This is a genomic window from Aeromonas sp. ZOR0001, assembly GCF_000801015.1.
In the GTDB taxonomy this organism is placed as follows: domain Bacteria; phylum Pseudomonadota; class Gammaproteobacteria; order Enterobacterales; family Aeromonadaceae; genus Aeromonas; species Aeromonas veronii.
Genome location: NZ_JRJY01000109.1, coordinates 1 through 57,671 on the forward strand (window position 1 = coordinate 1; position 57,671 = coordinate 57,671).

The window sequence follows — 57,671 nt, forward strand, 5'->3', positions numbered from 1 at the left end:
ATGACCTCTACTTTTGAGTGCTCCAAAAAATGGGGGGATTACCGATGTAGTGCTGGTCGCGCCGCGCCATATCAGCCGTACCCGTCAGGCCCACGCCGCCGTGGTGCGCACGCTGGCGCAGGCCCGCTAAGCCATTTCCCCTAAATACATCGAGGCGACCCGCGGGTCGCCTTTTTGTTGCCTGCTACTTTGTGTCCATCACTTCTTGCGCCCAATAAAAAACGGGAGCCGCAGGCTCCCGTTTCATCTTGCTTGTTATCCCTCAGGAGAGCACGGCGCCCAGGCTCAGGCAGACCACGATCAGCACGGTCAGGATACCGAGCAGCGGAGCCACCCACTTCAGCCAGCGCACATAAGGCACCTTGGCAATGGCCAGGCCGCCCATGACCACGGCGGAGGTCGGGGTCACCAGGTTCACCAGACCGGAGGCAGACTGGTAAGCAGTCACCACCAGATCGCGGCCCACGTTGGCGAAGTCGGCCAGCGGCGCCATGATCGGCATGGTCAGTACGGCCAGACCGGAGGAGGATGGCACCAGGAAGGAGAGCACCACTTCCAGCACGAACATCACGTTGATAAAGACGATGGTGGAGAGGCCGGTCACGATCCCTTCTGCACTGTGCAAAATGGTGTGAGTGATCATGCCGTTATCCATCACTACCACGATACCGCGGGCGATACCGATGATCAGCGCCACCCCTAGCAGGTCACGGGCACCGTCGATAAAGTTGGAGGTCAGCTCCTCTTCGCTCATGCGGGAGATGAGACCAACGATGATGGCAGCAGCCAGGAACACGCCGGAGATCTGCGCCATCCACCAGCCCAGCACGGCCACACCGTAGATCATCACGGCGAAGGCGGCGACGAAGATACCCAGCACGATTTTACGGGTCAGGGTGAACTCCAGCATCTGGTCGCTCTTGTTGCCAAGGAAGTGGGCACGGTTCTCTTCCCACTTGTCAGCCACCAGAGATTTACTCGGATCGCTGCGCACCATCTTGGCGTAACGCATGACGTAGGCAACACAGAGCAGCCAACCGGCGACCAGCATGGCAACGCGCAGCCAGATACCGTCGGTGAAGGAGATACCGGCGGCGTTGGCGGCGATAACGGTGGCAAACGGGTTGATGGTGGAACCCAGAGTACCGATACCGGCACCCAGCAATACGGTTGCCGCGGCGACCACAGGGTCGAAGCGGGCGGCCATCATCACCGGCACCAGCAGGGTGTAGAACGGCAGCGACTCTTCGGCCATGCCGTAGATGGTGCCGCCTGCGGCGAACAGCGCCATCAGGATCGGGATCATCCACTCTTCCCGGCCGCGCAGGCGGTCGGTCACACGTTCAATACCGGCATCGATGGCACCTGTCTTGGTCACAATGCCAAGAAAACCACCGATGATCAGGATAAAGAGGGAGACGTCGATGGCGCCTGCCTCATAGGTGTCGTGGTTGTAGAGGCCATCGATAGGTGCCAGCAGCACGTCGACGATCCCCTGGGGATTCCCCTCCACCAGTTTGTAGGTACCCGCCACCGGCACTTCTTTGCCGAGGGCTTCGTTCATGGTCATCTCGTATTTGCCGGCCGGCACTATCCAGCTCAGGGCGGCCACCAGGGCGATCAGCACAAACAGTATCGTGTAGGCTGACGGGAACTTGAATTTGGTCATGGTCCAGCTTCCTTCTGTGGGTGTGGTATCCATGCAGGCTGCGGGTTGTAGGGTTAGAGGTATTATGCCGCTGTCACATGGTCGAAAAGCCGGGGGTCGCCCCCCGGCACCACTACTGCGACCTTAGTCGCCCAGCGTAGCAACCATCACTGCCTTGATGGTGTGCATCCGGTTTTCGGCCTCGTCGAACACGATGCTGTGCTCGGATTCGAACACGTCCTCGGTCACTTCCAGGCCTTTCATGCCATATTTGTCAGCCACTTCCTTGCCCATGGTGGTCTCGTCGTTGTGGAACGCGGGCAGGCAGTGCATGAACTTCACATCCGGGTTCTTGGTGGCATTGATGACATCCATGTTGACCTGATAAGGGGTCATCAGTTTGACGCGCTGATCCCAGGCTTCTTTCGCTTCACCCATGGATACCCAGACGTCGGTGTAGAGGAAGTCAGCACCCAGCACACCCTCTTTCACATCTTCGGTCAGGGTGATGCGTGCGCCGGTCTCTTCGGCGATCAGGCGGCACTTGGCAACCAGCTCCTCTTCCGGCCAGAAGGCTTTCGGTGCGACCAGACGGATGTCCATGCCCATTTTGGCAGCGCCGACCATCAGGGAGTTGCCCATGTTGTTGCGGGCATCACCCAGGTAGGCGAACTTGATTTGATCCAGACGCTTGCCCTTGCCGTGCTCCAGCATGGTCATGAAATCGGCCAGGATCTGGGTCGGGTGGAATTCGTTGGTCAGGCCGTTCCAGACCGGAACACCTGCATAGGCGCCCAGTTCTTCGACGATCTCCTGACCGTAGCCGCGGTATTCGATACCGTCATACATGCGACCCAGTACACGGGCGGTGTCCTTCATGGACTCCTTGTGACCGATTTGGGAACCGCTTGGGCCAAGGTAGGAGACCTGAGCGCCCTGGTCGAAGGCCGCTACTTCAAACGCACAGCGGGTACGGGTGGAGGTCTTCTCGAAAATCAGGGCGATGTTCTTGCCGACCAGATGCTTGCGCTCGTAGCCACCGTATTTGGCTTTCTTCAGGTCGATGGCCAGATCGATCATGTATTGGATTTCGCGCGGGGTGAAGTCCAGCAGTTTCAGGAAGTTACGGTTACGCAGATTAAAAGCCATGATGAGTTCTCTCTATATATGTTTCAGACCAGTTCGGGCAGTAGTGTTGACTACGCATTCTCAGTACAGATATCGGTAATTACGCATGTACGGTGCGGGTGGCGACGATATTGGTGCCGGCTTCACCCTTGAGGATGGCGAGGCCATCTTCCAGCGAGCCGATGCCGACCATGCCGCCGGTCGCTTTGACAAATTCACAGGAGGCTTCGACTTTCGGTCCCATGGAACCTGCATCGAACTTGACCCCGGCCAGCTCGTCCGGGCTGGTGACTCGCAGCGGACGCTGGGTCGGCTTGCCCCAATCTAGGTAGACAGCATCGGCATCGGTCAGGATCAGCAGGGCGTCGGCCTTGATCTGCTTGGCCAGATAGGCGGCAGACATGTCCTTGTCGATGACGGCTTCGATACCGGTCAGGCTCTGGCCATCCCAGGTCACCGGGATACCGCCACCACCGGTACAGATGATGAGGTGACCCTGGGCAATCAGGGTTTCGATGGCGTCGCCTTCGACGATGCGCTGGGGCAGCGGGGATGGCACTACGCGGCGGAAGAACTTGCCGTCAGCCTTGACCACCCAGTGCTTCTCTTCTGCCAGGGTGCGGGCTTCAGCCTCTTCGTAGACGGGGCCGATAAATTTGGTCGGGTTGGCAAACGCCGGATCCTTGGGATCGACCTGCACCTGAGTCAGCAGCGCGGTGACGTTGCGGCTCGGCATCAGGTTTTTCAGCTCCTGAATCAGCATGTAGCCGATCATGCCCTGGGACTCGGCACCCAGCACATCCAGCGGATAGGGGGATACCTTGGTGTAGGCGCTGTTTTGCAGGGCCAGCAGGCCGACTTGCGGACCGTTGCCATGCACCAGCACCACGTTGTACTCCTGAGCGATCAGGGCGATGGTCTTGGCGGCAGTTGCAATATTCTTGCGCTGGATATCCGCTTCCAGTGGCTCACCACGACGGAGCAGAGCATTGCCACCCAGAGCGACGACGACAGTTGGTTTTTTCATAGTGGTTAATCTCGAGTTTGGTTCTGTGTGGCGCCAGCTTCTGCCGGCGCCACGCCGTCTCATCAGATGCTGTCGCGTTCCATCGGGCAGCTCATGCAGCGGGCGCCGCCGCGGCCACGGCCCAGTTCATCACCCGGGATGGAGAGAACTGTGATACCGGCTTTGTCATACTTCTCGTTGGTGTAGGTATTGCGCTCGTAACCCACCACCACGCCGGGACGTACGGTCAGTACGTTGTTGGCGTCGTTCCACTGCTCGCGTTCGGCTTCGAAGCTGTCACCGCCAGTGGTGATGATCTTCAGCTGATCGACGCCCAGTGCTTTCTCGATAGCGGTGACGAAGTAACCCTCTTCCTTGATGTTCATGCCGGTGGCGCCGCCCGGAGTCAGGCTCCAGCACTGCACATCCTTGCGGATCACTTCCGGATAAACGGAGAAGGTGTCGATATCCATGTGGGTCATCACGGTATCTAGGTGCATGCAGCTGCGGTGTTTCGGCAGCTCCATGGCGATGACCTGCTTGGCCTGACCATGTTTGAACAGGCTGCGAGCCAGGTGCTCGACACCTTGCGGGGTGGTGCGCTCGGACATGCCGATCAGCACGGCACCGCGGCCGATAACCAGTACGTCGCCACCCTCGATGGTGGAGTTGTCGTAGTCACGCTCCTCGTCACCGAAGTACTTGATGAAGTCCTGACCGGCAAACATCGGGTGCCAGCGGTAGATGGCCTTCACATGGTTGGTTTCGCGGCGACGAGCAGGCTTGGCCATCGGGTTGATGGATACGCCACCGTAAACCCAGCAGGAGGTGTCACGAGTGAAGAGGTGGTTGGGCAGCGGCTCGATGATGAAATCGGTCGGAGCGTGCATGCCTACTACCATATTGACGCCACTGTAGGGCATCTCGGAGTAAGTCAGGCCACCGGAGAGAATGCGGGCCAGTTCGCGGTGCGGCATGTCAGCCAGGAAGCAGCGCACGTCGTTGGCAAAAGAAGAGCCGAGGCGATAGTCGGAGACCTGATGTTGCAGCAGCCAGGTTTTGGCTTCCGGCACATCCAGGGTTTCGGCCAGCAGATTGGTCAGCAGGAAAACTTCGACATTCTGATCGCGCAGTACCTGAGCGAATTTGTCGTGCTCCTGACCGGCGCGTTCAACTGACAGGACGTCATCGAACAGCAGATCCTGGCAGTTGGAAGGAGTCAGACGCTTCAGACTGAGGTTGGGGCGGTGCAACATGACACGGCGCAATTGGCCAACTTCAGAACCTACATAAAATTTGCTCATGATTATATTCCGTCTAGCAGTGGTCCCTGCGAGTGATTGAATAGATTCCTTCTATTCATGCTCGTGGCTAAGGCGGGATATTCTTTATGTAGGGTAATCGGCTTATGTTCTATCCTGCCCTTGCCTTTCGAGACCGAGGTTAGCCCTGCGAATCACGACAAACTTAGACATTGATCACATTCACTCAGAACTGAATATATTCACCATCCAATCTATGACCCCGGTAGCAAATTGCGCATTTTCCACACAAAGCACACCGAATAACCATGCAAAACCACCCCGCTATATTTCAGGTTGATTCATTTTTTATTCATGCCAGTTCACTGGAGTGATTAAATGCAAATAACAAAAACCGTTAAAAATCATTACTGTAAATAACTTTACAAATAGAATTTGAATATTACTCCCTAGGTATTGAATACATCGCCGTGACGGGAGGAACGCAGGAGAAATAAATACTCACATCTACCACATTCACTGCATAAATCTTTTCTTGTTCCAGATCATGGCATTGATGCCAACCCCATCAGGCTCGGCCTTATAAGTCATCACCTCTTTGTGCAGTTCAACTTAATATGCACAAAGTCCGCATCAAGGTGGGCAACCATCCTCGTCGGTCACCACAACGCCTTTTGATACTTTTTTCATTAATTGAATTTATTCGTCTCACCTTGCGCTGGCGCCAACCTCGACTTAACTCAGAAAGTGATCCAGATCACACAGAAATGGCACTACCAAGGAGTTGTTATGAAAATGAAACCCATGCTGTTGCTCGCGACTTTGCTGCTCTCTGCGCTCCCCACCCTCAGTCAGGCTGAAGGAGCCCCTGCCATGCCCATGGTGGTATGCCATGTTGACAAGGCCCCCCCAGATGCTGGTGCCTGACTATGTCTGCCGCTGGCAGGGAGGCAGCGTTCATTACTAGTCGAAACAACGAGAGGAGCATCACTCCTCTCGCCTTGTGATGAGACTGGCCCCTCCTATACTGAAATCAGCGGTTTTCTCATGGATAGGGGAGCGTCATGATCTTGTTGGTCGGTGGAGAGAAGGGGGGGAGTGGCAAGAGCTGCCTGGCACAAAATCTGGCTGTCTACCTCAGATCCCAATTTCAGGGGGAGGTGTTACTGGTCGACTGCGACCCGCAGCGCACCACCTCTGACTGGATTCAGGAGCGCAACGACAACCCGGAGCTACCACAAATCAACTGCGTGCAGCTCTATGGCAATATTCGCAACGACCTGCTCAGCCTGAAAAACCGCTACGACTACGTCATCGTCGATTGCGGCGGGCAAGACAACCGGGCACTGCGCTCCACCATGGCTGTCGCCACCCACGCCCTGATCCCCTTGCGCCCGAAACGCCGTGACCTCAAGACCCTGCCCCACATGGAAGATCTCATCACCACCTGCAAGATGGTCAACCCGGCCCTCAATGCAGCAGTAGTGCTGACCCAGTGCCCCGCCCTGCCCAATCAGGTAAAACGCATTCTCGAAGCGAAAGAGGTTTGCTCCTCGTTCGGTGTCGACGTCCTGAACGCCATCACCTATGGCCGCAACGTCTATGACGACAGCGAAGAGAAGGGACTGTCGGTGATGGAGATCGAGCCGGATGGCAAATCCGCCGAAGAGATCCGGGCCATCGCCAAAGAGTTCCTGCAAGTGGGGGTGTGAGATGGGTCTGGCCGATCTGAAGAAAAAGCACCAGCTGCATCACCAGAAGAAGTTCACCGTCGACGAATTTATCGAAGATGCGGAGTTCTACGCCAAGGGCAAGCCCAAGGTGGTCAGCCTTGAACTGGGCCTGCATCGTGACGAGGCGTTGTCGGCGCTGGCCTTTATCGAGAGTGGCGAGCACCTGAAGCCCAGCTACAAAAAGGCTACCTTCTCCATGAGCACAGTGGCCATCGACGAGCTGGGTAATCTGACCCAGCAAGATGGCATGAACAAGTCCCTGTTGCTGCGCCTCTTTACCCACTACTTCTCTTCGCTGACTCCTGAGGAGCGCCAGACCATCTATGAGCGACTCAATCAGCGCTCATAATTTCTCCATTCAGCCGCTCTTTGTGTGCCTCGCCAACTCACCCCTAATGACCATCATCAGACTGCAACATCTGTTTCTGAAGCAACCAAAACGCCGTGTCAGAGATCTGCCATCCCAGATGTAAGCCAATAGCCGAAAAGATCCCCGAGATAATCGGAAGATAAGATCTTAAAACATGAAGACGATAAACTTAACCAGCTGTTTATAAATGAATAAATCGAAAATCATTACTTTCGAAATAGCTAATGACAAAAACGTTTTCCAATCTGGCGTTGTAGCCGGTTAGAAAATCCTTATAGTTACTCATGCACGGACGCAATGAAGTCGGTCAGGAAGACTGGCTGCCAGGGTTGGGCAAATGGACTCACCACAGGATGTGGTAAAGGACACCTCCCAGGACGGAGAAAGTGCGACGGGACAGGATGACTCGTCAGGCCAAGATGGCTAAAGGACACCCCAAAGGATTGGGAAGGGGAAACCTAACGGAAGAGGTAAACAGTCAGGGATTGCAGGGAGCAACTTCGTTCAAGGATCTGAGCGATACGACTACTGGGGGCGACGCAAGTCGCCCCCATCTTTTTATCTGCGTTTCACAGCCCTATCGCTTGCCTCAGCCCACGGCCTTCTTGCCAGAACCTTCGCGACCCGCTGCCTAAGCAAAATACATATGAAAGGGCGCCACTATGGCACCCTTTTCTGTTTTCTCATCGGCAAACAAGCTTATATCACGCGAGAGAACTGCTGCTGACGCGCCTTGTTGCGCAGGTACACGTCGAAGCACATGCAGATATTGCGGATCAGCAGCTGCCCCGTGGAGGAGACCTCCAGGCCATCCTCCGTCATACGCACCAATCCATCGTTGATGAAGGTCTGCAGCAGCTTGAGATCGTCGGCAAAATACTCTCTGAAATTGAGCCCATGCGCCTGCTCGACAGACGCAAAGTTCAGACGGAAATCACAGATGAGCCGCTTGATCACCTCACGGCGGATCAGGTCATCCTGATTGAGCGAGCAGCCTTTCCACTGGGCATGACCCAGCTCTGCAACCTGCGCGTAATACGCCTTGAGCTCTTTCTGGTTCTGGGAATAGGCATCACCGATCATGCTGATGGAGGAGACCCCCAGCCCCAGCAGATCGCAATCACCTTGAGTGGTATAGCCCTGGAAGTTGCGGTGCAGCTTGCCCTCGCGCTGCGCGACCGCCAGTTCGTCATTTGGTTTGGCAAAATGGTCCATGCCGATGAACTGGTAACCCTGACCGGTGAGGAAGGCGATGGTGTCCTGCAGCATGGCCAGTTTCTCCTGCGGCGCAGGCATATCCACCTCTTTCAACTTGCGCTGGGCGGCAAAGCGGCTCGGCAGATGGGCATAGTTGAAGATGGAGAGGCGCGCCGGATCCGTCTTGAGCACCTCTTCCAGCGTATGGTGGAAGCTGGCACGATCCTGATGCGGCAGGCCATAGATAAGGTCGAGGTTGGTCGAGCGGAAGCCAAGTTCACGGGCCCGCTCCAACATAGCTTTAATAAAGTCGTTGTCCTGCTCGCGGTTGACCGCAACCTGCACATCCTTGTTGAAGTCCTGCACCCCAAGGCTGATGCGGTTGAAGCCGACGTCTCGCAGCACATCCAGCATGGTAATGGCAATCTCGCGCGGATCGACCTCGATGCTGAACTCCCCCTCTTCGGCGAAATGGAAGTGCTCACGCAGCATGGCCATCAGGCGGCGCGTTTGCGCTTCATCCAGATAGGTGGGTGTACCGCCACCCCAGTGCAGCTGGGTGACCATACGGTGCTTGAAGAGCGGGGCTTGCGCCTTGATCTCCTGCTCCAGGTAGTCGAGGTACTCGTCAGCCTTGTGCTGATGGCGGGTAATGACCTTGTTGCAGCCGCAGTAGTAGCAGAGCTTGTGACAGAAAGGGATGTGCACGTAGAGCGACAGATTGCGCTCGGGATACTGGCCGGCAGCGCGGACAAAATCCGGATAGCCGAAGCTCTCGTTGAACTCCAGCGCAGTGGGATAAGAGGTGTATCGCGGGCCACTGTAGTTATATTTTTCGATCAGGGCCTGATCCCACACAATCTGTTCTGCTTGCACGCTCGCTTCCTCTCTTGTTGTTATTGTTGGCTCACCGACCTAACTGAAAATCCTTCAGCTGGGCCACATCCTTGAGGATCTGAGCCTCCAGCTCGGCCTCGTAGCCGCTGCGTTCGAGATCCATCTTCATCACTTCATTGCGCTTGAGGGCGCGTCTGGCCTCATGAGTCGGCATATCTTTCACCTTCTCATACAGCCCGTACAGACCCGGGAACTCGGCAACGAACGCTCGCCCCCCCTTGATCTGCAACGCATCCAGCAGATTGGTCAGCCGAATGGCGCCTTCGGAGTAATCGCACTGACCCTCCTCCACCGCATGGGCAATGACCCGTACGCTCTCCAGAATTCGCTCATTGCGAGCAGTTATAGCCTGCCACTGCATCGCTTGCTGTCGCCTCAGTCTGGCCAGCAGCATGCCTGCATAGATGGCCAATCCTGACAAAATCAGGCCGCCCAACAGGGCGGCCAGCATCCATCCACTCATCACTTTTTCTTCGGCTCAGGCTTGGGTTCCGGCTTGAAATCGACCTGGTTGAAACGATCCCACAGCTCCTCTTCGGAAGCTGGTTTCTGCTCGTCGAACTCGGCGTCATCGCCATCATCAAACGGCAGTTCATCATCTTCATCATCGTCGTTGTCGATGATGCCCAGCTCATCCATCAGCTCCTGATAACGGTCGACACGCTGATCAACCCAGGCCTGCTCGGCCGCTTCCAGGGTTTCACCGGCATCCAGACGATCCAGCAGGTCATTCAAGCGGTCATCGTTTTCGATAGAAGCCAGCTCCTGCTCGGGGGTCATCACCAGCTTCTTCTCTTTCACCGCCTTGGGTGCTGCCGGCTTCTTCTGTTTGTCATCCACTACCAGTACTACCGGCTTGCGGGAACCAATACGCGGATCTTTGGACTGGCTGTTGCCAGACTTGCTCTTCGGCTGTTCAACTTGCTGACGAGAACCAGCCTTCAGGCCCTTGCGCTTGGCAGCCCGTTTACGCTCACGGCCTTCCTGAGCACTGACATCAGATTCTTTGCGCTTGCCAGTAGGCTTGCGAGTGGGTTGTTTGGCAGACATGAATGGCTAACTCCGAAAATAACTGGTTTGACCCGTACCCGGGATGATCTCACCCGGTGGGATACGATGCGAGGAACAGTAAGGCTGGAACAAGAGCAGGATCCCGCACCAATCCGGCCCAATCAGGCCACTGAACACCGCAGGATCGGTATCCTCTGGGCATGTTGCTGCTATTTTGACACAGAATGGCTAATCGGGTTAATGACCCAAAAGAAAAAAGGCAGCCGAAGCTGCCTTGATATGTTCATGCGTGCGCCATCCTGAATGGCAAAACAATCTGTTTCGTCCTCTCCTTGACAAATTGTCGCCGCATCATATCGTTGTGTGGTCATCCTGACCTTATATTGGTCGTTCCTGAATGTGCGTGTGCCTGTTTGACCCGTCTCGACCGCATCCTGCCATCGTGCCGGGGAGTCTGCATCCCGCAACCCCATCCCGCTCCGGAGATGGTCACCATCCTGATCCTTCAATCCTTTGCCAGCTCATCCGAGCCCATGGCATCCCGCCACGCCAGCCATCCTCTGCTCACAACACCCTGTCGTGAAACCGCCACCCAATCCGTGGGTGAATCCATTAAGCCTACTGTACCAACTCTATAAAGCGGCTCAATCCACTCAAAACATTCTCAACATGTCGAAAAATATCAACACTCTCATAATTAATTGATAAATAATGATTATTTAATATTTTATGCAATTTTATGAGCCTTGACCTGCCTTGAGAATGGGAGATCTCTTACAGAACGGGGGGATTAAACCGAGAATTATCTGAAAGCCATAAAAACAACGGGGAGCCCAGGCTCCCCGTTTCAACTCAAATCGACCGTATCGACTATATCAGTGCAGACCCGCCACATATTTGGAGAGGGCTTCGATATCCTGATCAGTCAGTTTCTTGGCAACGTCCCGCATCATGCCGTTCGGATCGTTGTCACGCGTCCCGGCACGGAATGCGGTGAGCTGAGCTTTGATATAGGCAGGATGCTGGCCGGACAGGTTTGGATACTTCGCCTGTTCGACACCCGAGCCACGGGGACCATGGCAAGCCGTACAAGCTGCCAGACCACGACTCATGTCACCACCCATATAGAGTGCCTTGCCCGCTTCGACCACGTCGTCAGGGACGGCGATAGGGGTAACCTTCAGGCTGGAGAAATAAGCCGCCAGGTCATCCATGTCCTGTTCCGACAAAGGTAACGCCATCGGCCCCATCACTGGCGCAACCCGGCCAATTTGACCAGAAGCGGCAGCCTTCAGTTCAACTAACTGCTTTTTGATATATGATGCGTGCTGACCAGCAATTTTGGGGTACATATCAACCAGGCTGTTTCCGTCCGGTCCATGACAAGCCGCACAAACGGCAGCCTTGGTCTGTCCCGCAGCGGCATCGCCCTTGGCTTGTGCCATCCCCGTTACGCCAACCATCAGAGCAAGAGTAATGACTAGGTTCTTCATGGCGTTCCAACTTTTCGTTATTAGGCTTCCAGATCCCATGCCGCTGAAGGCATGTTAAAATAAACGCGTTTAAGCGACGCTATTTTACACCATTTTACAAAAAAGTAACTCTATAACCCTCTATCTCCATGGGGAATTTACGTTGGATACACAAACTCTGAATTTCAATAAGGTGCATTTTGTGACCAGCGCACCCGACATCCGTCACCTGCCAAATGATGGGGGTGTCGAGATCGCGTTTGCCGGCCGTTCCAACGCCGGTAAGTCATCTGCATTGAACACCTTAACCAAACACAAGAACCTGGCGCGCACCAGTAAGACACCCGGTCGTACCCAGCTGATCAACCTGTTTGAGCTGGAACCGGGCAAGCGTCTGGTCGACTTGCCGGGTTATGGTTATGCGCAAGTTCCGCTGGAAATGAAGCTCAAGTGGCAAAAGTCACTGGCAGAGTATCTACAGCGCCGTGAGTCATTGAAAGGTCTGGTGATCCTGATGGACATCCGCCACCCGCTCAAAGATACCGACATGAACATGCTGGAGTGGAGTTCACACCGTCAGTTGCCCGTCATGCTGTTGCTGACCAAGGCTGACAAACTGAGCCCGGGTCCGCGCAACAACCAGGTGATCAAGGTGCGCCAGGCTGTTGCCAACCTCGGTTCCCAGATCCAGGTTGAAGCATTCTCCTCCCTCACCAACATCGGTGTGGAGAAGCTGGCGCAAACCCTAACCGAATGGTACGTCAGTGGTGACGATACCGACCTGCTGGACGCTGACGAACAACAACCTGTCGAGGAGTAATCCACTCCTCGCTCTCCTTGCAATTGGCGGAGCACTCCTCCGCTGATTGAAAGGGTTTCAGATTGCCGCTTTCACCTGCCTCACGACAAACACCCTGCATTCGCCTCCCCAGTTATATCCATTACCGCTTACAGTTCATATAGATAGATCGTTAATTCATGGTGGAAATTAACTTAAGGAGGTGTTGATAACGTTTTCAAATCTGTTCTTTCACAACGAACCAGAATTACAAAAAGAGACCAAAATGAAATTTAATTACAAAATCTAACCGAGAGGGATAAAAATGAGGCCGGACGACAGTGATGCCATCCAGCCTGAAATAATAAGTTCAAAAAATTGGGAAGAAGCTGAATCTTGAGTACCAGACGACAGGTATTCCTCAAGAAGCAGCCTCATTCTATCAAATGCATCGCTAATTTAAAGCATTTACTCTAAATGCCGCGCATAAAAAAACACCCCGACGAGAACCTCATCGGGGCAGCTATTCAGCCACATTCAATTACGTGAAATAAAAGGTCTGAAAGATAGAACATCTTACCTCTGTACCCTACGCAGACAACTGTACAGCAAAGCAGCAGAAAGTGAAAGTAATTTATGTAATTTAGTTTCACAACTTACAGATTAAGAAAAAATCTTTTATTTTCATACAGATAAAAAAATCCCCAGTACGAATACCGGGGAGTTATAAAGGTGACTAGCTAGCACTTCCTCAACTATCTAGTTAGTCAGCGCCATTTCAAAGTAGTTCCGCTACAAAACAAAAAAACTTTGAATAATCAGAGATAGATAGCGCCATCTTCAGCAAACTCTTGTTCTTCAATGAGTTTTTCAGCCATGTCTTCAATATCAAAACGTACACTTTCGAAGGCTCTGACGATGTCATCCTCCCTCGTCAGCGCCAGACCTGTCATTCTCTCCAGCCGCCGCTGACTGATGTAACAATCTATCAGCGCCCCCATCTGCTGGGCAGGAAAACGCACCCGCTGTTCGTCAGCCTGCCACTCCATCAGGTCGGGAAACAGAATACCCTGGTTCATATCACCCCCAAGTTACGCTTCAGCTCTCTCAATACCTGTTTAGTCCCGGGACGAATTCCGCGCCACACGGTAAACGCTTCGGCGGCCTGCTCCACCAGCATGCCGAGTCCATCCATGGTTTGACGGGCCCCATGCTGTTTGGCCCAACTGATAAACGCCGTATCCGAGGCGCCATACATCATGTCGTAGATAGCAATATCAATGTGGATCAGGGCAGGGGCCAACGGCGGCAGCTCCCCTTGCAGGCTTGCGGAGGTAGAGTTGATGACGAGATCGAATGGCCCTGCCAACTGCTCATAGGTCTGGGCAGTCACAGGCCCCAGATCGTGGAATTCGGCAGCCAACTGTTGCGCTTTTGCGTGGGTGCGGTTGGCGATCACCAGCTCGCTCGGTAGCTCTGCCAGCAGCGGCGCCAATGCACCGCGAGCAGCGCCACCGGCACCCAGCAGCAGGATCCGGCTATCCGCCAGCGTCACACCATGGGACTTGAGATCGGCGACCAGACCGGCGCCATCGGTATTATCCCCCAGCAACACACCATCATCGGTCAGCTTGATGGTATTGACCGCGCCCGCCCGCTTGGCCCTCGGGCTCAAGCAATCGACCAGAGTGAATGCCTGCTCCTTAAAGGGAACGGTGACATTGCATCCCTTGCCCCCTTGGTCAAAGAAGGTGCGCAGGGCTTGGGCAAACTCGTCGACGGCGGGTTCAGCCAACCCATACTCCAGCTCTTGCTGGGTTTGTCTGGCAAACAGGGTGTGAATGAAGGGGGACTTGCTGTGGCGCACCGGGTGGCCAAAAACCAGATAACGATCCATCAAAGAGTTCCATCAGAGGGCAATATTCCGATTTAACGGGTTTTCGCACTAGGGAACAAGCCGAATATCGGCCAGCAAAAAGGGACCATCATGGTCCCTCGGGTCACAGCCACTCTCGCGGCGTGAGGTAATCGGTGTAGAGCAAGGCTTCAGGAGTGCCCGCCTCCGGCTGCCAGTCATACTCCCAACGGGCCAGCGGTGGCATCGACATCAGGATCGACTCGGTACGTCCGCCGGTCTGCAGCCCGAACAGGGTGCCCCGGTCATACACCAGATTGAACTCCACATAGCGACCACGACGATAGAGCTGGAACTCCCGCTCCCGCTCGCCATAGGGCAGTGCCTTGCGTCGCTCGATGATCGGCAGGTAGGCATCAAGATATCCCCGACCTACCGCCTGCATAAAGGCAAAGCAGTCGGCAAAGGGCCAGCGATTCAGATCGTCGAAGAAGAGACCGCCCACCCCTCGCGTCTCGTTGCGGTGTTTGAGGAAGAAGTAGCGATCACACCAGGATTTGAACTCGGGGTAGATCTCATCACCAAAGGGCTGGCAGAGATCACGAGAGACCTGATGCCAGTGCTGCACATCCTCGGCAAACGGGTAGAAGGGCGTCAAATCGAAGCCACCGCCAAACCACCAAATGGGCTCTTCGCCTTCCTTCTCGGCGATGAAGAAACGGACGTTGGCGTGGCTGGTCGGCACATAGGGGTTATGCGGATGGATCACCAGCGACACGCCCATCGCCTCAAACTTGCGACCGGCCAACTCTGGCCGATGGGCTGTAGCAGAGGCAGGCATGGCATCGCCATAGACATGTGAGAAGTTGACGCCCCCCTGCTCGATCACAGCGCCGTGGCGCAGTACACGGGTGCGACCACCGCCACCGCCTTCACGGCTCCAGGCATCTTCCACAAAGTGTCCACTGCCATCGGCCTGCTCCAGACCACGGCAGATCTCGTCCTGCAACTGTAACAGGAAGGACTTGACCTGGGCCACATCCGGTTTGCTCATCTTGTCTCCAGTCAGGCAGGATCGTGAACGCCCTGTCCATTTTTATAGTTAAATCAATCCGGTGAACTCACCACTCAGCGGATTGATAGCAAATCATGACGTATCCGCCCGCTCAGGAGGGGCGAATAATGGCGCCGGTTCGGGCGTCCTTGATCTCGGAGGGGTTAGCTTGACCACCCACTTCACCGGGCAGGATATAGGCTAACTTGCTTGCCAGCCGCTCACCGATATCGGCTACCCGACGGGCAGGCTCCTCACCGGTCAGGTTGGCGCTGGTAGAGACCAGCGGCTTGCCAAAGGCGCGACACAACGCCTGCACCTGAGGATGAGCCGTCACGCGCACCGCCAGGGTCTCGAACTGCCCGGTCAGCCAGGCCGGCGTCGTTGCACGGGCAGGCATGATCCAGGTAAAGGGGCCGGGCCAGCTGGCTTCAACCCGAGCCAGTTGTTCACCGCTAAGTTGGCTCAGATCGATGTAGTCCTGCAATTGCGCCAAATCGGCAGCAATCAGGATCAACCCCTTCTCTACCGGACGCTGTTTGATGGCCAGCAGTCGCTGCACCGCAGCTTCGGAGTCGGGATCACAACCCAGACCAAACACGGCCTCGGTCGCATAAGCAATCACCCCTTCCTGCTGGAGGGCGGCAACCGCCTGTTCAAATTCATTTGGCATAGGAAAAATGCGGCAGCCTGGCTGCCGCCTCGTCACTTAGTAGCAAGTTGAATCCATATGGCGGCGACCATGGCAAAGTGACGTTTTGCTGTTGCACAGGAAAATACGACACATCCGGATCACCACCTATTCACTTACTTGAGTTGAGCCTGCAGGGCGGCATCCTTGGCCATCACCTCTTCGGCATTCTTCTGGCGTTCGGCCCGAACCTTGGCCGCCAGTTCATCATCGGCTACTGCCAGCATCTGGGCTGCCAGATAACCTGCGTTCTTGGCACCGGCTTTGCCGATCGCCACGGTCGCTACCGGTACACCACCCGGCATCTGCACGGTGGAGAGCAGCGCATCCAGCCCCTTGAGCGGACCACCGTCGATGGGCACCCCGATCACGGGACGAGTCGTGATGCCGGCTACGGCACCCGCCAGATGCGCCGCCAGACCGGCAGCACAGATAAAGACCTTGCAGCCACGGGCCTCGGCATCGGTCACATACTGATGGGTCGCAGCCGGCGTGCGGTGCGCGGAGGTGACTTTGACTTCCACTGCGATATCAAATGACTTGAGCACCTCGAGGGTAGTCTGCATCACGGGGAAATCAGAATCAGAGCCCATCAATACGGCAACAAAGGGTTTATTCATGGTGGGAATTTCCTTACTCCAAGTGGGGGGTTGAAGTTCACCGAAAACGTTTCAATCCGGTTGCGGCGGCGGGATTATACCTGCTCACTTTGGTGGCCGCATTTCTTTTGCGGACAGACCCAACGCAGCGTTCCCCTCACTTTTTTCTCAACCATGATGCCCCAGCCACACGCGGGGCAGGGCATGGGGATCGGTTTGTCGTTCACCACATATTTGCAGTGTGGATAGCCATCACAAGAGTAAAACTGCTTGCCGTAGCGGGAGGTGCGGCTCACCAGATGACCCTTGCCGCACTCGGGGCAGAGGATCTGGGTATCGTCACTCTCCTGCAGGGATTCGATGTGCTGACAGGCCGGATACTGGGTACAACCGACAAAGAGACCGTAACGCCCCTTCTTGATCGCCAGCGGCTCTCCGCAATCGGGACAGGCAGAGCCTTCGAGCACCTTTTCGATGTCGCGGCCGGATGGCGTCAGGGAGCGTATGTAATCACAGGCAGGATAGGCAGAACAGCCAAGAAAGGGGCCATGTTTGCCCTGGCGGATCACCAGCTCGGCCCCGCATTGCGGGCACGGCTCACGCTCGAAGGCATGTTCGTGGGCTGAAAAGAGGTGATGATCGATTTTTGACATGGGCCGCGCCTTGAAATCCAGATGACCTGAATTCTACCAGCGCGGCACCGGACTGTCAGTGAATGACGCCGTCTGACTCATCAAACACCAGCTCTTCCATCTGCTGGTAGGCATTTTCACTGCCCGGTACGTTGAACAGCACCATCATGACGACCCACTTCAGGTCATCCAGCTCGATATCCGGCTTGTCCAGCTCGAGCAGGCGCTCGATACAGATCTCGCGGGTTTCGGCATTCAGCACCTGGGCCTGTTCCAGAAAGAGCAGGAAGCCGCGGCACTCGGTGCTGAGGCGTGCCAGCTCTTGCGGAGCATAGATACGCATCGAGCCTTGCGCGCTGGCGGTGACATAAACCTCCCGCTCGCTATCGTGCAGATTGGCCAGTCGCTCCAGCCAGTCGAGTGCCTTGTCGATCTCTTCTTTATCGAAACCGGCCCGGCTCAACTCGTCGGTGAGCTCATCCTGCTCGACCATCACATCTGCATCGCTGTGGATGTAGGTCTCGAAAAGGTACATCAATACATCAAACATGATTCGCCCTCCTCGCTCTGACGTATCCACCGGCTACCGCCATCACTGCACCTGCCAGCTCCAGCTCTACCAACCTGCCCAATACCACTTCGACAGGAAGCTGGGCCCGCTCAGCAACGGTATCCACGCTCGTGGTCTCATAATCTACGTTATCCAACAAATCGGCATAAGGCAATTCGCTATTATGCGGTTGCTCAGATGATGTAACCGACGGATCTGGCCGTGCGACCCACTCTGGCAGCTCTTCCACTATATCGGCCGCACTCAGCACAAGTTTGGCTCCCTGCTGAATTAATCTGTTGCACCCTATCGCCTGGGCATTTTGCGGAGCACCAGGCACAGCAAACACTTCGCGCCCCTGTTCAAGCGCATAGCGAGCGGTGATCAGCGAACCGCTCTGCTCGGTCGCCTCCACCACCAGAGTTCCCAGCGACAGACCACTGATAATACGGTTGCGACGAGGAAAATGTTCAGCCAGCGGTCCTTTATCCGGCGCCAGCTCGGAGATAAGCAAACCACCGCTCTCCAGAATCTGACCTGCCAGCCCCTGATGGCGTTTGGGGTAGAGGCAATCCAGCCCGGAACCCAACACGGCAAGGGTGATACCGCCACAAGCCAGCGCTTGCTGATGGCAAACACCATCGATACCGAGCGCAAGGCCCGAGGTGATCGCTAACCCGCATCCAACCAGCTCGCTACAAAGGCGGGAGGCATTATCTTTGCCTGCATAGGTAGGATGGCGTGTGCCCACCATTGCCAGCTGGGGTAGCGACAGCGCAGCAAGATCGCCACGACAGTAGAGCAACAGGGGTGCCGCAGGAATCTCCCGCAACAAGGGTGGATAAATCGGGTGATCTTGCGGAATAAGCAGATTGTCAGGCAACGCGGCCCAAGCCAGGCTCTGCTCAACCACCGGCGAGGGCCAGCGCAGTTGTTTGATCTGCTCTGACGACAGCCCCATACCATGCAGTTGCGCTTCATCGCTCTGGAACAGGGCATCAATACTTCCCCCGGCCCGCTCCAACAGACGTGCAGCGGTCACCGGACCAATACCGGTGACCGCATCGAGAGTTAGCCAAAGCGCCAGACGCGCGTCGGGGTAGTTCACGTCAGAAGTGAGTGACCTGATAACCCGCACTCACCATGTCGTTACTCTGCATGATGAGACCATAACTCAGCTTGTCATACACCTTGAACAACATGACACGGGCAATCGCTTCAGAGGGCAGTGGTGCCTTTTTGTTGCTGCTGTAAAACACCCGGTTAAAAACCGATGAGAGCTCCTTGTACTGTACATCGCCATTCTTGGTGACCAGAGCAGCACCGGGCCGTCTGACATCCAGTACATCCCCGGCGACCAGTTGATCGCGGCCGCCCCGGTTGATCAGCACCACATCAAACTTGCCACCGCCCCGGGTCTTGTTCGGCAAATCGATGATATAGCCCGGCGTGATGGCAGGTGCCGCTTTCGGTGTGAAGACGGCGGGCATGTTCTCCTGAGCGGGCAGCGGCATCACCTTGTCGCCCTGCAGCACTTCGCGCTGGTTATGAGTCAGAGTCACTTCGGTCCGATCGCCATCAAGACGCGCCACGGCCCGCACCACACCGGCAAAGATCGCCTCCTGGCCCAGCAGTTCACCGGTTTCGCGATCCTTGTAGACCACTCCGGGGTGATAAATGCCATAGACCTGCCCCGGTGTCAGGGAGCCCTGTACATAGAGGGTGTCCCCCTCCAGCATGCCGATATGTTTCTGATCCGACCCCAGCAGATAGGGCAAGGTTTTCTGCTGCTGGCTGTCAGCCAGAATATGGTCGGTTTGCAGGAAAGGGCCGATCTCGCTGATAGGCAGGGTCGGAATGGGGTTGGCTTTGTTCTCGTAACGGGTTTTCGGGCCGAGACGGATGACTTGCTTGCCACCCTGCATCGCCTTGCCGAGCCGGGGTTCACCATTGACCCAGCTCAGATGCAGTACATCACCGGGGTAGATCCAGTGAGGATTGGCAATCTGCGGATTGATGTTCCAGAGACGGGGCCAGAGCCAGGGTTCGGAAAGATACTTGCCGGAGATATCCCACAGGGTGTCGCCTTTTTGCACTACATAACTTTCGGGGTAACCCGCTTTCAGCCTGAGCTGATCGGCCAATGCTGCCTGACTCACGGTCACCAGCAGGCAGGCGAGGATGGTTTGCTTCAGATACATAACACTCCCTGTTACTTCTGTACGCAAAGTGTTGCTGTTTTTTGTCGGCGTAAATGACTAGAATTACGCCAATATTGACTGCATTTATACGAAACTAAAGAAAAAACTATGGCCATTCTAGATGTATTGCGTTTTCCCGATGAGCGCCTGCGCACCGTTGCAGCCCCTGTCGAGACCTTTACACCCGAGTTACAACAGATTGTAGATGATATGTTCGAAACCATGTACGCGGAGGAAGGCATTGGCTTAGCCGCGACTCAGGTCGACATTCACCAGCGCATCATAGTGATCGATGTCTCTGAAAACCGTGAAGATCCTCTGGTATTGATCAATCCGGAGGTCATCGAGCAGTGCGGCAGCACCGGCATTGAAGAGGGTTGCCTCTCCGTGCCCGGCAGCCGTGCTCTGGTGCCTCGCGCCGAACAGATCAAAATCCGCGCCCTGGATCGCAACGGCAAGCCGTTCGAGCTGGAAGCCGATGATCTACTTGCCATCTGCATCCAGCATGAGATGGATCATCTGGTCGGCAAGCTGTTTGTGGATTACTTGTCCCCGCTCAAGCGCCAGCGCATTCGCCAGAAGCTGGAAAAGATGGCCCGTGAAGATCGCAAAGTCCTCTGAGGATCTGCCCCATTGAATAAGCTGAAACTGATTTTTGCCGGTACTCCCGACTTCGCCGCCCGTCACCTGGCGGCGTTGTTGTCTTCCGACCACGAGGTCGTTGCCGTTTATACCCAGCCTGACAAGCCTGCTGGCCGTGGTCAGAAGCTCACCGCCAGCCCGGTCAAAGAGCTGGCACTGGCCCACAACCTACCGGTTTACCAACCTGCCTCTCTGCGCAAGGAAGAGGCGCAAGCTGAGCTTGCTGCACTGAGTGCCGACCTGATGGTGGTGGTGGCCTATGGTCTGATCCTGCCCAAGGTGGTACTCGATACCCCGCGGCTGGGCTGCATCAACGTCCATGGCTCCTTGCTGCCGCGCTGGCGCGGTGCCGCACCGATCCAGCGCTCTATCTGGGCGGGCGATGCCGAAACTGGCGTCACCATCATGCAGATGGATGTGGGGCTGGATACCGGCGCCATGATCCGCAAAGTGACCTGCCCCATCGCCGCCGACGAGACCTCCGCCAGCCTCTATGACAAGCTGGCCGAGCTGGGCCCGCAGGCGCTGGTCGACACCATCGATGCCATGGCTGCCGGTGAAACCGCTGCCGAGGCGCAAGATGATGCGCTGGCCAACTACGCCGAAAAGCTCTCCAAGGAAGAGGCCCGCATCGACTGGTCGATGGAGGCTGTTGCCATCGAACGCTGCATCCGCTCGTTCAACCCCTGGCCAATCAGCTGGTTTGAAGTGGCTGACCAGACCGTCAAGGTATGGCAAGCCGCCGTTATTGACAGCGACCACGGCCAACCCGCCGGCACCCTGCTCAAGGCCGACAAGCAGGGGATCGATATCGCTACCGGCAAAGGGGTACTGCGCCTGCTGACCCTGCAACCGCCCGGCAAGAAGGCGATGTCCGTTTCGGATCTGCTCAACTCTCGCCGCGACTGGTTTGAACCCGGCACGCAATTGAATTGAACTGGATTGAATTGACACAAGCGGGGCCCAGGCCCCGACTTGCGCATCTAAGGTAACTCTATGAAAACACGTGCACAGGCCGCTCTCGTTATTCAACAGGTGCTGGATCAGGGTCAATCCCTCTCCGCTGTTCTGCCTGCTGCCCAGGAGAAAGTTGCACCTCGCGATCGCGCTCTCCTGCAAGAACTCTGCTACGGCACCCTGCGCTGGCTGCCCCGCCTCGATGCGGCAGTCAACGAGATGATGGACAAGCCGCTCAAGAACAAGAGCCGCATTTTCCACTACCTCATCCTGGTCGGTCTCTATCAGCTCATCTACACCCGCATTCCGGCTCACGCCGCGGTGGCCGAGACCGTCAACGCCGTCAAACTGCTCAAGGGCACCTCCCTGCGTGGCCTCATCAACGGCGTGCTGCGCAACTTCCAGCGCAGCGCAGAAGTCATTCTGCTGCGCATCGACCGCGTTCCCAGCATTCGCCTCGGTCATCCGGAGTGGCTCACCAAGCGCCTGCGTCAGGCCTATCACGATGAGTGGGAATTCATCATGGAGGCGAACAACCAGCGCCCCCCCATGTGGATCCGCAACAACAGCCAGCGCCAGAGCCGCGATGCCATGCTGGCTCGCATGGCTGAAGCCGGCATCAATGCCGTGGCCGGTGAAGAGGGTGAGGATTGCATCCTGCTGGAGCGTCCTTGCGATGTGACCAAGCTGCCCGGCTTCGAGGTCGGTGACTGCTCGGTACAGGATGGTGCAGCACAACAGGCTGCGGCACTGCTCGACCCGCAACCGGGTGAGTGGGTGCTGGATGCCTGCGCGGCCCCCGGCGGCAAGACTGCCCACCTGCTGGAGCGTCAACCCAAGTTGGCTGGCGTGGTTGCCGTCGATGCCGATGAAAACCGCCTCAAGCGGGTGCAGGAGAACCTGGACCGCATCGGCCTGACCGCCAAGGTTATCCACGGCGATGCGGCGGTACCGGAACAGTGGTGGCCGGAGGGTCAGTTTGACCGCATCCTGCTGGATGCCCCCTGCTCCGCCACCGGCGTCATCCGCCGCCACCCAGACATCAAGTGGCTGCGCCGTGATCAGGACATTCGCGAGCTGGCCGAGCTGCAGCGCCGCATTCTCAATGCCCTCTGGGGCAAGCTGAAAAGCGGCGGTACCCTGCTCTACGCCACCTGCTCCGTATTGCCGGAAGAGAACCGCGAACAGATCCGCGCCTTCCTTGCCGCGACCAAAGATGCCAAATTGGTGCCATTGCACGAACAGGACACCCCGGACTGCCCGGGTCGCCAGTTCCTGCCGGGTGAAGCCGAGATGGATGGCTTCTACTACGCCAAACTGGTCAAGCTCTGAGCCGGGCATGACAAACCTCATTCGGGAGAGCCGCCAGCTCCGTTCTGGCGCTCCCCTTTACAGCATCAACGTGAGTAGACGTTCCCTATGAAAATCATCATTTTGGGAGCCGGCCAGGTCGGCGGCACTCTGGCCGAGAACCTGGCCGGGGAGAACAACGACATCACCATCGTCGACACCGACAGCGAACGCCTGCGCGAACTGCAGGACAAGTTTGACCTGCGGGTGGTCAACGGTCACGGCGCCCACCCCAAGGTGCTGCGCGAAGCGGGCGCTCAGGATGCCGACATGCTGGTCGCGGTCACCAACAGTGACGAGACCAACATGATCGCCTGTCAGGTGGCCTACTCCCTGTTCAACACCCCGAACAAGGTGGCACGGATCCGCTCGCCGGCCTATCTGACCGAGCGGGATCGCCTGTTTCTGCCGGAATCGGTACCGGTGGACCACCTGATCGCGCCGGAGCAGCTGGTGACCGACTATGTGCGTCGCCTGATCGAATATCCGGGTGCCCTGCAAGTGGTTGATTTTGCAGGTGGTCGCGTCGGTCTGGTGGCGGTCAAAGCCTACTACGGAGGCCCGCTGGTGGGCAATGCGCTCTCGACCCTGCGCGAACACATGCCCAACATCGAGACCCGGGTAGCGGCCATATTCCGTCAGGGCCGCCCGATCCGCCCGCAAGGCACCACCATCATCGAAGCGGATGACGAGGTCTTCTTCGTCGCCGCCGCGGGCCATATCCGTGCCGTGATGTCGGAGCTGCAGCGCCTAGAGAGCCCCTACCGCCGCATCATGATCGTCGGTGGCGGCAACATCGGCGCGGGTCTCGCCCGCCAGCTGGAGAAGCGCTACAGCGTCAAGCTTATCGAGCGCAACCAGAAGCGGGCGGAGCAGCTCTCCGAACTGCTGGAGAACACCATCGTCTTCTGCGGCGATGCGGCGGATCAGGAGCTGCTGGCCGAGGAGCACATCGATCAAATCGACGTCTTCATCGCCGTGACCAACGAGGATGAGGCCAACATCATGTCGGCGCTGCTCGCCAAGAAGATGGGCGCCAAGAAGACCATGGTGCTGATCCAGCGCGGCGCCTACGTCGATCTGGTGCAGGGTGGCTCCATCGATATCGCCATCTCGCCGCAGCAGGCCACCATTTCGGCGCTGTTGACCCACGTGCGCCGGGCCGATATCGCCAACGTCTACAGCCTGCGCCGCGGCGCTGCCGAGGCGATCGAAGCGATAGCCCACGGTGATGAGAACACCTCCAAGGTGGTCGGCAAGACGGTGGGCGAGCTCAAGCTGCCGCCGGGCACCACCATCGGTGCCGTGGTGCGCGGGGATGAGGTGCTGATCGCTCACGATCGCACCAAGATCCAGCAGGATGACCACGTGGTCATGTTCCTGGTAGACAAGAAGTACATCCCGGAAGTGGAGCGGCTGTTCCAGCCAAGCCCCTTCTTCCTGTAACGTCTTCATGCGCACAGGCTGTCAAACCAGACCCGGCTCAGCTCCCCCAAGGGGATGGTCCGGGTCTTTTGTTAATCAACGACCAGGTTATCGAACATGATCAAGCTGCGTCCCATTATCTTCACCCTCGGGCTTGTGCTCTCCAAGCTGGCGCTCTTCATGTGGCTGCCCACCTTGCTGGCACTGCTCACCGGGTCAGAGGGATTTGTCGAGTTTCTCAAGTCCGTGCTGATCACCCACGGCGCCGCCCTGCTCTGCCTCCACTATGGTCGCAAGGCGGAGTTTCATCTGGGGGTGCGGGAGATGTTCCTGCTCACCACCTCGGTTTGGGTGGTGGCCTGCGCCTTCGGCGCCCTGCCCTTTGTCTTCATCACCCACATCAACTTCACCGATGCCTATTTCGAGACCATGTCGGGGGTGACCACCACGGGCTCCACCGTGCTCTCCGGCCTCGACAACATGGCCCACAGCATCCTGTTGTGGCGTTCCATCCTGCAGTGGCTGGGCGGGGTCGGCTTTATCGTGATGGCGGTAGCCGTGCTGCCCTACCTCAACGTCGGCGGTATGAAGCTGTTCCAGACCGAGAGCTCGGACTGGTCGGACAAAAGCGCCCCACGTGCCAAGACGGTCGCCAACAACATCGTCGTGGTCTATCTGGTGCTCTCTATGCTCTGCTTCATGGCCTACTGGGCCAGCGGCATGAACATGTTCGAGGCGATCAACCACGCCATGACCACTCTCAGTACCGGCGGCTACTCCACCTCCGATCAATCCATGTCCCACTTCTCCAACTCGGCACACTGGATTGGCACCCTGTTCATGTTCCTCGGCGGCCTGCCCTTCCTGCTCTATGTGCAGAGCCTCAACCACAGGGACAACAGCCTGTTCAAGGATGCCCAGGTGCGCGGCTTCTTCTGGCTGGTGGTGTGGGTCACCGTCATCATGACCTTCTATCTGTGGGAGAGAGATCTGTTCAGCTTCTGGGATGCCCTGCGTATCAGCTGCTTCAACATCGTCTCGGTGCTCACCACCACCGGCTACGGCCTTGGTGACTTTGGCACCTGGGGGCCGCTCGCCAGCATCGTCTTCATCGTGCTGCTGGCGCTGGGAGCCTGCTCTGGCTCCACTGCGGGTGGTCTGAAGATCTTCCGGGTGCAGGTGGCATTCGCCCTGTTCAGAAAGCAGATGCGCCAACTGATGCACCCTTCTGCTGTCTTCCCGCAGAAGTACAACGGCCGGACGGTCAATGACGCCATCATCCGCTCGATGATCTCATTCGTACTAGCCTACTTCGCCATCATTCTGGTGATAGCTGCACTGTTGGGCGCCATCGGGCTTGACCCTCTGACGGCCATATCCAGCTCCATCACCGCCGTTGCCAACGTCGGCCCAGGCATGGGCCCTGTAGTCGGCCCCAGCACCAACTTTGCCAGCCTGCCGGAATCGGCCAAATGGCTGCTGTCATTCGGCATGCTGCTGGGACGACTGGAGATCCTGACGGTCGCCGTGCTCTTCTTCCCCTCCTTCTGGCGCCAGTAACCCCTTACTGCAAGCCAGCAAAAGCCGCAGCGTTCATCCGCTGCGGCTTTTTTATCTCACCCATCCCCACGACTTTCGTTCGCCGCTTATCAGCCCACTCATCATCCATTGCTGATGGCCTGAACGAGCTCATCAGGATGGCCAGAGCGGATCACAAGCATAAAAAAACGGACCCAAACCAGAGGTTTGGGTCCGTTTATCAGTGAACCGTCAGCGGCCACGAAGGCTGCCGAGGCTCAGCACATGGCATTAACCACGGCCAGAGCGCTTACGATCCAGCTCGGTCAGCAATTTCTTGCGGATACGGATGTTCTTCGGAGTCACTTCTACCAGTTCGTCGTTATCGATGAACTCGAGAGCCTGTTCCAGAGTCATGCGGATCGGCGGAGTCAGCACTTGAGCTTCGTCGGTACCGGAGGCACGCATGTTGGTCAGCTGTTTGCCTTTCAGGCAGTTAACAGTCAGGTCGTTGGAACGGGAGTGAATACCGATCACCTGGCCTTCGTACACCTCGGTCGCGTGACCGATAAACAGACGACCACGGTCTTGCAGACCGAACAGTGCGTAAGTCAGTGCCTTACCGGTAGCGTTGGAGATCAGCACGCCATTCTGGCGCTCGCCGATGCTGCCACCCTTGTGCGGACCGTAGTGGTCGAAGGTGTGGTACAGCAGACCAGTACCGGAAGTCATGGTCATGAACTCGGTCTGGAAACCGATCAGGCCACGGCTCGGGATCATGAAGTCCAGACGGACACGACCCTTGCCATCCGGAGTCATGTTGGTCATTTCGCCCTTACGCAGACCCAGTTGCTCCATCACGGAACCCTGGTGCGCTTCTTCAACGTCCACAGTCACGGTTTCGAACGGTTCTTGCAGAACGCCATCAACGGTACGCAGGATTACTTCCGGACGGGACACAGCCAGTTCGTAACCTTCGCGACGCATGTTTTCGATCAGGATGGAGAGGTGCAGTTCACCACGACCGGATACACGGAACTTGTCCGGATCATCAGTCTCTTCCACACGCAGAGCCACGTTGTGGACCAGCTCCTGGTTCAGACGCTCCAGAATGTTACGGGAGGTCACGAACTTGCCCTCTTTACCGGCGAACGGTGAGGTGTTGACCTGGAAGGTCATGTTCACGGTCGGCTCGTCAACAGAGAGCGGCGGCAGGGCTTCAACGGCACCGTTGTCACAGATGGTGTCGGAGATTTTCAGCTCGCCCAGACCGGTGATAGCGATGATGTCACCCGCTTGCGCGTCGGTAACTTCAGTACGGGACAGACCCAGGTAACCCAGCACCTGACCGACTTTACCGTTACGAGTCTTGCCGTCAGCACCAACGATGGTGACTTGCTGGTTGGTCTTGACGCGACCACGGGTGATACGGCCGATACCGATAACGCCCACGTAGGAGTTGTAGTCCAGCTGGGAGATCTGCATCTGGAAACCACCTTCGGCATCAGCCTTCGGCGCTTCAACGTTGTCAACGATAGCCTGGAACAGCGGCTCCATGTTCTCGGACTCGACGTCCTGATCCATGGTGGCCCAACCGTTCAGTGCAGAGGCGTAAACAACTTTGAAATCCAGCTGTTCATCAGTCGCGCCCAGGTTGTCGAACAGGTCGAATACCTGATCCATTACCCAGTCAGGACGAGCACCCGGACGGTCAACCTTGTTGATGACCACGATCGGCTTCAGACCCTGAGCGAACGCCTTCTGGGTCACGAAACGGGTTTGCGGCATCGGGCCGTCAACGGCGTCAACCAGCAGCAGCACGGAGTCAACCATGGACAGTACGCGCTCTACTTCACCACCGAAGTCGGCGTGACCCGGGGTATCAACGATGTTGATGCGGTAGTCATTCCAGCGGATCGCAGTGTTCTTGGCGAGAATGGTGATGCCACGTTCCCGTTCCAGATCATTGGAGTCCATGATCCGTTCCTGGCCTTCCGTGGAGCGGTCCAGGGTGCCGGACTGCTGCAGCAGCTTATCAACCAGAGTCGTTTTGCCGTGGTCAACGTGCGCAATAATCGCAATATTGCGTAAATTCTCTAACATTCTCGCCTCAATCACCGGGTAAAATTGGGCGCTAATTGTACTCTTGCCTTTGTGATCTGCCTAGCAGAATTGCAGTACATTCGCGCATAACAACAGATCTGGATCATAGACCTCTCTGACAAACCCTGCTTAGATGGGCGGTGACCGTATTTCGCGCACCATTACAGTGCACCAAAACGATCCACCATCGCACTAAATTGATGCAACGCGAGTCGAGATCGCCTGATTTTGGGGAGCCTCTTCAGCGAGATTGCCCTGAAATCAAGCTGTCACAAACTTGGCACGATACTGGCTTATGTGAATACGACGACGCATTCACCCAGAGAGTTTTAACACCGGAGGTTACTTAGCATGTCAGCCCAGAACGTTTTGGCCCTGATCCAGGAACACGAAGTCAAGTTTGTTGATCTGCGCTTTACCGACACCAAGGGTAAAGAGCAGCATGTATCCATCCCTGCTCACCAGGTTGATGAAGATTTCTTCGAAGACGGCAAGATGTTCGATGGTTCCTCCATCGGCGGCTGGAAGGGCATCAACGAATCCGACATGGTACTGATGCCGGACGCAGCCTCCGCCAAGCTGGACCCGTTCACCGAAGAGACCACCCTGAACATCGTTTGTGACGTACTGGAGCCTGCCACCATGCAGGGCTACGACCGCGATCCGCGCTCCATCGCCAAGCGTGCAGAAGATTTCCTGAAGTCCAGCGGCATCGCTGACACCGTGCTGTTCGGGCCGGAGCCGGAATTCTTCATGTTCGACAACATCACCTTCTCCAACACCATGGGCCACAGCTTCGTGAAAATCGAATCTGAAGAAGCCGCATGGAACTCCGGCACTGCCTATGAGCATGGCAACAAGGGTCACCGTCCGTTCGTGAAAGGCGGTTACTTCCCGGTTGCACCGGTCGACTCCTCCCAGGATATCCGCGCCGCCATGTGTCTGGTGCTGGAAGAGATGGGCCAGGTCGTTGAAGCTCACCACCACGAAGTGGCCACTGCCGGTCAGAACGAGATCGCTACCCGCTTCAACACTCTTACGCTGAAAGCTGACGAAGTACAGGTACTGAAGTACGTGATCCACAACGTGGCCCACGCCTATAACAAGACTGTTACCTTCATGCCGAAACCCATGTTCGGTGACAACGGCTCCGGCATGCACTGCCACCAGTCTCTGGCCAAGAACGGCGTCAACCTGTTCGCTGGTGACCTGTACGGCGGTCTGTCCGAGATGGCTCTGCACTACATCGGCGGTATCATCAAGCACGCCAAGGCCATCAACGCCTTCGCCAACCCGACCACCAACTCCTACAAGCGTCTGGTTCCGGGTTATGAAGCACCGGTCATGCTGGCCTACTCTGCCCGCAACCGCTCTGCCTCCATCCGTATCCCGGTGGTACCGAGCCCGAAAGCCCGTCGTATCGAAGTGCGCTTCCCGGATCCGGCTGCCAACCCGTACCTGGCCTTCGCAGCCCAGCTGATGGCCGGTCTGGACGGTATCATCAACAAGATCCATCCGGGCGATGCCATGGACAAGAACTTGTACGACCTGCCGCCGGAAGAAGCCGCAGAAGTGCCGACCGTTGCCGGTTCTCTGGACGAAGCCCTGGCCGCTCTTGATGCTGACCGCGAGTTCCTGACCCGTGGCGGCGTGTTCAGCGATGACTTCATCAACTCCTATCTGGAACTGAAACAGCAGGATGTTGACCGTGTGCGCATGACCCCGCACCCGCTGGAGTTCGAACTGTACTACTCCGTCTAAGTCTCAGCAGACTGGCCGTTTAAATCTGGTCAGCTTGTTTAATCGTGACAAAACCCGCCATCTGGCGGGTTTTTTCTCTGATAGGATTAAGCAAAATACCGTCAAGGAGAGATGGATGAACAACAAGCATGGCATAGGGGTGCTCAGCCTCCTGTTGCTGACCTCGTTCGCTGCGGACGCGGCCAAGGTCTACTCTTGGGTCGATGGCAATGGCATCACCCACTACTCGGATGCGCCACCACCCGGCAAAAACGCCAAAGAGGTCGATCTGCGGGTCGCCCCGCTGCTGGGCAGCAGCGCGCCCAGATCGGTGCAGGTGGATAACTTCAACAGCCTGACCGGCGCCGATGCCAAGAAAGAAAAAGAGGCAGCCAAGCTGACCATCGAACTGCTCTCCCCGGAACAGGGCAGCACCCTGCGCGACAACACAGGCAACATTGTCTTTCAGGGCACCATCAGCCCCAAACCTCCGACCCAGTATGATGTGCGCCTGACCCTGGATGGCAAAGCCGCCCCCATCGTCAGCAACAGCCTCTCTGTCCGGGTCGAAAACGTCGATCGCGGCGCCCACGAGGCTCAGCTCGAGCTGCTCGCCAAAGACGGTACGATCCTTGCTAAATCCAGTGCAGTCACCTTTTACCTGCATAGAGCGAGCGTGACGCCAGCTCCCAAACCCACCCCCAAAGCCGACTAGGGGTGATATAGCGCACCGATGCGGGTAAACTCTATGCACCATATCGGTGCATAACAGGTGTGTAGCACCGTTTTAGGGAGAAACCTGTGCCAACCCGCTCGGACAACGCCAAAACACTCTTGGATAATTTGCTGACCGCCGTGATCCTGATGGATGAGCGGCTCTGCATCCAATTCGTCAACCCGGCGGCTGAACAGCTGCTCTCCCTCAGTGAACGCAGGCTGATCGGCATCGAACTGCCCCATCTGCTGGAACATATCTCCCTCGATTTGCAGCGGCTCAAGCAGTGCCTCGTGTCAGGGCAAGGCTTTACCGATAGCGAAGTTACTCTGGTGGTGGAAGGAGAACCGCGACTGGTGGAGCTGAGCGCCACCCCGATGGCCGACCACGAACAGCGTCTACTGGTGGTGGAGCTGCGCAAGATCGACCAGCAGAAGAAGATCAGTCAGGAGCAGCAGCAACATGCCCAGCAGCTGGCGGCCAAGGAGCTGGTGCGCGGGCTGGCCCACGAAATCAAGAATCCCCTCGGCGGCCTGCGCGGCGCGGCCCAGCTGCTGCAAAAGGAGCTGCCGGACCCGGCGCTGCGCGAATATACCGGCATCATCATCGAACAGGCTGACAGGCTGCGGGTACTGGTCGATCGGCTGCTCGGCCCCCAGCGCCCCGGCCGTCACCAGATGCACAATGTCCATTCGGTGCTGGAGCAGGTACGCCGACTGGTGGAGCTCGAACTCCCTCCCTCTGTTCGCATCGAGCGGGATTACGACCCCAGCATCCCCGAATTCGAGATGGAGCCGGATCAGCTGCAGCAGGCGTTTCTCAACATAGTGCGCAACGCCGCCGAAGCACTGGGGGATCAGACCGGGCTTATCCGTATCAAGACCCGCACCGCGTTCCAGATCACCATCCACGGCCAGCGTTACCGGCTGGCAGCGGAGATCAAGATCATCGACAACGGCCCCGGCATTCCCGATGCCATTCGCGACACCCTGTTCTATCCCATGATCACCGGCAAGGAGGGGGGAACCGGGCTCGGCCTCTCCATCGCCCAGAACCTGATCGACCAGCACAAGGGACGGATTGACTGCATCAGCTGGCCGGGTCACACCGAATTCACCATTTTTCTACCGCTTCGCAAGTAAGGGAACCCCATGACCGCCAAAGTGTGGATCGTCGATGACGACAGTTCTATCCGCTGGGTGCTGGAGCGCACTCTCGGCAGCGAAGGCTTCAACTGCGAGAGCTTTGCCGATGGCGAGGCCCTGCTGCACGCCCTTGAGCTGCGCTCGCCTGATGTGATCCTCTCCGATATCCGGATGCCCGGCATCGATGGTTTGAGCCTGCTAGAGCAGATCCACCGCCGTCAGGCCGATCTGCCCATCATCATCATGACCGCCCACTCGGATCTCGACAGCGCGGTCAACGCCTACCAGCGCGGCGCCTTCGAGTACCTGCCCAAACCGTTCGACATCGACGAAGCCGTGACCCTGGTGCGCCGCGCCGAGAATCACCTCAAGGAGCAGCGGACCAAGCGGAAGTCTCGCCAGCAAGAAGCCACCGCCACTCCCGAAATCATCGGTGAAGCACCAGCGATGCAGGAGGTGTTCCGTGCCATCGGCCGTCTCTCGCGTTCCAGCATATCTGTGTTGATCAACGGTCAGAGCGGTACCGGCAAGGAGCTGGTCGCCCACGCCCTGCACAAGCACAGCCCGCGCGCCCACAAGAACTTTATCGCCCTCAACATGGCGGCTATCCCGAAAGATCTCATCGAATCCGAGCTGTTCGGTCACGAGAAGGGGGCTTTCACCGGCGCCAACAATATCCGCCACGGCCGCTTCGAGCAGGCCGACGGCGGCACCCTGTTTCTCGACGAGATCGGCGACATGCCGCTTGATGTGCAAACCCGGCTGCTGCGTGTCTTGGCCGATGGCCAGTTCTATCGAGTCGGCGGCCATCAGCCGGTGCAGGTGGATGTGCGGATCATCGCCGCCACCCACCAGAATCTGGAAAAGCGGGTGGCCGATGGCGAGTTTCGCGAGGATCTGTTTCACCGCCTCAACGTCATTCGCATCCATATTCCTGCCCTCAAGGAGCGCCGTGAGGATATCCCCCAGCTGGCCCGTCACTTCCTGCTGCGCGCAGCCAAAGAGCTGAACGTCGAGGCCAAGAGCCTGCACCCCGATACCCAGGCCTATATCAGTCGCCTGCCCTGGCCGGGCAACGTGCGCCAGCTGGAGAACGTCTGCCGCTGGCTCACCGTGATGGCCTCGGGGCAAGAAGTGCTGGTCGGCGACCTGCCTGCCGAGCTGCTCACCCCCATCACCCACAACGCCGAACCGGGCCAACCGGCGTTGCCCGGTTGCTGGCAGCAACAGTTGCAAGAGTGGGTGGCCAGCAAGTTGGCGCTGGGAGAGACAGACATCCTGGCAGATGCCATGCCTCAGTTCGAACGGATCATGCTGGAAACGGCGCTGGAACACACCCACGGCCACAAGCAGGAGGCGGCGCGCCTGCTCGGTTGGGGTCGCAACACCCTGACCCGCAAGCTGAAGGAACTCGATCTCTCCTGAGTCCCGGGGAAAAACGATTCCCATCACGCCCTGACAAATCACCGCCCGCCAGAACCCCGTTTAACCATAAACGGGGTATCTTTTTTGAAAGCCCCGCCTAGAATGGCAGGCTTTCAAACCTGACTCGACGAGGGCGCCCCCATGATTGACAGATCTCTCCCCCTGACCGACCTGCACCGCCATCTGGACGGCAACATCCGCCCGCAAACCATCCTCGAGCTGGGTCGCCAACACAATATCCAGCTGCCCGCATTCGAACTGGAAGCGCTGCGCCCCCACGTACAGATCGTCGAGAACGAGCCGAGTCTGGTCGCCTTCCTGAAGAAGCTGGATTGGGGCGTGGCCGTGCTGGCCGACTATGACGCCTGCCGCCGGGTCGCCTACGAGAACGTGGAAGATCTGCTGCGCGCCGGTATCGACTATGCCGAGCTGCGCTTCAGCCCGGCCTATATGGCGATGACCCACAAGCTGCACCCGCAGGGCGTGGTGGAAGCCATCATCGATGGCGTGGCCGCTGGCAGCCGCGATTTCGGTATCAAGACCAACCTGATCGGCATCATGAGCCGCACCTTCGGCACCGAGCAGTGCAATCAGGAGCTGGCCGCCTGCCTGGTCCACCGCGACAAGCTGGTCGCCATCGATCTGGCCGGTGACGAGCTGGGCTTCCCGGGGGAACTCTTTGTCGACCACTTCCGCAAGGTGCGCGATGCAGGCATGCGCGTCACAGTACACGCCGGTGAAGCCGCTGGCCCCGAGAGCATGTGGCAAGCAATTCGCGAGCTGGGCGCCGAGCGTATCGGCCACGGCGTCAAAGCGATTCAGGATCCGGCCCTGATGGCCTATCTGGCCGAGCACCGCATCGGCATCGAATCCTGCCTCACCTCCAATGTCCAGACCACCACGGTAGCGAGCCTGACCGAGCACCCGATCCGCCAGTTCCTGGCTGCCGGTGTGCTGGCCTGCCTCAACACCGATGACCCGGCGGTGGAAGGCATCGATCTGCCCCACGAATATGAAGTGGCCGCCCCAGCCGCCGGCATGACCGCGAGCGAAATCCGCACCGCCCAGCAGAATGGCCTGACCCTGGCCTTCCTGAGCGATAGCGAGAAAGCCGAACTGAGCGCCCGCGCCGCCAGCCGCTGATCCACACCGGCACTGCAAATAAAAACGGCCCACTTCGGTGGGCCGTTTGCTTTGCGGATTTCTGATGATGGGTCAGCACTAGGCCAGCTGGCAGATAGCAAAAGGCCCAAACCGGGTTTGGGCCTTGGCTGATGACGGTGCAGGTAAAAACTACTCCTGCTCCTTGTCACGCTCCAGTGCCCGCTCCACCAGCGGCTCTGGCAGGCTCTTGGTCACCTCCACCCCCAGCTCGCGGAAACGCTCGACCTGCGCAATCAGGTTGCCACGGCCGTTGACCAGCCGTCCCATCGCCTTGTCGTAGCTCTCCTGCGCCTTGTGCAGGCTGCCGCCCATCTGCTGCATCTCCTCGACAAACAGCCGCAGCTTTTCGTAGAGACGACCGGCCCGCTCGGCAATCTGGCGGGCATTCTGGTTCTGCCGCTCGTAGCGCCACAGATTCTCGATGGTGCGCAGCGCCACCATCAGGTTGGTGGGGCTCACCAGCAGGATGTTGTTGTCGAGACCGTAACGCACCAGCGAGGGATCGGCCTCCATCGCGGTGAGGAAGGCGGGCTCCACCGCCACGAACATCAGCACATAGTCGAGGGTGCGCACCCCGGGCAACTGCTGGTAATCCTTGCGGCCCAGCTCGCGGATATGGTTACGCACCGAGGCGACGTGCTCCTTGAGCGCCACCGCCTTCTCCAGCTCGTCATCGGCGTTGTACCAGCGTTCGTAGGCGGTCAGCGACACCTTGGCGTCGATGATGATGTCTTTTTCCTGCGGCAGGTGGACGATGACATCGGGCTGGTAGCGCTTGCCCTTCTCCACCTCGATATTGACCTGGGTGTGGTACTCGTGGCCCTCGCGCAGACCGCACTCGCTGAGGATCCGCGCCAGTACCACTTCCCCCCAGTTGCCCTGCTGCTTGCTGTCGCCCTTGAGGGCGCGAGTCAGCGCCGCCGCCTCTTCGGTCATGCGGGCATTGAGCTCGGCAAGGCGCTCCAGCTCGAACTTGAGGCTGTGGCGCTGAGCCGTCTCTTGGGCGTGGGTCTCCCCCACCTGACGACGAAAGCCCTCGAGCTGCTCTTTGAGCGGGGTGAGCAGCAGATCGAGGCTATTCTGGTTCAATTCGCGGAAGTTGCCGGAGTTTTGCTCGAAGATCCGGTTGGCGAGATTCTCGAACTGCTGGCTGAGGCGCTGCTCCGCCTCCTGTTGCAGTTGCAGCTTCTCGGCGGCGGCCAACCGTTCGCTGCGCAGGGTCGCTTCCGCATCCTTGAGGCGGGCGGTGAGCTTGATCAGCAGGGTCTGCTGCTGATCCAGCTTCTGCTGCCCCTGCATCCGCTCATCCTGCAACTCGTCGAAGCGATCCTGGAGCGCCTGATAACGCTCCTGCGCCAGCAGCAGCTCCTGAGCTTGCGCCGTGGCAGCCCGCCGCCCGATCAACCAGCCAAGCCCGAGAGCCAGTGCGGCGGCAGGCAGCAAGATCCCCCAAAACCCGGGGTCGATCATTTGCGGCTCCGCTGGCGCAGGAAGAGTTCGAGATAGCGGTTAACCAGGATCCAGATCACCACGTAGATGAGGTAGGCGGCCAGCACCACCCACTTGTGGGTGTTGACGCCGGTATCGAGCTCGGCAAACTCGATATCCTTGATGCGGCAGTAGGCCCACATCAGCAGGGGAAAGACATAGAGCAGGGACGCACGCCAGAGAAATAGCCACATATGATTTCATTCAACCACGTAAAAAGACCCGCCTAGCTTACACAAGGGCAACTGCGCTTGCGATCCTGACGGCCGCTATTCTCTGGCCTGCTTCCCGAAACTTCGATAAAATTAACCCCTAATAGGTATCAGGGGCGAGCATGACTCACTATTTCCTCCGTTGGCTGACACAAGGTTGGCAAGCTTCCCGCAAGCCCGCTGTGGTTTGCCATGAAGCGCGCCCGCCATGGGCCATCGAGGAGTCCCAGTACCTCTCCCTCTGCACCCGTTGTGGCGAGTGTTTCAAGGCCTGCCCGCGCGGTCTGCTCAAACCGGCCACCCAGGAGGAGTACGAGGGGAGCCCCATCGCCGGTACCCCGGTACTCGATCTCGCCTGCGGCCAGTGCAGCTACTGCGGCAGCTGCGCCAGAGCCTGTCCCACCGGCGCCCTCGACCTGCAACTGGGCCGGCAGGTGCAGACCCGGGTGCAGATTGAAGAGAGCTGTCAGGCACGGCAGGGCTTCTACTGCCTGCTCTGTGAAGATGCCTGCCCACAACAGGCGATCAAGGCCACGGCCGACGGCATCAACGTCAATATGGATGCCTGCAATGGCTGCGGTGCCTGCGGCCTCGCCTGCCTGCACGGCGCCATCACCCTGATCCGCCAGCCAGGCAGTCGCTAAAAACCACCTGCGTACAAAAGCAAAAGGGGCCATCAGGCCCCTTTCACATCTTGTTCAATATTCCGCGCCCCGTCAGGCCATGGTCACAATAGTCTCTTGCTCGATACCCAGCAGGTGGCAGAGACGGTTGGGATCGCGCACCGCATCAGCCAGAGTGTACTCACCCAGTACTTCGAGGAAGGCGTTCATGGCGCGGCGCAGAATGCCCTGAATGCGGCAACCGCCGGAGAGACGGCAGTTTTCTCGCTTGCAGTCGACCGGACAGAGCACATGCTCCATGTCCATCACCACATCCCGCAGGTTAATGGAGACCGCCGATCGACCGAGGCGGATACCGCCATGTTTGCCGCGTACCGTCTCGATGTACCCCTTGATGCCAAGCTGGTGCACAATTTTGACCACGTGGTTGCGAGAGATGCCGAAGGTATCGGCCACTTCAGTAATGGTCGACAGACGATCCCCCGGCTGAACCGCCAGGAAGGTCAGGGTACGCAGGGCGTAGTCGGTAAATCGTGTCAGTTGCATGGTCGCACTTGCCTCTTACTACAAGCCAGGAATCAGGACGACAACATTGAGCTAAGAGGCAGGAGACAACCGGTTTGCCTCTGTTTGCCCATTGGTTCGCCAGAGGGGGGCCTGTCTCTTAATCTGAGTTGCGGAGTGACAGGTTAAGAGCAGCACAACCGGGTGTCGATGAAGATGCACATAAATCGACACTTTCTTTGATTGATCGCAAACTTGCCGGGTTAGCCCGGCGTTTGCCCGCTTTATGGCGGGTAAATCTCCCGAATAGTCCCCTTCGCCAAGCCCCTTCGACCAGCAGCCATATGGCCCGCAAACCGACCCTCAATCGACCGTCAAAGAGGTGGTTCAGTGGGGTTGTTTCAGCCAGTTTTTCAGCGCAACCGAGGGGATGGAGCTCTCGGAGGCGACGGCAAACGCCCCCCAGTCCACCGCGCACTGCAACGCATCCTTGATGGCCATGCCCCGTGCCAGACCATGGATCAAGCCGCCAGCGAAAGCATCCCCTGCCCCCGTGGTATCAACCACTGAAACCGGCCGGGCGGCGACCCTGATCTGCTCCTCGCCATGGATGGCCACTGCGCCCGCCTTGCCTTCGGTCAACACCAGCCATTCGAGCTGCTCCCCCGCCAGCTGGCGGGCATGTTGCCAAGGGTCGCTCACATCGCCGAGATCGGAGCGGGAGGCCACCAGCACATGACAGGGGCGGCGCGCTTGGCCGCCCTTGGGATACTGGGCTACTACGAAGCTCTTGCCGAGCATCTGGCGCATGTAGCTGATGATGGCGGTGCCGGGATAGTTCACATAGAGGCAATCCACCCCCTCCAGCGGCAGATCGCCGGGCAGGTCGGGACGCCGCGGGCGGCGCAGTATGGTGCGCTCGCCAGTGGAGTCCACCAGGATCAGCAGCTCGCCGGTCTCGCCGCCAAAGCGCTCCACATGGCTGCAATCCAGCCCGTAACCGGCCGCCTGCTCCAGCAGCCAGTCGCCGGTCTCGTCCAGCCCGATACGGGAAGCAATGGTCACCTCGTGGCCCGCCCACACCAGCCCGATGCCGGTGTTGGCCGCGCCGCCTCCCAGCCTGCGCCCCTGATCCACATATTGCAGCCGGGCCCCCGCCACCAGCGGTTCGGAGAGGGAGAGCACATGATCACAGTTGAGATTGGCAAGCAGCAGAATGCGGGACATAGAGACCTCGGACGATGGAGATAGCCCAAAAGAGACAGGCTGAACCCCGAGTAGAGCCCAGCCTGACAGAAGAGACAACCGGCAGCGATCGGGAATCCGATCGGGATCAATAGATGGGCAGCTCCACCCCGGCCAGCAGCTCGTCGATACGCGCCTGACTCGGCTGCTGCATCACACTCTGGATCACCTCCTTGGTGAGATGGGGCGAGAAGGAGCTGATGAAGTCATACATGTAGTTCTGAAGCAGGATGCTCTTGCTGAAACAGATCTGCGCCGGACAGGGCTTGAACAGGTGCTCCAGATTGATGGAGACCAGCCCGGGGCTGTCGGTGTCGTTGGCCACCAGCGAGGAGATGATGCCGATGCCAAAGCCCAGCTCCACGTAGCGCTTGATCACTCCGGCATCCATCACCGTCATGTAGTAGCTCGGGGTGAGACCGGCGGCATGGAACACCTCGTCCTGCACCTGACGGCCAGTGGCGCCACTCTCGTAGCTGAGGATCGGGTAGTGGCAGAGCTGCTCCAGGGTCGGCTTCTTCACCTTGGCCAGCGGGTGATCCTGCGGCACCACCAGCGAGAGAGTCCAGAGGTAGGCGGGCAGCGCGATCAGCTCCTTGTCGAAGCCAATCTCGTGGGCAACGATGGAGAAATCGGAGTAGCCCTTGCTGATCTGCTCCTTGCTCGCCGACATCACCGGATGGAGGTGGAACGAGATCTTGGGGTACTTCTTGGTGAAGTAGGTGACCGACTTGGGCAGCAGATAGCGGGCGATGGTGTGGGTGGTGTGAATATTGAGGGTGCCCACGGTCGGATCCAGATACTCGCGGGAGATCGCCTTGATCTTGCTCTCGATGTTGAGCATCGCCTCGGCACACTTGATGATCTCCTCCCCCACCGGGGTGATGCGGTGCAAATGCTTGCCACGACGCTCGAAGATCCGCACTCCCAGCTCGCTCTCCAGCAGGCCAATCTGTTTGCTGACCCCGGGCTGACTGGTGAAGAGCGCATCGGAAGCCACGGACACATTGAGGTTGTGGTCCCGGATCGCGATCAAATACTTCAATTGCTGTAGTTTCAAGGCGTCACACTCTCACACTGGTTTGGCTCAGACAGCTTTGGCTCAGGCCGGGACGGCAATCAAGCCAGACAAACTGGCCGCCACATGGGCGGCCAGTGTACCATCCGATCCCGACATCTCAGCGCTTGATCCTTCATTTTGCTACAAAATCTAGCATCCGAAGGGGTGGCTGACAAACCGGGCTCAGGCCGCGCCAACCCGCAGCGGCAGGATCCCCAGAAACTGCAGCAGCCACTGCATCATGGTCGCCGAATCCACCTCCCCCTCCAGCGAGGAGAGACTGCTCTGGTAGCGCTCGTCGGGCAACAGGCCGCGGCGCCGCTCGATCAGCGCCCGGTTGTACTCCACCGAAAATTCCGGATGTCCCTGAATGGCCACTATGTTGTTCCCCTGCAGAAACATGAAGTTGGGACAAAAATCGTTGCCCGCCAGTCGGGTCGCCCCCGGCGGCAGCAGGGCCACCTGATCCTGATGACTGGCCAGAATGCGGATCTGATCCCGCGCTGGCGCCATCCAGGGCTCATCTGCCAGCATGGGATGCACCGACACTCCCAGCCCCCATCCCTTGGTGGACTTCACCACCTCGCCGCCCAGCGCCTGGGCGATCACCTGATGACCGAAGCAGACACCGGCCAGCTTGACGTCGGCATCGTGCGCCTGGCGGATCCATGCCCGCAGTGCCTGAATCCAGGGGATATCACTGTAAGCATCGTGGCGCGAGCCTGTGATAAGCCAGGCATCGCACTCGTGCAGATCCTCCGGCAGCTCCCCATCGAGAGCCGACCAGACCCGAAATTCCAGTTCGGGGGCCAGGGCCGCAAAGCCCCTGATAAACATCTCGGAGTAAACAGGGCCAAAACGATCAGCCAGATCGGGATCGAGCCGGTCACAATCGAGAATTCCCAATCGCATCTGTTGTTCCTTTACAGAGTTCGCCCCCGCCAATCATCGACCGGCGGGGGCAAGAGGTTAGGCCATGAGCACGCGCCAGCGCGTCACTTCATGGTCGGCATGGAGAACTCGGCACCACTGCGCAGGCTCTGGGGCCAGCGCGCCGTCACCGTCTTCATCCGGGTATAAAAGCGAACCCCGTCCGGCCCGTGCATGTTGAGCGGCCCGAAGATGGAGCGCTTCCAGCCGCCAAAGCTGTGAAACGCCATCGGCACCGGAATGGGAACGTTCACCCCTACCATACCGACCTGCACCCGCGCCGTGAAGTCCCGCGCGGTGTCGCCGTCACAGGTAAAGATGGCGGAGCCGTTGCCGTACTCGTGCTCGTTGATGAGGCGCAGCGCCGTCTCGTAGTCAGGCACCCGCACGATGGAGAGCACAGGGCCAAAGATCTCCCCGCGGTAGATGCGCATCTCGGGGGTCACCTCGTCAAACAGGCAGCCACCGATGAAGTAACCCTCGTCGTGGCTCAGCGTGCGGCCATCGACCCGCAGCACAGCCCCCTCGGCCACCCCCTGATCCACGTAGCCGCGCACCTTGGCCAGATGCTCCTTGCTGATGAGCGGCCCCATTTCGTTCTCCGGGCTCTGGCCCAGCCCCGGGCCCACCCGCAGTTTTTCCACCAGCGGCGTCAGCTTGGCCACCAGCGCATCGGCTGTCTCGTCCCCCACCACCACGGCCACCGAAATAGCCATACAGCGCTCGCCCGCCGCCCCATAAGCAGCCCCCATCAGGGCGGAGACCGCCTGATCGAGGTCCGCATCCGGCATCACCACCATGTGATTCTTGGCGCCGCCCAACGCCTGCACCCGTTTGCCGTGGGCAGAGGCGGTGGCATAGATGTACTGGGCGATGGGGGTGGAGCCGACAAACGACACGGCACCTACTCGCGGGTCGGTCAGCAGCACATCCACCACCTCCTTGTCACCGTTCACCACGTTGAGCACGCCGTCAGGCAGACCGGCCTCCTTGAGCAGCTCGGCCATCCGCAACGAGAGGGAGGGATCCTTCTCGGAGGGTTTGAGAATAAAGGTGTTGCCGCAGGCGATGGCGACCGGGAACATCCAGAGCGGCACCATGGCCGGGAAGTTGAACGGGGTGATACCGGCGCAAACCCCCACCGGCTGCATCATGGAGTAGCTGTCTACCCCACGGCCGACGTTGAGGGAGTGCTCCCCCTTGAGCAGATGGGGAATGCCGCAGGCAAACTCCACCACCTCCAGCCCGCGGGTCAGCTCACCCTGCGCATCGGAGAAGACCTTGCCGTGTTCGCGGCTGATGAGCTGGGCCAGCTCGTCTCTGTGCTGCTCCATCAACTCCTTGAAGCGGAAAAAGACCCGGGCCCGCACCAGCGGCGGGGTTTGCGACCAGTCGGCAAAGGCGCGCTCGGCGATGGCGATCGCCTCCTGACACTCGGCGGCACTCGACAGCCCCACGCTCCCCTGCTGCTTGCCGCAGGCGGGATTGAAGATGGCACCCTGGCGCTCGCTGCGACTCTCCTGCGGCTGGCCGTTGATGAAGTTGCTGACCCTGTATGTCATGTATCCTCCGTGATAACTGATGTGGTAAATGCGCTGAGCAAATCAACGCAAGGCCCCGCAGTGCGGGGCCATCAAATATGGGTTAGGGTTGTGCCTGCAGGGCATCCTGCAGCAGGGTGAAGAGATCGTCGATCTGGCTGCGCTCGATGATAAGGGGTGGCGACAGGGCGATGATGTCGCCGGTCACCCGGATCAGAGCCCCCTTCTCGAAGCAGCGCACAAACACCTCATAGGCGCGCTTGCCCGGCGCATCCGGCATCGATTCCAGCTCGATACCCGCCACCAGCCCGTAGTTGCGCACATCCTTCACATGCTTGCAGCCCTTCAGCGAATGGGCCGCCTCCTCCCAGTAGCCCGCCAGATCGGTGGCACGGCTGAGCAGGTTCTCGTTACGATAGATCTCGAGGGTCGCGAGCCCCGCAGCAGCAGCCACCGGATGACCGGAGTAGGTGTAGCCGTGGAACAGCTCGATAGCCCCCTTGCCTGCCGCCATCATGTCGTCATAAATGTGCTTCTGCACCAGCACCGCGCCCATGGGGATAGCGCCGTTGGTGAGCCCCTTGGCGCAAGTGATCATGTCGGGGATGACATCGAACTCCTGTGCGGCGAAGGGGGAGCCGAGGCGACCGAAACCGGTGATCACCTCGTCAAAAATCAGCAGGATGCCGTGCTTGGTGCAAATCTCCCGCAGCCGCTTGAGGTAGCCTTTGGGGGGCATCAGCACGCCGGTACTGCCAGCGATGGGCTCGACGATCACCGCCGCGATATTGCTGGCATCGTGCAGGAAGACGATCTTCTCCAGCTCGTCGGCCAGCGCCACATCCTCCTCGGGCAGCCCTTTGGTGAAGGCATTTTTGGCGATATTGAGGGTATGCGGCAGATGATCAACCCCGGTCAGCAGGGAGCCGAACCACTTGCGGTTGCCGGGGATCCCCCCCACCGAGATGCCGCCAAAGCCGACCCCGTGATAGCCACGCTCGCGGCCAATCAGCCGGGTGCGGGTGCCCTGACCGCGAGCCCGCTGCCAGGCCAGCGCGATTTTGAGCGCGGTATCGACCGACTCGGAACCCGAGTTGGTGTAGAAGACGTGGCCAAACCCCTTGGGAGCGATCTCCACCAGCCGGTTGGCCAGCTCAAACGGCAGGGGGTGGCCCATCTGGAATGTTGGCGCGAAATCGAGATGGGAAATCTGCTGAGAGACCGCCTCGGCGATCTCGCGCCGACCATGGCCCGCGTTGCAACACCAGAGTCCAGCCGTGCCATCCAGTATCTTGCGACCATCCTCTGAGTGATAATACATCCCCTCTGCCGACTTCAGGATACGCGGCGCCGCCTTGAACTGCTGGTTGGCGGTGAACGGCATCCAGAAGGCGGACATGTCGGAGGGCGTATTGATGTCGCTGATCGGTTTCATGGTCACCTCATCCTTAAGGTGTTTAGCAACTGTCGGCCAATGCCTATTAAATTAAACACCTGAATCCATAAAAAAGGGCCCGTTATCGCCCTGTCTGGTGCCACCCCTAGCTAGACGCATCAGCAGGGTGGTATAAGATATTTAACACAATTTTAATAATAGTAAACAGTCAAGGAGTGTCTATAGATGGATATCGGTCACCGCCTCAAGGCGGTTCGCACCAAGGCGGCCCTCTCCCAGCGCGAGCTGGCCAAGCGCTCCGGTGTGACCAACGGATTTATCTCCCAGATCGAGAAAAATCAGGTGAGCCCCTCTGTCGCCTCCCTGCGCAAGGTGCTGGAAGGCATCCCCATGTCGCTGGCCAGCTTCTTCACCGAAGAGACTGAAATGGGCACCGAAGTGATCTTCCGCGCCGCCGATATGCCGGATCTCGGCACGTATCCCATCAGCTACCGGCTGGTCGGGCACAGCCGCGCCAACCGCGCCATCGGCATGTTGCAGGAGGTGCTGCCACCGGGCGCCGACACCGGCGACGACATGCTGAGCCACGAGGGTGAAGAGTGCGGCATCGTCATCAAGGGCGAAGTTGAAGTGACCGTGGGCGAGCAGATCTACCTGCTGGGCGCCGGGGATGGCTACTACTTCGACAGCCGCACCCCCCACCGTTTTCGCAATAGTGGCGAACAGGAGTGCGTGCTGATCTCGGCCAACACCCCCGCCAGTTTCTGACATTCAAACGCGCATCGGCAGGGGAGCAATGTTTAATGAATTGTTACAAGATGGATTTACAAGCGGCTGGATGTTTAGCATATTGATACGCGGAAACTGACTTTTGCCGGTTCAAGGAGTGAACATGAGTGACCTGACCCTGGCCCAGTGGCAACACAAGGCCGCCCATCTGACCCTGCCCTCGCAAGCCTTTATCAACGGCAGCTATCGGGATGCCGTCAATGGCGCCACCTTCGATTGCATCAACCCGGCCAACGGCAAGCTGCTGACCAAGGTGGCTGCCTGCGATGCCGCCGATGCCGAACTGGCGGTACAGGCTGCCCGTGACGCCTTCAACGACAAGCGCTGGAGCGGCCTGCCGCCGAAACAGCGCAAGCAGGTCATGCAGCGTTTCGCCGAGCTGATGCGCCTTAACAAGGTTGAGCTGGCGCTGCTGGAGTCGCTGGATATGGGTAAACCCATCGGCGACGCTATGGGCTATGACGCCCCCGCCGCCGCCAACTGCATCGCCTGGAACGCCGAAGCGATCGACAAGATCTACGATCAGGTCGCCCCGGTGGAGGAGTCAGCACTGGCGCTGGTGACCCGCGAAGCGCTCGGGGTGGTTGCCGCCATCGTGCCATGGAACTTCCCGCTGGTGATGGCCTGCTGGAAGCTGGGTCCGGCGCTCGCTACCGGCAACTCGGTCATTCTCAAGCCTTCCGAAAAATCCCCCCTGACCGCCCTGCGTATCGCAGGTCTGGCCAAGGAGGCGGGCATTCCGGACGGTGTGTTCAACGTGCTGCCTGGCTTTGGCCACACCGTGGGCGAGGCGCTGGCCATGCATATGGATGTGGACTGCATCACCTTCACCGGCTCCACCAAGATCGGTAAACATCTGGTGGAGTGCTCCGGCAAGTCCAACCTCAAGCGCGCCTTTATGGAGTGCGGCGGCAAGAGCCCCAACATCATACTGGCCGACGCACCGGATCTGGACGCTGCGGCCAAGAGCGCCGCTGGCGCTATCTTCTACAACCAGGGCGAGGTGTGCACCGCAGCCTCCCGCCTGCTGGTACAAAACAGCATCAAACCGCAATTTATGGAGCGACTGCTGGCCCATGCCCGCGAGTGGATCTCGGCCAACCCGCTCGACCCTGCGACCCGCATCGGCGCCATGGTGGATCACATCCAGATGGAGCAGGTGCTGCGCTATATCGAGATTGGCAAGCAGGAGGGGGCCAAGCTGCTGCTGGGTGGCAACCGCACCAATATGGAGAGTGGCGGCTTCTATATCGAACCCACTATTTTCGACGACGTGACCCCGCAGATGCGCATATTCCGCGAGGAGATCTTCGGCCCTGTGCTGGCGGTGACCGGCTTCGATACGCTGGAAGAAGCCATTGCGCTCGGCAACGACACCGACTATGGGCTGGCGGCGGCGATCTGGACGGCTGATCTCAACAAGGCGGTGAAAGGCTCGCGCGCCCTGCGCGCCGGTACCGTGTTCGTCAACAACTGGGACGGTGGTGACATGACCATGCCGTTTGGCGGCTTCAAACAGTCCGGTAACGGTCGCGACAAGTCACTTCATGCGCTGGAGAAGTACACCGAGCTGAAAAGCACCTGGATTCAGCTGGAATAACACGACAAAGCAGCACTATCCGATCAAAAAGGGGGAGAAATCCCCCTTTTGCATTTTTGGCCTTCCATCACCGGGCTCAATCCTTATAATGATAAAAAAGCCAACATGTTAAATATAAAGACAAAAATGCTATTTTTTCTGGGAAGCGTACTTTTTCTGGTGATCGGTTTGCCCCTGCTGTTCTTCGTGCTGGGGCACGGCGAGGCCTACGTGACCTGGGGCCCCTGGATCTCCGCCATCGCCCTGATGTTGTGGTTGTTGATGGACGTCGACAAGATCCGCCGTGGTAAAGGCTGACCTGCCAGCCACACTCCTCCTATCCCTCAAACTTCGTTTATTCGCTTCTTTCCCCGCAAAAGGATCGCTACACTGATTTTTTGCGATGTTTTCCCGCATCCAACGCTTCAGTAAAGGTCATCCGCATGCCGCAACAGATCCAGCGTCAGGGCGTCATCTACGCCCTGTGCGCCTATACCCTTTGGGGCATAGCCCCCATCTATTTCAAGACCATCTCTGCCGTTCCGGCCGCCGAGATCCTGACCCACCGGATGATCTGGTCCTGCGTGCTGCTGATGGTACTCACCCTGGCAGGGCGCCAGTGGCACAAGGTGCAGGCGGTACTGCGCCAGCCAAAAGTGCTGCTCACCCTGGCGTTTACCTCGGTCACCGTCGGCGGCAACTGGTTGCTGTTCATCTGGGCCATCAACAACGGCCATATGCTGGATGCCAGCCTCGGCTACTACATCAACCCGCTGTTCAACGTACTGTTGGGAATGGTGTTTCTGAGCGAGAAGCTGCGCCGCCTGCAGTGGTGGGCGGTGGCGCTGGCCTTTGCCGGGGTGGCCATCCAGCTTATCGCCTTTGGCTCCTTGCCCTGGATTGCGCTGGTGCTGGCGTCGAGCTTTGCCATCTATGGGCTGGTGCGCAAAAAACTGGCCCTCGATGCCCTCACTGGTCTGCTGATCGAAACCATGATCATGCTGCCGCCAGCGGCCATCTATCTGTGGGGCTTTGCCGACAGCCCCACCAGCCATCTCACCCAGAACGACTGGCACCTCAACCTGCTGCTGATCGCCGCAGGCGCCGTCACCACGGCCCCCCTGCTCTGCTTCACCGCCGCCGCGACCCGGCTCAAGCTCTCCACCCTGGGCTTCTTCCAGTACATAGGCCCCAGCCTGATGTTCATCCTCGCGGTCACCCTCTATGGGGAAGCACTGGCGATGGACAAACTGCTCACCTTTGCCTGCATCTGGAGCGCGCTGGTGCTGTTCAGTCTGGATGGGCTGCGCAGCGGCAAAGCCGCGCCAAGCCGGACCTGACACCGCCTCACCACCATCGACCCCGGCTCATCAGCCGGGGTTCTTTTTCGTGCCACCGGCGGTTTTCAGACTGCTACTCCCCCTTCTCCAGAGCCGACTCGCCATCAACAGACCACACCCGAGTCGCACCATCCCGCCAGAGAGCTATGCTATCCATGAACGGAGCCGAATGGAGGCAACATGCTCAAACACATTCACGACAGATCCCTGCTTTTTGGTCAGGTTCTGGGGATCATGGTCATTATCACGCTGATCTCCATCAGCTTTTTCGGGCTTTATTCGGTCCGGAGCGCAGCCGATCAGATGGGACAGGGGAAGGATGTGGTAGCCGATATTCTGCCGCCACCTCTCTACCTCATCGAATCCCAGTTGCAGGTCTACACCCTGCTCCATGCCAAACCGGAGGAGCGGGAGGCACTGCTGCAAACCCTCGCCCGACTGCAGCAAGAGTTCGAGAGCCGTAACCGCTTCTGGCAAGAGAGCAGCCTGAACGAGCCCCTCAGAGAGCTGCTGCTGGGGGAGCAAAAAGTGCAGGGGGAACTGTTCTGGCAGTTGCTCAACGACAAGTTTGTCCCCGCCATCAAGGCGGGGGATCTGGCGCAGGCGGGCGCGCTTGCGGCACGCCTGCACACCCTCTATAACGCCCACCGGCTAGGGGTGGACGCCACAGTCATCCGCGGCAACCAGTATGCCGCCGAGCAGATGGCCCATCTCGCCAACACCACCCGACTCTGCTACGGCCTGCTGTTGTGCGCTGCAATGCTGGGGGCCGGGCTCATCTTCTGGCTGGGACGCCCCACCCAACAGCGGCTGCAGGCCGCTGGCAAGGCGACCGCCGCCATCGCCGAAGGGGAGTTGAACCGCCCCATGCCAGAGCCGGGCCTCGATGCCATCGGCGAGCTGATCCGCCAGATCGGGGCCATGCGTGACCAGCTGGCAACCCTGGTGGAGTCCCTGCAACGCAGCGCCAGTACGCTGGATGATCGCGCCACCAGCCTGACCGCCATGGCACAACGGCACACCGATGACAGTCAGGCACAGGTCGGGGCGGCCCACCATATCGAACAGGCCATCGAACAGCTCACCCACTCCATTGAACAGGCGGGTAGCCAGCTGCATCAGGTAGGGGAGCAAACCCTGCAGTCAGCAGAGCGGGCACAAGAGGCGACGATCGCCATCCACACTGTGGAACAGGTGATCGGGGAGCAAGTCACGGGCGTGAAGCAGGTCTCCCATACCATTTCGGATCTGGCTGGCCTCTCGCAGCAGATTGCCGGGCTGGCGGGCGCCATTCACGATATAGCGGAGCAGACCAATCTACTGGCGCTGAACGCCGCCATTGAAGCGGCGCGGGCAGGTGAACAGGGACGCGGTTTTGCCGTGGTGGCGGATGAAGTACGCTTGCTGGCGACCCGCACCGGCAGCGCCACCACCGAGATCAACACCATCATCGGCAAGATTCAGGATGTCAGCCTGCGCGCCGCCAGCGAGATGGATACCGAGCTGGCCCGGGTCGAACAGGCGGTCACTCACACGATGACAGCGCGCCAGAGCGTCGCCCGGATCGCGCAGAGCTGCGAGGAGATCAACCAGCGCATCGCTCAGGTCGATCAGTTGATGAGCGATGAGACCCGGTTGGTACAAGGGATCCACCATCAGGTCGGCGAGATGTCGCGGTTGGCTGCCGAGGCCAACCAGAGCGCCAGTCAGGCCGCCGAAGAGGCGACCATGGTCGCCCAGCACGCCCGCATCCTGACCAGGCAGACTCACCACTTCCATCTCGACACCACCCGCCATTGATCCCCGGCGCTGACGGGAGTCAGCGCTCCCCTTTTTCTCTGCACTGGTTAAATGGGTAGCATTAGACTCCATGAGGGAATAGGATCCGCCCCTCTAAAAACCAACTTCAAGGATCAACTGACATGACTCGAAAATGGTCGCTCCCCATCGTGGCAATCGCGGGGGGAGCGTTACTCTGGCTTGGCAATACTTTTGGTATGAAATGGGCTCTGATGGCCCTGATCGGATTCGGCTTCGGCTTCACCCTCTCCTTCAGTCGCTTCGGCATCGTATTCGGTTGGCGCGAAATGCTGACCAAACGCAACAGCTACTACGTGCGGGTTCACCTGCTCACCATCGCCATCGAAATTCTGCTGTTCACCACCTTCCTCTCCTTTAGCCACGCCCTCTTTGGCGATGCCATGGTGGGTAACGTGATGGCTATCGGCATTCCCTTCATCGTCGGTGCCTTCCTGTTCGGCATCGGCATGCAGCTGGCAGGCGTCTGTGCCACCGGCACTCTTTACTGCTGCGGCGAGGGGCAACCCCGCTTCTGGCTGGTGCTGATCTGCTACGGCATCGGCACCCTCATCAGCAACCAGTTCCGCCCCGAACTGGAGGCTACCTTCTCCAGCCATGTGGTATTGGCCCGGGATCTGACCGGCAATCTCTGGAGCGGCATGCTGCTCAACCTGGCGCTGGTCGCTGCGCTGTTCCTGCTGTTTCGCAAGAGCGAACTCAAGCGCACCGGCGAGCTCAAGCCCCTCTTCAGCGGCGGCAATCTGTTCTGGCGCGATGGCCGCTTCACCGTGCTGACCGGCGGCATCATCATCGCCCTGCTCAACTCGTCCGTGGTCGCTCTGCACGGCTCGGCCTGGACCATCACCGGGGCCGTCTATGACATGGCGCTACGCGGCGCCTCCCTGTTCGGCCTGTTCGAGGGCAACCCCAAGCTGGCCCAGCCGCTCTTCATCAATCCCATGGTCGGCATGTTCTGGCTCGGCATACTGGGGGCCATGCTGGCGCGCTGTTTGAGCGGTGGCGGCACCTTCGCCCCGATGCGGCTCGGCAACAGTCTGGCCTCCATCCTCGGCGGCCTGCTGATGGGGATGGGGGCTATGTACGCCGCCTGCAACCTCGGCGGCTTCTTCGATGGCACGGCATCTGGCAGCCTGCACGGCTGGGTCTGGATGTTGATGGCCCTCGCAGGCAGCCTCATCGGCATTCGCTTGCGCCCGCTGTTCGGGCTCTGAGGCTTGACATCGTAAACACCCCATAAGAAACGGGAGGCCAAGCCTCCCGTTTTACATTTATTCCTCCCGTCGCTCTGCTTATTGGACAGGCTGGGAAACCCCTTCCAGATGGATTTCCACCCGGCGATCCGGTGCCAGACAGGCGATCAGCTCCTGCTTGGAGCGGCTGGCACAGCTGCTGCCAGTGACCGGATTGGCCTTGCCACGCCCCTCGACTCGTACCTTGTCGGCATACAAGCCTTTGGATACCAGATAGCTGGCCACGCTCTGGGCCCGCTTCTCGGAGAGGGCCAGGTTGTAGTTGTCGGAGCCGATGCGGTCGGTATAACCGATGACAGTTGCGACGCCATCTTTCGGATTGGCCGCCACAATCTGGCTGAACAGGGCATCGAGCGCCTGATTGGCAGCCGGTTTCAGGGTCGCTTTGTTGAACTCGAACAGCACATCGGAACTCAGACTGAAGGTCTTGGGCTCAACCACGGCTACAGGTGCCGGTTCGGCTGCCGGAGCGGGCGCCGGTGCTACGACCTCGCCTCCTTGCTGACCGAAGCGATAGAGCATCCCGAACGAGATCAGGCCGTTATCCATCTCGATACCGGAGCGATCGAGAGACGCATCACCCAGCGGCGTGGTGTACTGGTACTCCAGACGGGCAGCCCAGTCACGATCGATGGCGTATTCGGCACCCAGCGCACCAACGAAGGCGGCGCCATGCTTCTTGCCGGTATCGCTCACACCACCACCGCTGATCTTGCTATCTGTCCAGGCATAGGCGCCACCGAGTCGGCCATAAAGATCGATCACATTGGTGGCAGGGAAGCTGATCTTCATGGTGGCCTGCACAAGCTGGCTCTTCGCCTCACCAGTGAGCGCCGTTACACCGCTGCCCCCTTTCAGCTCATATTTGCCCAACCAGTCATAGCCCAGCTCAAAACCAAGATTCGGGTTGAGTTGATAGCCAGCAAATACCCCTAACCCCAGATCGTCGGTGTTCTCGCTATTGTCACCTACCAAGCTGAAGGCGTCGGCGATATCCTGGTTTTTATCAACTCCGTAATAGTTCGACCAACCGGCCTTGCCACCGACATACCAGGTATTGTCCTGAGCGGCGGCCTGCACGGCTCCGGCCGCCAGCAAACCACTGACCAATACGGCAAGCATGGATTTATTCATATTTTCGCCTCTGCAATAAGTCGTTATGGGCGCCTGAGTGCGCACTCTTCCCTGTGTGAAGCCGTCAGGCGGCCTCTCCGCTATTCAGGGTATCCCATCCGAACGCAGCCTCAAATGACCAAGCCATCAGGAGTGTGAGCTTGCCAGCAATATCCGGCGTAAAAATCACCTGTGTACCTATTCACACTGTTTTGCCAGTTAAACCATGACGTTGCGTCGTACGGAGTGAACCTATCCACACGCAGCAATAGAAAAGGGAGGACAACGCCTCCCTCCTTCTTCATAGCGATCTCGCCATCAACTAGCCAGGAATAACCGGTAGGCGGGGTCGTCGCTCACCTCTTTCCAGCCGTAGCCAATCTCGCGCAGGTAGTCGTGGAAGGCGGCCACGTCCTCGTCCGGCAGCTCGAAGGCGCAGAGCACCCGGCCGTAGTCGGCACCGTGGTTGCGGTAGTGGAACAGGCTGATGTTCCAGCGACAGCCCAAGGTCTCGAGGAAGCGCATCAGGGCACCCGGCTGCTCCGGAAACTTGAAGCTGTAGAGACGTTCACCAAGGGGCCGGGCCGGGCGGCCGCCAATCATATAGCGCACATGATTCTTGGCCAGCTCGCTCTCGGTCATGTTGACCACCGGATAGCCGTTGCCGCCGAGCTGATCGATGATCTGACCCAGCTCCTCGTCACCGCCGGTGAGGCGCACCGAGACGAACAGCGACGCCTGCTCGGCATCGGCATAGCGGTAGTTGAACTCGGTCACCATGCGCGGCCCCAGCTGACGACAAAAGTCGAGGAAGGCTCCCTTGCGCTCGGGTATGGTCACCGCCAGCATGCCCTCGCGCTTCTCGCCGATCTCGCAGCGCTCCGACACGTAGCGCAGGCTGTGGAAGTTGACGTTGGCGCCGGAGAGAATGGCCGCCATCCGCCCCCCTTTGACCTGTTCCCGCTCGCTGTAGGCCTTAAGGCCCGCCAGAGACAGGGCACCCGACGGCTCGGCGATGGCGCGGCAGTCGTCGAAGATGTCTTTCAGTGCGGCGCAGATCTGGTCGTTGGAGACGGTTACCACTTCATCAAGATACTGGTTGCACAGGCGGAAGGTCTCCTCGCCGATGCGCCTGACCGCCACACCGTCGGCAAACAGCGAAACGCGTTCCAGATTGACCGGCTCGCCCGCTGCCATGGCCGCCTTGAGGCAGGCTGAGCCTTCCGCTTCCACCCCGATCACCTTCACATCCGGCAGCAGCTGTTTGATATAGACCGCCACCCCGGCGGCCAGACCGCCGCCACCTACCGGCACGAAGACGTGGGTGAGGTGAATGTCCTGATCCAGCAGCTCCTTGCCGATGGTGCCCTGCCCGGCGATCACCTCGACGTCATCAAACGGCGGGATCAGGGTGTAGCCCTCCAGTTCGGCGAGGCGGCGGCTCTCGGCATAGGCCTCGTCAAAGCTGTTGCCAAACAGCATGACATTGCCGCCCTGCCGGCGCACCGCATCGATCTTGATGTCCGGCGTGGTCTTGGGCATCACGATGATCGCCTTGATGCCGAGCTTGGCGGCCGACAGGGCGACCCCCTGCGCGTGGTTACCTGCAGAGGCGGCGATGACGCCGCGCGCCTTCTGCTCCTCGGTCAGGGTGGCGATCTTGTGGTAGGCACCGCGCAGCTTGAAGGAGTGGACCGGTTGCAGATCCTCCCGCTTCAGGCTGACGTGGTTGCCGAGCCGCTCGGAGAGTTTCTTCAGGGTTTGCAAGGGGGTGACCCGCGCCGCCTCGTAGACGGGGGAGAGCAACACCTTGCGTAGATAATCCGCCGCAGAGACCATGATTTATTCCCCCAGCATTGAGCGATCGCGCACCGCGCCTTTATCAGCGCTGGTGGCGAACATGGCGTAGGCGCGCAGGGCAAAGGAGACCTGACGCTGACGATCGAGCGGCTTCCAGCCACGGGCTTCAACGGCAACACGGCGGGCAGCCAGCACGCTGTCGGCCACCTCCAGCACCATGCTGCGGGCCGGGATATTGATGCTGATGATGTCGCCATCCTCCACCAGACCTATGGTGCCGCCGGAAGCAGCCTCCGGCGAGACGTGGCCGATGGAGAGGCCCGAGGTACCGCCGGAGAAGCGGCCATCGGTGATGAGGGCACACGCCTTGCCGAGTCCCATGGATTTCAGATAGGTGGTGGGGTAGAGCATCTCCTGCATGCCCGGACCCCCTTTCGGCCCTTCGTAGCGGATCACCACTACTTCGCCTGCTTTCACGGTACCATCGAGGATGCCGTTCACCGCGCTCTCCTGACTCTCGAACACCCGTGCCGGGCCGCGGAAGGTGAGGTTCTCCTCATCCACACCGGCAGTCTTGACGATGGCACCATTGACCGCGAGGTTGCCGGAAAGCACGGCAAGGCCGCCCTCCTGGCTGTAAGCGTTGTCCAGCGAGCGGATGCAGCCTTCGGCTCGGTCCAGATCCAGCTCTGGCCAGCGGCAATCCTGACTGAACGCTTTGGTGGTGCGGATGCCGGCCGGCCCAGCGCGGTAGAAGTCCACCACCTCCTGACTCGGCTGGCGGCTGACGTCATATTCATTGAGCTGTTCGACGAGGGAGCAACCCAGCACGGTACGGGTATCGCCATGCACCAGACCCGCTTTTTCCAGCTGGCCCAGAATGGCGACCACGCCACCGGCACGGTGCACATCTTCCATATGGTATTTCTGGGTGGAGGGTGCCACCTTGCAGAGCTGTGGCACCTTGCGTGACATGCGGTCGATATCGGCCATGGTGAAGTCGACACCTGCCTCCTGCGCTGCCGCCAACAGGTGCAGCACGGTATTGGTGGATCCGCCCATGGCGATATCCAGCGCCATGGCATTCTCGAACGCTGCCTTGGTAGCGATATTGCGCGGCAGGGCGGTCTCGTCATCCTGCTCATACCAGCGCTTGGCCAAAGTCACGATGCGCTGACCCGCCAGCTTGAACAGCTGCTCGCGATCGCTGTGGGTCGCCAGCATGGAGCCGTTACCCGGCTGGGAGAGACCCAGCGCCTCGGTCAGGCAGTTCATGGAGTTGGCGGTAAACATGCCGGAGCAGGAGCCGCAAGTAGGGCAGGCACTGCGCTCCACCTGTTCGCTCTGGGCGTCCGACACCTTGGGGTCGGCGCCCTGGATCATGGCATCCACCAGATCCAGCTTGATGATCTGGTCGGAGAGCTTGGTCTTGCCCGCTTCCATCGGGCCGCCGGAGACAAAAATGACCGGGATATTGATACGCAGGGCCGCCATCAGCATCCCCGGGGTGATCTTGTCGCAGTTGGAGATGCAGACCATGGCGTCGGCGCAGTGGGCGTTGACCATGTACTCCACCGAGTCGGCGATCAGCTCCCGCGATGGCAGGGAGTAGAGCATGCCGCCGTGGCCCATGGCGATGCCGTCATCCACGGCGATGGTGTTGAACTCTTTGGCAACGCCCCCCGCGGCTTCGATCTCGCGCGCCACCAGCTGGCCCAGATCCTTGAGGTGGACGTGGCCCGGCACGAACTGGGTGAAGGAGTTGACCACGGCGATGATAGGCTTGCCGAAATCCTGATCGGTCATTCCGGTAGCACGCCACAGGGCGCGGGCCCCGGCCATGTTACGTCCGTGGGTGGTGGTGGCGGATCTCAACTTCGGCATGTCTCTACTCCCTGAATGCCCATATGGGCTCGATGCGTTATGCGGTGATGATACGAGTGGATCGGAATCGATCCTGGTGAAGGCTCCTCTGGGAAGCGCTCACCGGAAGCGACTCGGGGAGGCATGACGCCTCCCCTCTCTTATCAGTCGTTGACGGGCGTCAGCCAGCCCCACTTGTCCTCGGTCTTGCCATTGAACAGGCCGAAGAAGGCGTTTTGCAGCTGCTCGGTCACCGGGCCACGGTTGCCAGCGCCCACCTTCATCCGATCAACTGAGCGCACCGGGGTCACTTCGGCGGCTGTGCCGGTCATAAAGATTTCGTCCGCCACATAGAGCGCCTCACGGGGCAGTGCCTGCTCGCGCACCTCGTAACCAAGATCACGGGCCAGCGTCATGATGGTATCGCGGGTGATGCCGGGCAGGATGGCAGCGGTGGCAGGCGGGGTGAACAGCACGCCGTTCTTCACCAGAAACAGGTTCTCCCCCGCCCCTTCGCTCAGGTAGCCGTTCACATCCAGCGCCAGCCCCTCGGCGAAGCCGTTGCGCTTGGCCTCGCGGCTGATCAGCTGGGAGGACAAATAGTTGCCGCCCGCCTTGGCACCGGTGGGAATGGTGTTGGGGGCGAGCCGGTTCCAGGAGGTGACGCAGACATCCACCCCGTTTTTCAGTCCCTCTTCCCCCAGATAGGCGCCCCACGGCAGGGCGGCCACCATCAGGTCGGCCTTGGCATCCAGCGGCGGATGCAGCCCCAGCCCCACGTTGCCGACAAAGGCCAGCGGGCGCAGATAGCCGCTCTTCAGGCCGTTCTCGCGCACCACGGTGCGGCAGGCTTCATTCACGTCGGACTCGCTGTAGGGGACGTCCATCCAGTAGATCTTGGCGGAGTCGAACAGGCGGCGGGTGTGCTCCTGCAGACGGAAAATGCAGGTGCCTTTGGGGGTATCGTAGGCACGCACCCCCTCAAACACCGAGGAGCCGTAGTGCAGGGCGTGGCTCATCACGTGCACCTGGGCATCCTGCCAGGGCACCAGTTTGCCATTGAACCAGATGTATTGGGGGTGAGTGGCGGATTGGGAAGGCTGTGACATTGGCTTGGCTCCTTAAGCTCTGATCCGGGGTTGCTGTTCCAGTGCATCGACCCGGGAGACGTCCACCAGCTTAACCAGCTGGCTCCACAACTGCTGGATGGGACGCACCGACTCGACAGTAACCGTGATCCGCAGCTGTTGGCAATCCTGCTCCATGTTGAGAGCGCAGAGAGCGAAGCCGCGGTGACGCACCACCCGCAGCACCCGCTCCATCACTTCGGGTCTGGGTTGGGCATGGATATGCAGGGTGTGCTGTGCAAATGCTGGCTGGGCAAGGGTGTGCGGGTTCATGGGCGTTGCTCCATCATCTTGTGGTTGGCGACTCCCGGCGGAACCAGGGGCCAGACGTTTTCTTCCTCTGAAATAGCCACATGCAGCAGATAGGCGCCTTCGCTTGCCAGCAGGCGATCGAGGGCACCGGCTATCTGCTCCTTGCATGTGATGGTCTCGCCCGGAATGCCGAAGGCGGCAGCCAGGGCGACGAAATCGGGGTTGTCGGAGAGGATGGTCTCGCTGTAGCGGCCGTCGAAAAATAGCTCCTGCCACTGGCGCACCATGCCGAGGCGCTGGTTATCCAGCAGCACCATCTTCACCTTGAGCTGGGCCCGGCGGATGGTGCCGAGCTCCTGCACGTTCATCATGAAAGAGCCATCACCGCTCACCAGCACCACTTCATCCTCCGGGCGCGACATCTTGGCGCCGATGGCGGCGGGCAAACCAAACCCCATGGTGCCGAGACCGGCGCTGGAGAGGTGGTTGCGCGGGCTGGTGAAGCGCATATGCTGGGCCACCCACATCTGATGCTGACCCACGTCGCAGGCGACCACGCTGCTCTCCGGCAACTTGGCAGAAAGCTGCTTGAGCAGGGCTGGGGCGTAGATGGCCTGACCCGGGTGGTCGTAGCGAAATGCATATTCGCGGGCCATGTTCGCGCAGTGTTCACGCCAGGGGGCGATGTCGAGAGTCATGGCAAGGCGCGGCAGCACCTGTTTGAGATCCGTGGTGATCCCCACCTCGGCGGCGCGGCGCTTGCCGAACTCGGCAGCATCCACATCGAGATGGATCACCTTGGCCTCGGGGGCGAACTCCTCCAGCTTGCCGGTCACCCGATCATCGAAACGAGCCCCTACCACCAGCAGCAGATCGCACTGCTGCACCGCGTAGTTGGCCGCCTTGGTGCCGTGCATGCCGAGCATGCCCAGATAAACAGGGCTGTCGGGGTCGAGCGCACCAATCCCCTTGAGGGTGGTGACCGCAGGCATGCCGGTGACGGCGGCAAAGTCGCGCAACTGCTGCTCGGCATTGGCCATGCCTACCCCGCCGCCGACGTAGAGCACCGGACGCTCGGCGGCTGCTATCAGGGTACGGGCTGCGGTCAACTCCGAGGGATTGAGTGCCTGTGGCTCTTCCACCGCAAACAGCGGGCTCTGGGGCGGCACGGCGGCGATCTGCACATCCTTGGGAAAATCGATCAGCACCGGGCCCGGACGCCCTTCGGTTGCGATGGCAAAGGCTTCGGCGATGATCTGCGGCAAATCCGCTACGTCCGTCACCATAAAGGAGTGCTTGGTACAGGAAAGGGACATGCCGAGCACGTCGACCTCCTGAAACGCATCGGTACCGATGGCGGAACAGGGCACCTGACCGCTGATGGCCACCAGCGGCACCGAATCGAGCAGCGCCTCCGCCAGACCGGTTACCAGATTGGTAGCGCCGGGGCCGGAAGTAGCGATGCAGACC

General features: G+C 59.1%; 53 protein-coding genes and 1 pseudogene (1 of these 54 running past the window's edge). 22 read left to right on the top strand and 32 right to left on the bottom strand.

Translation table 11 applies throughout. The features are described from left to right. Positions 1-43: 43 nt before the first annotated feature. A pseudogene (locus tag L972_RS21470) lies at positions 44-130 on the top strand (ArgR family transcriptional regulator); the annotation flags it as partial. A gap of 132 nt (positions 131-262) precedes the next feature. Here L972_RS21470 and L972_RS14035 read toward each other — a convergent pair. From L972_RS14035 to arcA, 4 genes are all read right to left on the bottom strand, one after another. Further along, positions 263-1,669, bottom strand: a complete 1,407-nt coding sequence (locus L972_RS14035) for a YfcC family protein (protein ID WP_005339725.1) — start codon at positions 1,667-1,669, stop codon at positions 263-265. A 123-nt stretch (positions 1,670-1,792) separates the two neighbouring features. Continuing rightward, on the bottom strand, positions 1,793-2,797 hold the full coding sequence (gene argF, locus L972_RS14040) for an ornithine carbamoyltransferase (protein WP_005339721.1): 1,005 nt from the start codon (positions 2,795-2,797) through the stop codon (positions 1,793-1,795). A 79-nt stretch (positions 2,798-2,876) separates the two neighbouring features. Next, positions 2,877-3,803: a carbamate kinase gene (gene arcC, locus L972_RS14045; protein WP_005339719.1), complete on the bottom strand. Its 927-nt coding sequence runs from the start codon at positions 3,801-3,803 to the stop codon at positions 2,877-2,879. Between the two features lie 62 nt (positions 3,804-3,865). Further along, positions 3,866-5,086, bottom strand: coding sequence for an arginine deiminase (gene arcA / locus L972_RS14050; RefSeq protein WP_005339718.1), 1,221 nt, complete (start codon positions 5,084-5,086; stop codon positions 3,866-3,868). A 747-nt stretch (positions 5,087-5,833) separates the two neighbouring features. Here arcA and L972_RS21660 point away from each other — a divergent pair. From L972_RS21660 to L972_RS14060, 3 genes are all read left to right on the top strand, one after another. Beyond that, on the top strand, positions 5,834-5,971 hold the full coding sequence (locus tag L972_RS21660; RefSeq protein ID WP_162504347.1) for a hypothetical protein: 138 nt from the start codon (positions 5,834-5,836) through the stop codon (positions 5,969-5,971). Between the two features lie 137 nt (positions 5,972-6,108). Then, on the top strand, positions 6,109-6,756 hold the full coding sequence (locus L972_RS14055; protein ID WP_047438990.1) for an AAA family ATPase: 648 nt from the start codon (positions 6,109-6,111) through the stop codon (positions 6,754-6,756). Position 6,757: 1 nt separating this feature from the next. After that, entirely contained in the window at positions 6,758-7,126 is a 369-nt protein-coding gene (locus L972_RS14060) for a hypothetical protein (protein ID WP_005339715.1), read from the top strand. A 720-nt stretch (positions 7,127-7,846) separates the two neighbouring features. Here the strand turns inward: L972_RS14060 and hemN are convergent. The 4 genes from hemN to L972_RS14085 form a co-directional block, all read right to left on the bottom strand. Then, the gene (gene hemN / locus L972_RS14065; protein WP_047438992.1) at positions 7,847-9,220 is read right to left on the bottom strand and encodes an oxygen-independent coproporphyrinogen III oxidase; all 1,374 of its coding nucleotides are present in this window, start codon (positions 9,218-9,220) and stop codon (positions 7,847-7,849) included. Positions 9,221-9,251: 31 nt separating this feature from the next. After that, positions 9,252-9,692, bottom strand: a complete 441-nt coding sequence (locus tag L972_RS14070) for a DUF2489 domain-containing protein (RefSeq protein WP_047438993.1) — start codon at positions 9,690-9,692, stop codon at positions 9,252-9,254. Between the two features lie 11 nt (positions 9,693-9,703). Next, a complete protein-coding gene (gene yihI, locus L972_RS14075; protein ID WP_047438995.1) occupies positions 9,704-10,291 on the bottom strand; it encodes a Der GTPase-activating protein YihI in 588 nt (195 codons plus the stop codon). An 836-nt stretch (positions 10,292-11,127) separates the two neighbouring features. After that, on the bottom strand, positions 11,128-11,745 hold the full coding sequence (locus L972_RS14085) for a c-type cytochrome (RefSeq protein WP_005339710.1): 618 nt from the start codon (positions 11,743-11,745) through the stop codon (positions 11,128-11,130). 142 nt (positions 11,746-11,887) lie between these two features. On the opposite strand from L972_RS14085, the gene yihA reads away from it, so the two are divergent. Then, positions 11,888-12,544: a ribosome biogenesis GTP-binding protein YihA/YsxC gene (yihA, locus tag L972_RS14090; protein ID WP_042657324.1), complete on the top strand. Its 657-nt coding sequence runs from the start codon at positions 11,888-11,890 to the stop codon at positions 12,542-12,544. Positions 12,545-13,320: 776 nt separating this feature from the next. Here yihA and L972_RS14095 read toward each other — a convergent pair. From L972_RS14095 to L972_RS14135, 9 genes are all read right to left on the bottom strand, one after another. Next, positions 13,321-13,581: a DUF1488 domain-containing protein gene (locus L972_RS14095; RefSeq protein ID WP_019445781.1), complete on the bottom strand. Its 261-nt coding sequence runs from the start codon at positions 13,579-13,581 to the stop codon at positions 13,321-13,323. Further along, positions 13,578-14,399 (bottom strand): shikimate dehydrogenase, encoded by an 822-nt coding sequence (gene aroE / locus L972_RS14100; protein ID WP_047439000.1) that lies wholly within the window; start codon positions 14,397-14,399, stop codon positions 13,578-13,580. The genes L972_RS14095 and aroE overlap by 4 nt, the downstream gene beginning before the upstream one ends. A gap of 103 nt (positions 14,400-14,502) precedes the next feature. Further along, entirely contained in the window at positions 14,503-15,411 is a 909-nt protein-coding gene (gene hemF / locus L972_RS14105) for an oxygen-dependent coproporphyrinogen oxidase (RefSeq protein WP_047439002.1), read from the bottom strand. 112 nt (positions 15,412-15,523) lie between these two features. Next, positions 15,524-16,084 carry an L-threonylcarbamoyladenylate synthase gene (locus L972_RS14110; RefSeq protein ID WP_047439003.1) on the bottom strand — a complete coding sequence of 187 codons (561 nt, stop codon included), beginning with the start codon at positions 16,082-16,084 and terminating at the stop codon, positions 15,524-15,526. 134 nt (positions 16,085-16,218) lie between these two features. Further along, positions 16,219-16,722, bottom strand: coding sequence for a 5-(carboxyamino)imidazole ribonucleotide mutase (purE, locus tag L972_RS14115; RefSeq protein WP_005339704.1), 504 nt, complete (start codon positions 16,720-16,722; stop codon positions 16,219-16,221). A 74-nt stretch (positions 16,723-16,796) separates the two neighbouring features. Beyond that, positions 16,797-17,354 carry a DNA topoisomerase family protein gene (locus L972_RS14120; protein ID WP_005339702.1) on the bottom strand — a complete coding sequence of 186 codons (558 nt, stop codon included), beginning with the start codon at positions 17,352-17,354 and terminating at the stop codon, positions 16,797-16,799. A gap of 55 nt (positions 17,355-17,409) precedes the next feature. Beyond that, on the bottom strand, positions 17,410-17,883 hold the full coding sequence (locus tag L972_RS14125) for a DUF494 family protein (RefSeq protein ID WP_005339699.1): 474 nt from the start codon (positions 17,881-17,883) through the stop codon (positions 17,410-17,412). Next, entirely contained in the window at positions 17,876-18,991 is a 1,116-nt protein-coding gene (gene dprA, locus L972_RS14130) for a DNA-processing protein DprA (RefSeq protein ID WP_047439005.1), read from the bottom strand. The genes L972_RS14125 and dprA overlap by 8 nt, the downstream gene beginning before the upstream one ends. Before the next feature lies 1 nt (position 18,992). Further along, the gene (locus tag L972_RS14135) at positions 18,993-20,084 is read right to left on the bottom strand and encodes a LysM peptidoglycan-binding domain-containing protein (RefSeq protein ID WP_005339696.1); all 1,092 of its coding nucleotides are present in this window, start codon (positions 20,082-20,084) and stop codon (positions 18,993-18,995) included. A 108-nt stretch (positions 20,085-20,192) separates the two neighbouring features. On the opposite strand from L972_RS14135, the gene def reads away from it, so the two are divergent. The 5 genes from def (at position 20,193) to L972_RS14160 (ending at position 26,018) form a co-directional block, all read left to right on the top strand. Beyond that, complete coding sequence (def, locus tag L972_RS14140) at positions 20,193-20,705, top strand: peptide deformylase (RefSeq protein WP_005357510.1); 513 nt, start codon at positions 20,193-20,195, stop codon at positions 20,703-20,705. A 12-nt stretch (positions 20,706-20,717) separates the two neighbouring features. Continuing rightward, on the top strand, positions 20,718-21,662 hold the full coding sequence (gene fmt / locus L972_RS14145; RefSeq protein WP_047439007.1) for a methionyl-tRNA formyltransferase: 945 nt from the start codon (positions 20,718-20,720) through the stop codon (positions 21,660-21,662). 60 nt (positions 21,663-21,722) lie between these two features. Continuing rightward, positions 21,723-23,015 (top strand): 16S rRNA (cytosine(967)-C(5))-methyltransferase RsmB, encoded by a 1,293-nt coding sequence (gene rsmB, locus L972_RS14150; protein ID WP_047439009.1) that lies wholly within the window; start codon positions 21,723-21,725, stop codon positions 23,013-23,015. An 87-nt stretch (positions 23,016-23,102) separates the two neighbouring features. Continuing rightward, a complete protein-coding gene (gene trkA, locus L972_RS14155; RefSeq protein ID WP_005339689.1) occupies positions 23,103-24,479 on the top strand; it encodes a Trk system potassium transporter TrkA in 1,377 nt (458 codons plus the stop codon). Between the two features lie 96 nt (positions 24,480-24,575). Next, the gene (locus L972_RS14160) at positions 24,576-26,018 is read left to right on the top strand and encodes a TrkH family potassium uptake protein (protein ID WP_047439011.1); all 1,443 of its coding nucleotides are present in this window, start codon (positions 24,576-24,578) and stop codon (positions 26,016-26,018) included. A 249-nt stretch (positions 26,019-26,267) separates the two neighbouring features. On the opposite strand, the gene typA is transcribed toward L972_RS14160, so the two are convergent. Beyond that, positions 26,268-28,079, bottom strand: a complete 1,812-nt coding sequence (gene typA / locus L972_RS14165) for a translational GTPase TypA (RefSeq protein ID WP_005339679.1) — start codon at positions 28,077-28,079, stop codon at positions 26,268-26,270. Between the two features lie 351 nt (positions 28,080-28,430). On the opposite strand from typA, the gene glnA reads away from it, so the two are divergent. From glnA to add, 5 genes are all read left to right on the top strand, one after another. Next, positions 28,431-29,840 carry a glutamate--ammonia ligase gene (gene glnA, locus L972_RS14170; protein WP_005339672.1) on the top strand — a complete coding sequence of 470 codons (1,410 nt, stop codon included), beginning with the start codon at positions 28,431-28,433 and terminating at the stop codon, positions 29,838-29,840. 115 nt (positions 29,841-29,955) lie between these two features. Further along, entirely contained in the window at positions 29,956-30,534 is a 579-nt protein-coding gene (locus tag L972_RS14175; protein ID WP_021231489.1) for a DUF4124 domain-containing protein, read from the top strand. Positions 30,535-30,620: 86 nt separating this feature from the next. Then, complete coding sequence (glnL, locus tag L972_RS14180) at positions 30,621-31,676, top strand: nitrogen regulation protein NR(II) (RefSeq protein ID WP_005356202.1); 1,056 nt, start codon at positions 30,621-30,623, stop codon at positions 31,674-31,676. Positions 31,677-31,685: 9 nt separating this feature from the next. After that, entirely contained in the window at positions 31,686-33,104 is a 1,419-nt protein-coding gene (glnG, locus tag L972_RS14185) for a nitrogen regulation protein NR(I) (protein WP_005339666.1), read from the top strand. Between the two features lie 141 nt (positions 33,105-33,245). Next, on the top strand, positions 33,246-34,247 hold the full coding sequence (gene add, locus L972_RS14190) for an adenosine deaminase (RefSeq protein WP_047439014.1): 1,002 nt from the start codon (positions 33,246-33,248) through the stop codon (positions 34,245-34,247). A 150-nt stretch (positions 34,248-34,397) separates the two neighbouring features. Here add and rmuC read toward each other — a convergent pair whose 3' ends face one another. Together rmuC and L972_RS14200 are read right to left on the bottom strand one after the other, a co-directional pair. After that, complete coding sequence (gene rmuC, locus L972_RS14195) at positions 34,398-35,738, bottom strand: DNA recombination protein RmuC (protein WP_052200067.1); 1,341 nt, start codon at positions 35,736-35,738, stop codon at positions 34,398-34,400. Beyond that, entirely contained in the window at positions 35,735-35,950 is a 216-nt protein-coding gene (locus L972_RS14200) for a hypothetical protein (RefSeq protein ID WP_021231493.1), read from the bottom strand. Before L972_RS14200 ends, rmuC begins: the two co-directional genes overlap by 4 nt. Positions 35,951-36,090: 140 nt before the next feature. Here L972_RS14200 and L972_RS14205 point away from each other — a divergent pair, with 140 nt between their 5' ends. Continuing rightward, the gene (locus tag L972_RS14205) at positions 36,091-36,612 is read left to right on the top strand and encodes a ferredoxin-type protein NapF (RefSeq protein ID WP_005339657.1); all 522 of its coding nucleotides are present in this window, start codon (positions 36,091-36,093) and stop codon (positions 36,610-36,612) included. Between the two features lie 72 nt (positions 36,613-36,684). Here L972_RS14205 and L972_RS14210 read toward each other — a convergent pair whose 3' ends face one another. The 6 genes from L972_RS14210 to L972_RS14235 all read right to left on the bottom strand — a co-directional run bounded on the left by L972_RS14210 (position 36,685) and on the right by L972_RS14235 (position 43,306). Further along, the gene (locus tag L972_RS14210; protein ID WP_005339654.1) at positions 36,685-37,137 is read right to left on the bottom strand and encodes an Rrf2 family transcriptional regulator; all 453 of its coding nucleotides are present in this window, start codon (positions 37,135-37,137) and stop codon (positions 36,685-36,687) included. A gap of 345 nt (positions 37,138-37,482) precedes the next feature. Further along, on the bottom strand, positions 37,483-38,322 hold the full coding sequence (locus tag L972_RS14215) for a PfkB family carbohydrate kinase (RefSeq protein WP_047439016.1): 840 nt from the start codon (positions 38,320-38,322) through the stop codon (positions 37,483-37,485). A gap of 106 nt (positions 38,323-38,428) precedes the next feature. Beyond that, positions 38,429-39,400, bottom strand: a complete 972-nt coding sequence (locus tag L972_RS14220) for a LysR substrate-binding domain-containing protein (RefSeq protein WP_005356189.1) — start codon at positions 39,398-39,400, stop codon at positions 38,429-38,431. Positions 39,401-39,583: 183 nt separating this feature from the next. Then, on the bottom strand, positions 39,584-40,312 hold the full coding sequence (locus tag L972_RS14225) for a glutamine amidotransferase-related protein (protein WP_047439018.1): 729 nt from the start codon (positions 40,310-40,312) through the stop codon (positions 39,584-39,586). Positions 40,313-40,395: 83 nt separating this feature from the next. After that, positions 40,396-41,892, bottom strand: a complete 1,497-nt coding sequence (locus L972_RS14230) for a CoA-acylating methylmalonate-semialdehyde dehydrogenase (protein WP_047439021.1) — start codon at positions 41,890-41,892, stop codon at positions 40,396-40,398. 82 nt (positions 41,893-41,974) lie between these two features. Further along, on the bottom strand, positions 41,975-43,306 hold the full coding sequence (locus tag L972_RS14235; RefSeq protein ID WP_047439025.1) for an aspartate aminotransferase family protein: 1,332 nt from the start codon (positions 43,304-43,306) through the stop codon (positions 41,975-41,977). A 186-nt stretch (positions 43,307-43,492) separates the two neighbouring features. Between L972_RS14235 and L972_RS14240 the strand changes: the two genes are divergently transcribed. The 6 genes from L972_RS14240 to L972_RS14260 all read left to right on the top strand — a co-directional run bounded on the left by L972_RS14240 (position 43,493) and on the right by L972_RS14260 (position 50,007). Further along, positions 43,493-44,035: a cupin domain-containing protein gene (locus tag L972_RS14240; RefSeq protein ID WP_047439032.1), complete on the top strand. Its 543-nt coding sequence runs from the start codon at positions 43,493-43,495 to the stop codon at positions 44,033-44,035. Between the two features lie 124 nt (positions 44,036-44,159). Beyond that, positions 44,160-45,656 carry an aldehyde dehydrogenase gene (locus tag L972_RS14245; protein WP_047439034.1) on the top strand — a complete coding sequence of 499 codons (1,497 nt, stop codon included), beginning with the start codon at positions 44,160-44,162 and terminating at the stop codon, positions 45,654-45,656. 126 nt (positions 45,657-45,782) lie between these two features. Then, on the top strand, positions 45,783-45,953 hold the full coding sequence (locus L972_RS21475) for a hypothetical protein (protein ID WP_005341999.1): 171 nt from the start codon (positions 45,783-45,785) through the stop codon (positions 45,951-45,953). A 125-nt stretch (positions 45,954-46,078) separates the two neighbouring features. Continuing rightward, on the top strand, positions 46,079-46,975 hold the full coding sequence (gene rarD / locus L972_RS14250; protein WP_005356175.1) for an EamA family transporter RarD: 897 nt from the start codon (positions 46,079-46,081) through the stop codon (positions 46,973-46,975). A gap of 180 nt (positions 46,976-47,155) precedes the next feature. Beyond that, the gene (locus L972_RS14255; protein ID WP_047439036.1) at positions 47,156-48,775 is read left to right on the top strand and encodes a methyl-accepting chemotaxis protein; all 1,620 of its coding nucleotides are present in this window, start codon (positions 47,156-47,158) and stop codon (positions 48,773-48,775) included. A 122-nt stretch (positions 48,776-48,897) separates the two neighbouring features. Next, positions 48,898-50,007 (top strand): YeeE/YedE thiosulfate transporter family protein, encoded by a 1,110-nt coding sequence (locus L972_RS14260; protein ID WP_193556528.1) that lies wholly within the window; start codon positions 48,898-48,900, stop codon positions 50,005-50,007. Between the two features lie 78 nt (positions 50,008-50,085). Here L972_RS14260 and ompA read toward each other — a convergent pair whose 3' ends face one another. The 6 genes from ompA to ilvG all read right to left on the bottom strand — a co-directional run. Next, the gene (ompA, locus tag L972_RS14265) at positions 50,086-51,180 is read right to left on the bottom strand and encodes a porin OmpA (protein ID WP_047439040.1); all 1,095 of its coding nucleotides are present in this window, start codon (positions 51,178-51,180) and stop codon (positions 50,086-50,088) included. 297 nt (positions 51,181-51,477) lie between these two features. Further along, on the bottom strand, positions 51,478-52,998 hold the full coding sequence (ilvA, locus tag L972_RS14270; RefSeq protein ID WP_047439043.1) for a threonine ammonia-lyase, biosynthetic: 1,521 nt from the start codon (positions 52,996-52,998) through the stop codon (positions 51,478-51,480). A 3-nt stretch (positions 52,999-53,001) separates the two neighbouring features. Next, positions 53,002-54,843, bottom strand: coding sequence for a dihydroxy-acid dehydratase (gene ilvD / locus L972_RS14275; protein WP_047439045.1), 1,842 nt, complete (start codon positions 54,841-54,843; stop codon positions 53,002-53,004). Positions 54,844-54,986: 143 nt separating this feature from the next. Continuing rightward, on the bottom strand, positions 54,987-55,931 hold the full coding sequence (locus tag L972_RS14280) for a branched-chain amino acid transaminase (protein WP_047439047.1): 945 nt from the start codon (positions 55,929-55,931) through the stop codon (positions 54,987-54,989). A gap of 12 nt (positions 55,932-55,943) precedes the next feature. Then, positions 55,944-56,222, bottom strand: a complete 279-nt coding sequence (ilvM, locus tag L972_RS14285; RefSeq protein WP_005339613.1) for an acetolactate synthase 2 small subunit — start codon at positions 56,220-56,222, stop codon at positions 55,944-55,946. Next, positions 56,219-57,671 carry the 3' portion of an acetolactate synthase 2 catalytic subunit gene (ilvG, locus tag L972_RS14290; protein ID WP_047439049.1) on the bottom strand. It continues 194 nt past the right edge of the window, so 1,453 of the gene's 1,647 nt are visible here — the last part of the coding sequence; the start codon falls outside the window, past its right edge — the gene reads right to left on this strand; it ends in the stop codon at positions 56,219-56,221. The genes ilvM and ilvG overlap by 4 nt, the downstream gene beginning before the upstream one ends.

Excerpts from the sequence above, each read along its gene's own strand:
- L972_RS14035 (WP_005339725.1), bottom strand. The coding sequence starts at position 1,669 with ATGACCAAATTCAAGTTCCCGTCAGCCTACACGATACTGTTTGTGCTG.
- argF (WP_005339721.1), bottom strand. The coding sequence starts at position 2,797 with ATGGCTTTTAATCTGCGTAACCGTAACTTCCTGAAACTGCTGGACTTC.
- arcC (WP_005339719.1), bottom strand. The coding sequence starts at position 3,803 with ATGAAAAAACCAACTGTCGTCGTCGCTCTGGGTGGCAATGCTCTGCTC.
- arcA (WP_005339718.1), bottom strand. The coding sequence starts at position 5,086 with ATGAGCAAATTTTATGTAGGTTCTGAAGTTGGCCAATTGCGCCGTGTC.
- L972_RS21660 (WP_162504347.1), top strand. The coding sequence starts at position 5,834 with ATGAAAATGAAACCCATGCTGTTGCTCGCGACTTTGCTGCTCTCTGCG.
- L972_RS14055 (WP_047438990.1), top strand. The coding sequence starts at position 6,109 with ATGATCTTGTTGGTCGGTGGAGAGAAGGGGGGGAGTGGCAAGAGCTGC.
- L972_RS14060 (WP_005339715.1), top strand. The coding sequence starts at position 6,758 with ATGGGTCTGGCCGATCTGAAGAAAAAGCACCAGCTGCATCACCAGAAG.
- L972_RS14070 (WP_047438993.1), bottom strand. The coding sequence starts at position 9,692 with ATGCTGGCCGCCCTGTTGGGCGGCCTGATTTTGTCAGGATTGGCCATC.
- yihI (WP_047438995.1), bottom strand. The coding sequence starts at position 10,291 with ATGTCTGCCAAACAACCCACTCGCAAGCCTACTGGCAAGCGCAAAGAA.
- L972_RS14085 (WP_005339710.1), bottom strand. The coding sequence starts at position 11,745 with ATGAAGAACCTAGTCATTACTCTTGCTCTGATGGTTGGCGTAACGGGG.
- L972_RS14095 (WP_019445781.1), bottom strand. The coding sequence starts at position 13,581 with ATGAACCAGGGTATTCTGTTTCCCGACCTGATGGAGTGGCAGGCTGAC.
- aroE (WP_047439000.1), bottom strand. The coding sequence starts at position 14,399 with ATGGATCGTTATCTGGTTTTTGGCCACCCGGTGCGCCACAGCAAGTCC.
- hemF (WP_047439002.1), bottom strand. The coding sequence starts at position 15,411 with ATGAGCAAACCGGATGTGGCCCAGGTCAAGTCCTTCCTGTTACAGTTG.
- L972_RS14110 (WP_047439003.1), bottom strand. The coding sequence starts at position 16,084 with ATGCCAAATGAATTTGAACAGGCGGTTGCCGCCCTCCAGCAGGAAGGG.
- purE (WP_005339704.1), bottom strand. The coding sequence starts at position 16,722 with ATGAATAAACCCTTTGTTGCCGTATTGATGGGCTCTGATTCTGATTTC.
- L972_RS14120 (WP_005339702.1), bottom strand. The coding sequence starts at position 17,354 with ATGTCAAAAATCGATCATCACCTCTTTTCAGCCCACGAACATGCCTTC.
- L972_RS14125 (WP_005339699.1), bottom strand. The coding sequence starts at position 17,883 with ATGTTTGATGTATTGATGTACCTTTTCGAGACCTACATCCACAGCGAT.
- L972_RS14135 (WP_005339696.1), bottom strand. The coding sequence starts at position 20,084 with ATGTATCTGAAGCAAACCATCCTCGCCTGCCTGCTGGTGACCGTGAGT.
- def (WP_005357510.1), top strand. The coding sequence starts at position 20,193 with ATGGCCATTCTAGATGTATTGCGTTTTCCCGATGAGCGCCTGCGCACC.
- rsmB (WP_047439009.1), top strand. The coding sequence starts at position 21,723 with ATGAAAACACGTGCACAGGCCGCTCTCGTTATTCAACAGGTGCTGGAT.
- trkA (WP_005339689.1), top strand. The coding sequence starts at position 23,103 with ATGAAAATCATCATTTTGGGAGCCGGCCAGGTCGGCGGCACTCTGGCC.
- L972_RS14160 (WP_047439011.1), top strand. The coding sequence starts at position 24,576 with ATGATCAAGCTGCGTCCCATTATCTTCACCCTCGGGCTTGTGCTCTCC.
- typA (WP_005339679.1), bottom strand. The coding sequence starts at position 28,079 with ATGTTAGAGAATTTACGCAATATTGCGATTATTGCGCACGTTGACCAC.
- glnA (WP_005339672.1), top strand. The coding sequence starts at position 28,431 with ATGTCAGCCCAGAACGTTTTGGCCCTGATCCAGGAACACGAAGTCAAG.
- L972_RS14175 (WP_021231489.1), top strand. The coding sequence starts at position 29,956 with ATGAACAACAAGCATGGCATAGGGGTGCTCAGCCTCCTGTTGCTGACC.
- glnG (WP_005339666.1), top strand. The coding sequence starts at position 31,686 with ATGACCGCCAAAGTGTGGATCGTCGATGACGACAGTTCTATCCGCTGG.
- add (WP_047439014.1), top strand. The coding sequence starts at position 33,246 with ATGATTGACAGATCTCTCCCCCTGACCGACCTGCACCGCCATCTGGAC.
- rmuC (WP_052200067.1), bottom strand. The coding sequence starts at position 35,738 with ATGATCGACCCCGGGTTTTGGGGGATCTTGCTGCCTGCCGCCGCACTG.
- L972_RS14200 (WP_021231493.1), bottom strand. The coding sequence starts at position 35,950 with ATGTGGCTATTTCTCTGGCGTGCGTCCCTGCTCTATGTCTTTCCCCTG.
- L972_RS14205 (WP_005339657.1), top strand. The coding sequence starts at position 36,091 with ATGACTCACTATTTCCTCCGTTGGCTGACACAAGGTTGGCAAGCTTCC.
- L972_RS14210 (WP_005339654.1), bottom strand. The coding sequence starts at position 37,137 with ATGCAACTGACACGATTTACCGACTACGCCCTGCGTACCCTGACCTTC.
- L972_RS14215 (WP_047439016.1), bottom strand. The coding sequence starts at position 38,322 with ATGTCCCGCATTCTGCTGCTTGCCAATCTCAACTGTGATCATGTGCTC.
- L972_RS14225 (WP_047439018.1), bottom strand. The coding sequence starts at position 40,312 with ATGCGATTGGGAATTCTCGATTGTGACCGGCTCGATCCCGATCTGGCT.
- L972_RS14230 (WP_047439021.1), bottom strand. The coding sequence starts at position 41,892 with ATGACATACAGGGTCAGCAACTTCATCAACGGCCAGCCGCAGGAGAGT.
- L972_RS14235 (WP_047439025.1), bottom strand. The coding sequence starts at position 43,306 with ATGAAACCGATCAGCGACATCAATACGCCCTCCGACATGTCCGCCTTC.
- L972_RS14240 (WP_047439032.1), top strand. The coding sequence starts at position 43,493 with ATGGATATCGGTCACCGCCTCAAGGCGGTTCGCACCAAGGCGGCCCTC.
- L972_RS14245 (WP_047439034.1), top strand. The coding sequence starts at position 44,160 with ATGAGTGACCTGACCCTGGCCCAGTGGCAACACAAGGCCGCCCATCTG.
- L972_RS21475 (WP_005341999.1), top strand. The coding sequence starts at position 45,783 with ATGCTATTTTTTCTGGGAAGCGTACTTTTTCTGGTGATCGGTTTGCCC.
- rarD (WP_005356175.1), top strand. The coding sequence starts at position 46,079 with ATGCCGCAACAGATCCAGCGTCAGGGCGTCATCTACGCCCTGTGCGCC.
- L972_RS14255 (WP_047439036.1), top strand. The coding sequence starts at position 47,156 with ATGCTCAAACACATTCACGACAGATCCCTGCTTTTTGGTCAGGTTCTG.
- L972_RS14260 (WP_193556528.1), top strand. The coding sequence starts at position 48,898 with ATGACTCGAAAATGGTCGCTCCCCATCGTGGCAATCGCGGGGGGAGCG.
- ompA (WP_047439040.1), bottom strand. The coding sequence starts at position 51,180 with ATGAATAAATCCATGCTTGCCGTATTGGTCAGTGGTTTGCTGGCGGCC.
- ilvA (WP_047439043.1), bottom strand. The coding sequence starts at position 52,998 with ATGGTCTCTGCGGCGGATTATCTACGCAAGGTGTTGCTCTCCCCCGTC.
- ilvD (WP_047439045.1), bottom strand. The coding sequence starts at position 54,843 with ATGCCGAAGTTGAGATCCGCCACCACCACCCACGGACGTAACATGGCC.
- L972_RS14280 (WP_047439047.1), bottom strand. The coding sequence starts at position 55,931 with ATGTCACAGCCTTCCCAATCCGCCACTCACCCCCAATACATCTGGTTC.
- ilvM (WP_005339613.1), bottom strand. The coding sequence starts at position 56,222 with ATGAACCCGCACACCCTTGCCCAGCCAGCATTTGCACAGCACACCCTG.